Annotated in this window: 36 protein-coding genes, 1 tRNA gene and 1 pseudogene; 18 read left to right on the forward strand and 20 right to left on the reverse strand. The window is 67.3% G+C overall.

The features are described 5' to 3' along the window. Nucleotides 1-56: 56 nt before the first annotated feature. Complete coding sequence (locus VFC51_13270; protein ID HZT07996.1) at nt 57-929, forward strand: universal stress protein; 873 nt, start codon at nt 57-59, stop codon at nt 927-929. On the opposite strand, the gene VFC51_13275 is transcribed toward VFC51_13270, so the two are convergent. The 3 genes and pseudogenes from VFC51_13275 to VFC51_13285 form a co-directional block, all read right to left on the reverse strand. Then, a complete protein-coding gene (locus tag VFC51_13275; protein ID HZT07997.1) occupies nt 918-1,802 on the reverse strand; it encodes a glutaminyl-peptide cyclotransferase in 885 nt (294 codons plus the stop codon). The genes VFC51_13270 and VFC51_13275 overlap by 12 nt on opposite strands. 53 nt (nt 1,803-1,855) lie before the next feature. After that, nucleotides 1,856-2,512: pseudogene (locus VFC51_13280) on the reverse strand (permease). Between the two features lie 12 nt (nt 2,513-2,524). Next, nucleotides 2,525-2,932: a hypothetical protein gene (locus tag VFC51_13285; protein HZT07998.1), complete on the reverse strand. Its 408-nt coding sequence runs from the start codon at nt 2,930-2,932 to the stop codon at nt 2,525-2,527. Between the two features lie 131 nt (nt 2,933-3,063). Here VFC51_13285 and VFC51_13290 point away from each other — a divergent pair, with 131 nt between their 5' ends. Further along, nucleotides 3,064-3,963 carry a LysR family transcriptional regulator gene (locus VFC51_13290; protein ID HZT07999.1) on the forward strand — a complete coding sequence of 300 codons (900 nt, stop codon included), beginning with the start codon at nt 3,064-3,066 and terminating at the stop codon, nt 3,961-3,963. A 10-nt stretch (nt 3,964-3,973) separates the two neighbouring features. On the opposite strand, the gene lon is transcribed toward VFC51_13290, so the two are convergent. Then, nucleotides 3,974-6,427 carry an endopeptidase La gene (lon, locus tag VFC51_13295; GenBank protein HZT08000.1) on the reverse strand — a complete coding sequence of 818 codons (2,454 nt, stop codon included), beginning with the start codon at nt 6,425-6,427 and terminating at the stop codon, nt 3,974-3,976. Between the two features lie 164 nt (nt 6,428-6,591). Here lon and VFC51_13300 point away from each other — a divergent pair, with 164 nt between their 5' ends. Then, a complete protein-coding gene (locus VFC51_13300; protein ID HZT08001.1) occupies nt 6,592-8,178 on the forward strand; it encodes a gamma-glutamyltransferase family protein in 1,587 nt (528 codons plus the stop codon). A gap of 123 nt (nt 8,179-8,301) precedes the next feature. Here VFC51_13300 and VFC51_13305 read toward each other — a convergent pair whose 3' ends face one another. The 3 genes from VFC51_13305 to VFC51_13315 all read right to left on the reverse strand — a co-directional run bounded on the left by VFC51_13305 (nt 8,302) and on the right by VFC51_13315 (nt 11,729). Then, nucleotides 8,302-9,387, reverse strand: a complete 1,086-nt coding sequence (locus VFC51_13305; GenBank protein ID HZT08002.1) for an ethanolamine ammonia lyase-activating protein — start codon at nt 9,385-9,387, stop codon at nt 8,302-8,304. Between the two features lie 64 nt (nt 9,388-9,451). After that, on the reverse strand, nt 9,452-10,660 hold the full coding sequence (locus VFC51_13310; GenBank protein HZT08003.1) for a Rieske 2Fe-2S domain-containing protein: 1,209 nt from the start codon (nt 10,658-10,660) through the stop codon (nt 9,452-9,454). 49 nt (nt 10,661-10,709) lie between these two features. Beyond that, entirely contained in the window at nt 10,710-11,729 is a 1,020-nt protein-coding gene (locus VFC51_13315) for an ABC transporter substrate-binding protein (protein HZT08004.1), read from the reverse strand. 571 nt (nt 11,730-12,300) lie between these two features. Between VFC51_13315 and VFC51_13320 the strand changes: the two genes are divergently transcribed. Then, nucleotides 12,301-14,007 (forward strand): peptide ABC transporter substrate-binding protein, encoded by a 1,707-nt coding sequence (locus VFC51_13320; protein ID HZT08005.1) that lies wholly within the window; start codon nt 12,301-12,303, stop codon nt 14,005-14,007. Nucleotides 14,008-14,034: 27 nt separating this feature from the next. Here VFC51_13320 and VFC51_13325 read toward each other — a convergent pair whose 3' ends face one another. Then, nucleotides 14,035-15,255 (reverse strand): MFS transporter, encoded by a 1,221-nt coding sequence (locus VFC51_13325; protein HZT08006.1) that lies wholly within the window; start codon nt 15,253-15,255, stop codon nt 14,035-14,037. Between the two features lie 95 nt (nt 15,256-15,350). On the opposite strand from VFC51_13325, the gene VFC51_13330 reads away from it, so the two are divergent. The 4 genes from VFC51_13330 to VFC51_13345 all read left to right on the forward strand — a co-directional run bounded on the left by VFC51_13330 (nt 15,351) and on the right by VFC51_13345 (nt 18,944). Next, nucleotides 15,351-16,085: a polyprenol monophosphomannose synthase gene (locus VFC51_13330; GenBank protein ID HZT08007.1), complete on the forward strand. Its 735-nt coding sequence runs from the start codon at nt 15,351-15,353 to the stop codon at nt 16,083-16,085. A gap of 36 nt (nt 16,086-16,121) precedes the next feature. Beyond that, complete coding sequence (locus VFC51_13335) at nt 16,122-16,688, forward strand: hypothetical protein (GenBank protein HZT08008.1); 567 nt, start codon at nt 16,122-16,124, stop codon at nt 16,686-16,688. A 42-nt stretch (nt 16,689-16,730) separates the two neighbouring features. Then, entirely contained in the window at nt 16,731-17,795 is a 1,065-nt protein-coding gene (locus VFC51_13340) for a hypothetical protein (GenBank protein ID HZT08009.1), read from the forward strand. A gap of 147 nt (nt 17,796-17,942) precedes the next feature. Then, a complete protein-coding gene (locus tag VFC51_13345; protein ID HZT08010.1) occupies nt 17,943-18,944 on the forward strand; it encodes a VOC family protein in 1,002 nt (333 codons plus the stop codon). Nucleotides 18,945-19,074: 130 nt separating this feature from the next. Here VFC51_13345 and VFC51_13350 read toward each other — a convergent pair whose 3' ends face one another. From VFC51_13350 to VFC51_13360, 3 genes are all read right to left on the reverse strand, one after another. Continuing rightward, complete coding sequence (locus VFC51_13350; GenBank protein HZT08011.1) at nt 19,075-20,034, reverse strand: pirin family protein; 960 nt, start codon at nt 20,032-20,034, stop codon at nt 19,075-19,077. A gap of 401 nt (nt 20,035-20,435) precedes the next feature. Next, nucleotides 20,436-20,512 (reverse strand) — tRNA-Val (locus VFC51_13355). Between the two features lie 46 nt (nt 20,513-20,558). After that, nucleotides 20,559-21,815, reverse strand: coding sequence for a Rieske 2Fe-2S domain-containing protein (locus VFC51_13360; protein ID HZT08012.1), 1,257 nt, complete (start codon nt 21,813-21,815; stop codon nt 20,559-20,561). Nucleotides 21,816-21,903: 88 nt separating this feature from the next. Here VFC51_13360 and VFC51_13365 point away from each other — a divergent pair, with 88 nt between their 5' ends. Then, nucleotides 21,904-22,821: an ABC transporter substrate-binding protein gene (locus tag VFC51_13365; GenBank protein ID HZT08013.1), complete on the forward strand. Its 918-nt coding sequence runs from the start codon at nt 21,904-21,906 to the stop codon at nt 22,819-22,821. Between the two features lie 26 nt (nt 22,822-22,847). Here VFC51_13365 and VFC51_13370 read toward each other — a convergent pair whose 3' ends face one another. Further along, on the reverse strand, nt 22,848-23,768 hold the full coding sequence (locus tag VFC51_13370; protein HZT08014.1) for a heme-binding protein: 921 nt from the start codon (nt 23,766-23,768) through the stop codon (nt 22,848-22,850). 244 nt (nt 23,769-24,012) lie between these two features. Between VFC51_13370 and VFC51_13375 the strand changes: the two genes are divergently transcribed. The 3 genes from VFC51_13375 (at nt 24,013) to VFC51_13385 (ending at nt 26,688) form a co-directional block, all read left to right on the forward strand. After that, nucleotides 24,013-24,339, forward strand: a complete 327-nt coding sequence (locus VFC51_13375; GenBank protein HZT08015.1) for a hypothetical protein — start codon at nt 24,013-24,015, stop codon at nt 24,337-24,339. Nucleotides 24,340-24,466: 127 nt separating this feature from the next. Continuing rightward, on the forward strand, nt 24,467-25,213 hold the full coding sequence (locus VFC51_13380; GenBank protein HZT08016.1) for a 3'-5' exonuclease: 747 nt from the start codon (nt 24,467-24,469) through the stop codon (nt 25,211-25,213). 32 nt (nt 25,214-25,245) lie between these two features. Then, nucleotides 25,246-26,688: a glycosyl hydrolase gene (locus tag VFC51_13385; GenBank protein ID HZT08017.1), complete on the forward strand. Its 1,443-nt coding sequence runs from the start codon at nt 25,246-25,248 to the stop codon at nt 26,686-26,688. 15 nt (nt 26,689-26,703) lie between these two features. On the opposite strand, the gene VFC51_13390 is transcribed toward VFC51_13385, so the two are convergent. From VFC51_13390 to miaA, 5 genes are all read right to left on the reverse strand, one after another. Beyond that, nucleotides 26,704-27,423, reverse strand: coding sequence for an ATP-dependent Clp protease proteolytic subunit (locus VFC51_13390; GenBank protein ID HZT08018.1), 720 nt, complete (start codon nt 27,421-27,423; stop codon nt 26,704-26,706). A gap of 54 nt (nt 27,424-27,477) precedes the next feature. Further along, on the reverse strand, nt 27,478-28,806 hold the full coding sequence (gene hflX / locus VFC51_13395) for a GTPase HflX (protein HZT08019.1): 1,329 nt from the start codon (nt 28,804-28,806) through the stop codon (nt 27,478-27,480). 48 nt (nt 28,807-28,854) lie between these two features. After that, on the reverse strand, nt 28,855-30,018 hold the full coding sequence (locus VFC51_13400; protein HZT08020.1) for an LL-diaminopimelate aminotransferase: 1,164 nt from the start codon (nt 30,016-30,018) through the stop codon (nt 28,855-28,857). A 10-nt stretch (nt 30,019-30,028) separates the two neighbouring features. Further along, nucleotides 30,029-30,949, reverse strand: coding sequence for a diaminopimelate epimerase (gene dapF, locus VFC51_13405; protein ID HZT08021.1), 921 nt, complete (start codon nt 30,947-30,949; stop codon nt 30,029-30,031). Between the two features lie 115 nt (nt 30,950-31,064). Further along, nucleotides 31,065-32,030, reverse strand: a complete 966-nt coding sequence (gene miaA, locus VFC51_13410; GenBank protein ID HZT08022.1) for a tRNA (adenosine(37)-N6)-dimethylallyltransferase MiaA — start codon at nt 32,028-32,030, stop codon at nt 31,065-31,067. Nucleotides 32,031-32,299: 269 nt separating this feature from the next. Between miaA and VFC51_13415 the strand changes: the two genes are divergently transcribed. Together VFC51_13415 and VFC51_13420 are read left to right on the forward strand one after the other, a co-directional pair. Then, nucleotides 32,300-33,337 carry an ROK family protein gene (locus tag VFC51_13415; protein HZT08023.1) on the forward strand — a complete coding sequence of 346 codons (1,038 nt, stop codon included), beginning with the start codon at nt 32,300-32,302 and terminating at the stop codon, nt 33,335-33,337. Nucleotides 33,338-33,340: 3 nt separating this feature from the next. Beyond that, nucleotides 33,341-34,363 (forward strand): polyprenyl synthetase family protein, encoded by a 1,023-nt coding sequence (locus tag VFC51_13420; protein HZT08024.1) that lies wholly within the window; start codon nt 33,341-33,343, stop codon nt 34,361-34,363. On the opposite strand, the gene VFC51_13425 is transcribed toward VFC51_13420, so the two are convergent. Together VFC51_13425 and hemW are read right to left on the reverse strand one after the other, a co-directional pair. Beyond that, nucleotides 34,344-36,215: a hypothetical protein gene (locus tag VFC51_13425; protein HZT08025.1), complete on the reverse strand. Its 1,872-nt coding sequence runs from the start codon at nt 36,213-36,215 to the stop codon at nt 34,344-34,346. The genes VFC51_13420 and VFC51_13425 overlap by 20 nt on opposite strands. Nucleotides 36,216-36,299: 84 nt before the next feature. After that, nucleotides 36,300-37,562 (reverse strand): radical SAM family heme chaperone HemW, encoded by a 1,263-nt coding sequence (gene hemW / locus VFC51_13430; protein HZT08026.1) that lies wholly within the window; start codon nt 37,560-37,562, stop codon nt 36,300-36,302. A gap of 274 nt (nt 37,563-37,836) precedes the next feature. Here hemW and VFC51_13435 point away from each other — a divergent pair, with 274 nt between their 5' ends. Beyond that, entirely contained in the window at nt 37,837-38,847 is a 1,011-nt protein-coding gene (locus tag VFC51_13435; GenBank protein ID HZT08027.1) for an amidohydrolase family protein, read from the forward strand. A 413-nt stretch (nt 38,848-39,260) separates the two neighbouring features. On the opposite strand, the gene VFC51_13440 is transcribed toward VFC51_13435, so the two are convergent. Next, nucleotides 39,261-40,253, reverse strand: coding sequence for a CvpA family protein (locus tag VFC51_13440; GenBank protein ID HZT08028.1), 993 nt, complete (start codon nt 40,251-40,253; stop codon nt 39,261-39,263). Nucleotides 40,254-40,386: 133 nt separating this feature from the next. On the opposite strand from VFC51_13440, the gene aspS reads away from it, so the two are divergent. From aspS to VFC51_13455, 3 genes are all read left to right on the forward strand, one after another. Next, entirely contained in the window at nt 40,387-42,159 is a 1,773-nt protein-coding gene (aspS, locus tag VFC51_13445) for an aspartate--tRNA ligase (protein ID HZT08029.1), read from the forward strand. 12 nt (nt 42,160-42,171) lie between these two features. Beyond that, a complete protein-coding gene (locus VFC51_13450) occupies nt 42,172-43,926 on the forward strand; it encodes a hypothetical protein (GenBank protein HZT08030.1) in 1,755 nt (584 codons plus the stop codon). Nucleotides 43,927-44,129: 203 nt separating this feature from the next. Then, nucleotides 44,130-44,540, forward strand: a complete 411-nt coding sequence (locus VFC51_13455) for a response regulator (protein HZT08031.1) — start codon at nt 44,130-44,132, stop codon at nt 44,538-44,540. The last annotated feature ends 419 nt before the right edge of the window (nt 44,541-44,959 follow it).

Raw genomic sequence — 44,959 nt, forward strand, 5'->3', positions numbered from 1 at the left:
CTCGTCGCCCCGGGCCAGCTATTATCCTTTGACGCGATCAAGGAGGAGATGGCCGGATGGCGGCTCGCGTGTTGGTGCCCCTCGATGGATCTGATCTCGCGGCCCGGGCGATACCGTGGGCGCGCGAGCTTGCCACGGCGATCGGCGCCGACGTCGAGCTGTTGGAGGTGGTGCCTGTCGACTCGAACTCGCAAGAGGGGCTGCTGGCGGCGGGCGAAGAAACGGAGGCTCTTCGCCGCGGCCGCGCGCTGATGCTGGACGGCGGGCGGGTCGAGTGCCGGGTCATCCACGGATCACCGGCCGACAGCATCGTGGCGCGGGCGGCGGCCAGCGGCGCCGAGCTGATCGTGATGGCGAGCCATGGACGCGGCGGGGTCATCCGTGCCGTGCTGGGGAGCGTCACGGCCGACGTGCTGCGCCAATCGCCTGCGCCCGTGCTGGTCGTCCGCGCGAACCTCGCGGCCGTGGCGCGGCCGCCTCGGCGTATTCTCGTCGCGCTGGACGGCACCGATCTGTCCGAGTCCATCATTCGCAGAACCTTGCCCCTCATCCAGCGGCTCGGCGCGACGGTGGTCCTGTGCTCGGTCGCGAGCCTGCCCCCGCAGGCGATCCCGGTGCAGGGGGCAATGATCCCGGTGCCCGCGGGCGAGGTTCACACGCCGGCCGAGCGCGCGGACTACGTCGACCGCGTCGCGAGCCAGATGCGCGATCAGTCGCTCGTCGTGGAAGCGCGGGTTGGGGTCGGGGATCCGGCCGGCGTGATCGCGAGCACGGCGGCGGACGCCGGCGTCGACGTCATCGCCATGGCCACCCATGGCCGAAGCGGGCTGGAACGCTGGGCGCTCGGCAGCGTCACGGAGGTCGTCATTCGCGACGCGGGGGTTCCGGTCCTTGCTGTTCACCCCGTGCCGCCGGATTCAGCCTCCTGAGTCCGCGCTGACGAATGTCACTTTGAACAGCTTGGGCCAAAGCTTGCCCGTGATGAGAAACGTCTCGTCGTCGGGATCATAGGCGATCCCGTTCAGCACATCAGCGCCCACGCGCTCGTCGTCGGTGAGGAGGCCGGATGCGTCGATCGTGGCGTCGACGCGTCCGCTTTGTTTGTCGATCCGGACGATTTCGTCGGTCATCCACACATTCGCGTAAACCTCGTCGCCGACGCATTCCAGCTCATTGAGCTGGTCGACCGGTGCGCCGTCGAGGGTCACGTCCACAGCGCCCAATACATCAAAGGTTTGCGGATCCCGAAACGTGAGCGCGCTGCTGCCGTTGCTCATGACGAGCCGCGCGCCGTCGGTACAGAGGCCCCACCCTTCTCCGCCGTAGCGCAGCTGGCCTACGCGCTGGAACGTGCTCGCATCGTAGACGAATGCCGTATTCTCGCGCCAGGTGAGCTGGATCAGCCGCGAGTCAGCTAGGGCGATGCCCTCCCCGAAAAATCGCGGATCGACCGGCACGCTCTGGAGGATCTGGCCCGACTCCGGGTCAACGCGACGAAGCGAGGATCGACCGTAGAGGCCGGTGCTTTCCAACAGGGCCCCGTCCTGCCAGACGAGTCCTTCCGTGAACGCGTCGCGGCTATGGGGAAAGGCGGCGATGACCTGCACGCGCAGGTGCGCGACCGTGGGCCCGTCGGGCTCCGAACCAGCGACGCCCGCCGGGATTCGTGGAGCCTGAGGGGCGATGGGGCCGCCCGCGCGTGTCCATGCCAGCAGCCCTCCGACCGCTATCAGAAGGATCGCGGCAAGGGCGGTGATGGGGAAAAGCGCCGACGAGCGCCGATCATTCGCCAGGATGACCATCGCCCTGCCAAATAGGGCTCAGCACAAATGATTTTCGCGCATTTTTCGGCCTGCTACAGGCCGAATGCCATCGCCAGCCCGCCAGCCACCACGCCCGCGAGCGCGGTGAGGCCCGCGAGGGCTGCGAGGGCGCGGGGCGGGAACCCGTGCGACACCATCGCCAGCGATGGGAGGTTGAGGGGCGCAAGCGTGAGGAGCAGGGCCCCCGCCGGACCGGCGCCCAGGCCGTAGCTGCGCATGGTTTGGATGATGGGGATCTCAGCGCCGGTCGGGATCGGAAACGTCATGCCCGCGACGGCGAATCCGAGGATGACCAAGGGATTGTTCGCCCATTCGGGCGTAATCGCCGGGAAGAGGTACGCCCGCACGGCGCCGAGGATCAGGGTGAGGACGATCAAGACCGGCACGAGGAGGAGGGTCAGGCGCACGACCGTCGTGAGCCAGCGCAGCGCCCATGGGCCGGACTCCTCGCGGCTCGTGGCTGCGATGTCGGGATCTCCGGCGAAGGACGGAACGAGGCGACTCACCACGACCGCCGCGCCAGCGACGAGCGCTAGCCCGACGATGCCGCGAATCGCCGCCCATTGCCAGCCGAGGGCAAACGTGATCCAGGCCAACACGGCGAGATTGAGGGTCGGATTCGCGAGCCAGAATGCGACAGCCGAGCCCGCCGAGGCTCCTCGGCGCCGAAGTGCCAGCCCCACCGGGGCTGCGCAGCAGCTTCACATGAAGCCGGGGATGGCAAGAACGCCCCCGAGGAGCGACGTGGCGAGCTTGGATCGCCCGAGGACCCGGAGCAGCCAGTCGCGAGGGATGAGCGACTCAATGGTGGCAGCCAAGAGGATTCCCACGACGAGGGCCTGCCAGATCTTGTCCATGTACACGCGGGCATAATCGACCGCGGTGGTGATGGAGGGCGGTGGCGCGGCGGCGTCCTTGCCGGACACGATGGACGAGCCGAGGGAATGGCTCACGAATACGTCGGCAGTCCGGGCGACGTACGGCATCCACTTGACGTAAGCGAGCCCGACCACCGCGATGATCAGCAGGATCGAGAATCCCCGAAAATACTCGATGCGGCGGTCCGCCGCCGTTTCGACCAGCTCGGGCGCCACGCTGTGTTGGTGCATGGAAGTCTCCGAATACTGGGTTTGAGTGGAAATGCTGAAGCTGACCGACACGTATGCTAAAGCGTGTGGCATCATTCGTTCAAGCGCTATGCTAAATCGTCATCGCCAGGCCCAGCGATCCGGATAACTCCGTGGACATTGCCGATCTCGAGTCCTTTCTCGCCCTGAGCCACCAGGGCAGCTTCACCCTCGCCGCGCGCGAGCGTGGCCTCACGCAGCCAGGCCTTAGCCGCCAGATTCAGCGGCTCGAGCGATCGATCGGGGCTCGCCTATTCGAGCGCGCGCCGGACGGCGTCGCCCTCACGCCCGCGGGAGAGCGGTTCCAGAGCTACGCTGAGGCGGCGGTGGCTGCGTACTGGGGTGTGCTCGAGGAGCTACATCGACAACCGGCCCCGCTGGAGGGCGAGCTGCGTCTCGCGGCCAGCACGACGCCGGCCGAATTCATGGTCCCGCAGATCATCGCCGACTTCACCTCGGCCTACCCTTCGGTTCAGGCGACGGTCTACACGGCGAACACCCAGCGCGTCGTGGACGAGGTCGCGGCCGGTCGGCGGGACCTCGGCCTGGTTGGCGCGCGAATTCGCCAGGCCGGCGTGCGTTTCGACCCGGTGGCGCGCGATGAGGTCGTCCTCGCGGTGCCGGCCCGTCACCCGTTCGCCAGCCAGGAGGAGATTCCCCTGGCTGCTCTGGCCGATCAGCCCTTCATCGATCGCGAGAACGGGTCCGGAACGATTCTGACCGTTCGCCGTGCCCTCGCAGACCGTGGCCTCGACCTGCCGCCGCTTCGCATTGTCATGACGCTGAGCACGACCCAGGCGATTGTCTCAGCGGTCCGCGCCGGCTTTGGTGTCGGCTTCGTTTCGGCTTGCGCGCTGCGCGATCCCGGACCGGGCGGGCCCGTGGTGAAGCGCCTCGCCGAAATCCCTATGCACCGGTCGATCTTTCTCGTTCGTTCGCGCCGGCGGCCGCTCTTGCCCGTGGGCAGGCGGTTCGCGGAGTTCGTGCTTGCCGGGGCGCGATTCGCGACGTGACGGTCCGTTCTCAGGCGATCGCCGGCGCCGTGGGCTCCGCGAACTCGTGGCCGTTGGTCGGAGGCGCCGCCGTGGGGTGGCCGCCGACAAGGGCGCGCTCCAGGACCTCATCGACCCGATCGACCTCGACGATATCCATCTCGCGCACGCGGTCCGGGACCTCGACCAAATCCTTTGCGTTCTTTCTCGGTAGCAGGAACGTCGTTATTCCGGCGCGGTGCGCCGCCAGCATCTTCTCCTTGAGCCCGCCGATGGGGAGGACGCGCCCGCGAAGGGTCACCTCCCCGGTCATGGCGACGTCCTTTCGCACCGGCCGACCGGTCAGCGCCGAGATGAGGGCAGCCGTGAGGGCGATGCCGGCCGATGGGCCGTCCTTCGGCACGGCGCCGGCGGGCACGTGCACGTGGATGATGTGGCTGTCGAAGAAGCCGGGCTCCACGCCGAATCGGCGCGCATTGGCGCGAGCGTAGGTCAGCGCGGCGCGGGCGGATTCCTGCATCACCTGTCCCAGGTGGCCGGTGAGGACCGGCTCGCCCTTCCCCTCCACGAGGCTAACCTCGATGGACAGCAGCTCGCCGCCGGTCTCGGTCCACGCCACGCCGGTCGCGACGCCGACCTCGTCTTCCTCCTCGGCCAGGTTAAAGGTGTACTTGACGGGGCCGAGGAAGTCCGCCAAGTCGTCCGGCCGAAGGGTCGCTGATTCGATCTCCTTGGCCACCACCTTGCGGGCGACTTTGCGGCACAGCGTCGCGATCTCCCGCTCGAGGTTGCGCACGCCGGCCTCGCGGGTATACCCACCCACGATCGCGTGCAGCGTTTCATCGGGGATCTGGAGCTGATCAGCCGTGAGCCCGTGCGCCTCGATCTGCTTGGGAACCAGGAACCGCCGAGCGATTTCGATCTTCTCGTCCTCTGTATACCCCGCGATCGTGATGACCTCCATCCGATCGCGGAGCGCCGGCGGGACCGTGTCGAGGAGGTTGGCCGTCAAAATGAATGTGACCTTGGAGAGATCGAAGGGCACTTCGAGGTAGTGGTCGCTGAACGCGAAGTTCTGCTCCGGGTCGAGCACCTCCAGCAGCGCCGCCGACGGATCGCCCCGAAAGTCGTTCCCGACCTTGTCAACCTCGTCCAGCATGAAGACGGGGTTGTTGCTCTTCGCGCTGCGGATTCCCTGGATGATTCGGCCCGGCAGCGCGCCGACGTAGGTCCGCCGATGCCCGCGGATCTCTGCTTCATCGCGAACACCGCCGAGACTGGTGCGCCAGAAGTTCCGACCCAGGGCGCGGGCGATGGATCGGCCCAGGGAGGTCTTGCCGACGCCCGGCGGTCCGACGAAGCAGAGAATCGGCGTGCGCATCTTGGCTCCGGCCAGTCCCCGCACGGCGATGTACTCGAGAATGCGCTCCTTCACCTTCTCGAGGCCGTAATGGTCCTCGTTCAGGATCCGCTCCGCCTCGCCGATGTCGAGATGGTCCTCCGTACTGGTCGACCAGGGCAGCTCCGTCAGCCACTCGAGGTAGGTTCGGATCACCCCCTGCTCGGGGGAGTGCGGGCCGACGATCTTGAGGCGATTCAGCTCCTTGAGCGCCTTCTCCTTCGGGAGATCCGGCATACCGGCCGCCTCGATCTTCTCCCGGAGCTCGTCTGCGATGGCGGCCTCGCCCTCGCTCTCGCCGAGCTCCCGCTGGATCGCGCGGAGCTGCTCCCGCAAGAAGAATTCGCGCTGCGCCTTGTCGACGCCGGCCTTCACGTCCTGGCGAATCTTGCTGCGCACCTGCGCCATCTCCAGGTGGCGCCGCATGATCTCGGTCGCGATGTGGAGGCGCTCAAGAGGATCGAGCGCCTCCAGAATCCGCAGTCGCTCGTCAAAGGAGCATTCGGGCGAAAACGCCGCGTGGTCGGCCAGCAGACCGGGCTGCTGGATCCCCCGTACGTACTGGAGGACTTCGGACGGCACGCTTGGATTCAGCTCGATGAGGTTCTCGATGATCGCGAAGAGTTGGTGCATGGGCTCGCGCACGTCGTCCGGATCGGTCTCCGGGTCGGCGAAGATGCGGCAGCGGACCCGCCAGAAGGGCTCTTCTTCCTCGACCTCGACCACCTCGGCCCGATCGAGGCCGCGCACGACAACGCGCTGGCCCCCGCGGCGTGATGGGCGCGATTCCTCGACGGTGGCGACGAGACCGACGTGGTTCGCCTCGGGATCGATGGGGCCCTCGTCCCGCGCGCGGCGTGGGATGAGCAGGATGCGTTTGTCGGCGAGGAGCGCTACCTCGACGGCGCGTACGTATGCCCACGTCTCAAGGTGTAGAGGGACGATCATTCCCGGAAGGACGACCGCGTCGGGAAGCGGAATGGCGGGGAGGGTGAGGGTGTCCCCGGGGTCGTTGGCGGCGCTTAGCGTGGACGACCGGGTGAGGTCATCGTGAGGCGTCGGGGAGTTGCGCGGTTCATCCTGCAAACCAGATGGTCCTCGATTCGGCGAGATTCGAGATCGGGACGGACCATGCCCCGGGCGGGCGGCGTGGCCGTCATCCGAAGCGGCGACTTGGTGCCATTCGAGTATATTGTGGGTCCGAGGGGCTCGCAAAGGTCCGGGGCGAACCAGATCCGGGGGTGAGCCACATGGCCCTCACACGCGCGACGGCGATGGGCCTCAACGGCGTTATCGCGGCGCCCCACTATCTCGCATCGGCGGCCGGCCTGCGCGTGTTGCAGGATGGCGGGAACGCGATCGACGCGAGCGTCGCCGCCTGCGCGGTTCTTGGCGTCGTCTGGCCCTTCGCCTGCGGCATCGGCGGCGACATGTTCGTGGTGATCTGCGCCGCTGGCGCCGACCGACCGGTGGTTCTGAACGCGAGCGGACGGGCCGGGGCGAACGCCACGCCGGAATTCATTCGCGCGGCCGGCCACGACAACGCGCTTCCCAACAAGGGTCCGTTGAGCGTGGTGGTGCCGGGCTGCGTGGCCGGCTGGAACGCGGCGCTCGAGCGATATGGGACCCGCGATCTGGGATACCTGCTGCAACCCGCAATCGCACTCGCCGAGGATGGATACCCGGTTGCTCCCCGGCTCGCAGACGCGATCCGTTCACAGGCGCGAAACCTCAACGAGCCGGCTCGAGAAACGTTCATGCCGCGCGGCGCGCCGCCGCGCGTTGGGGCCGTGCAGCGAATGTCGGCGTACGCACGATCGCTTCGCGCCGTCGCGCGCGACGGCATTGGCGCGATGTATGGCGGCCCAATCGGGGAAGCCATCGGCCAGCACGTCGCCTCGATCGGCGGACACCTGACGCCGGGCGACGTCGCGGCGCATCGGTGCGAATGGGTCGAGCCGGCCGCGCTGGATGCATTTGGCCATCGAATCTGCGTGGCGCCTCCCAATAGCCAGGCGATTTTGCACCTCATGGGCGCGGGGCTGCTCGACGCGTTCGATCTCGGGGAGCCGCTGAGCTCGCGCGCGGCGCACCTCCAGGTTGAGGCGCTGAAGGTGACCTATCGGGACCGACCGAGGATCGCGGATCCCGCCTTCGTCCACGTGCCGCTCGCGGAGCTCCTTTCCGAGACGCATCTGACCGAGGGCCGATCCCTGGTGGACCCGCGCCGCGCCGCGCAGGCCCCGGCGGGCGCTCCCTCTGGGGATACGGTCTATCTCTGCGCGGCCGACCGCGACGGAAACATGGTCTCCATGATCCAGAGCCTCCGCGAGCCCTTCGGGTCCGGGGTGATGGTGCCGGGCGTGGGGATCATGCTGAACGACCGGGCCAAGGACTTCGGGATCGCTGATGGCGACCCGAATCAGATCGCGCCGGGGAAACGGCCGCGCCACAGCCTCACCCCCGCCCTGGCCTTGCGGGACGGACGACCAGCGTTCGCCTATGGGACCAGTGGCGGCGACGGTCAGCCCTATACCGTCCTCCAGCTCCACTGCAATCTCCTGGCGTTTGGAATGGACCCGCAGGCGGCCCTCGACGCGCCCCGCTGGACCATCGAGCCCGCCGCGGCCGGGCCCGCGCGCGGCGGCATCCGGTTCGAATCGCGCATCTCGCACGCGACGCTCGACGGGCTCGCGGCCATGGGCCACGACGTCGCTCCGATCGAGGAGTTCAGCGACGATTGCGGCCGCGCGGCTGTCGTTCAGATCGATGCGGAGCGCGGCATCCTACTGGGCGCGGCCGACCCACGGAGCGACGGCGTCGCCCTGGCGTGGTAGGCGGGCCCCACGCGTCCTTCGACAAGCCCGTCCTGAGCGCCCTTCGACAGGGTCGGGGCCAACGGGTTGGGGGGCGCAGGGCAAACGGGTCCCGGAGTCAGGACGAATAGTGAGCCCTCCCTCTCAGGCGGTCGCGTATTGCGGGCGCGGAAGCACCACCGTTGCGCCGTTCTTCGCGCATTCGCGCTCGAACAGGGCGTACACCTCAGGATCCTCGTCCTCGTAGTCGATCTGCCAGCCGCCCTCGCGCTCGCTGATCGTGCTGATGGGGAGGCCGTCCCGTCCCTCGTTGCCGCTGCGGTCGAGTGACCCGAGGCGCAGCGCGAGGTATGCCGCGGGGGTCGGCCCCGTGTTGAAGTGCTGGTGGTACTCCATCGCCTTCGGCGAGAGAACGGAGCCGTCCTTCCAGTCGATTTTTCGCGGCTTCTCGCCTTTGAACCACAGCAGGGAGTAGCCGATTCCGCTCAGGATGAGGACGTGCGCGCCGACGCCGTGCTTGTGGGCCTTCTTGTACGTGCCCGGGGGAAACTGGCTGACGTGGCACTCCATCTGGTTGCTGGCCAGCCGAAAGCGCATGTTCACGCCGCCCGCGCCGCGCTCGTGGTAGTCGTCCAGCTTGAAGTTTCGGAGGTCCGGCACGTAGTTGGTGCGCCACATGCGGATGCCGACGTGGGTTCCGGGGTCGGTGAAGTAGTTCTCCTCCGTGTTGTACCGGTCGGTGAACACGTAGTCGTCGTTGAAGACGAAATCCGTGTTTCGGTACATGTTGATGACCATCGGCGCATTGGTCACTGCGTAGAAGCGCGCCGGCTTTTGGCCGTCGAGATTGAAATGCTGGTAATAGCAGTTGAGCGGCGGAGAGAACATACTGCCCCGCTGCCATTCGATGGTCTGCTTGGGTTTTCCCTTCTGCCAAAGCGTGGTGGCGCCCCGCCCATCCAGGACGAAGATGGTCTCTTCGTAGAGGTGGTGCTGGACCTCGGTCTGGCCGCCCGGCGCGATCTCGAGGACGTAGCCGTCGTCCTCCTCTTGGTCGGCCAGGTTGACGAATGCGCCCTTCTGCCCCGTTCGGGGCCAGGGCGCGAGGTCGAGCGTGTATAGATCGGTGACGTAGGAGCCGGTGTTGACCGGGATCCCCTCCTCCTTCTGCCAGAGCTGGTAGGGAGAGGGGCCGCGTCGCCCGACTCGTCCGTTTGTTTCTTCAGCCATCGTGGTCCCTTCTTCGTATCTGGCCAGCGCGAGCGATGCGCGACGCCGGCCGTGGATTGGTGCGTCAATAGTCTCCGGTCCGCGCGGCGGCGCGCGCAAATTCAGGTGGTGGTGGCGTCGCGCCCCGCCATCGCCCCAGATCGCGAATGGACTCCTCGAGGTTCGTGTCGACGATGGCATGGTCGGGATCGTGGTAGACGTTCATGGGATCCAGGCCGTTCTGCACCTTCTCGATCTCGCGGCGGAGCATCTGTCGCAGCATCGTAATGCCACGGTCGGAAGTCGCCAGGCGCTCGGCGGTGCGATCGGCGATGGGGCCCTGCGTCTCCCACGCCATGTGGTCGCCGGCCTGGACGTCCGCGGTGATGTCGAACCTCGTGTTGGGGTGCAGGAGGCCCTCCGGCTTCTTATAGGAGGGCACGTAGCGCACCCGAATGTCCTCGTCGGGCTGGTCCACCTCGCTCCCATCGGGAGTTGGGTCGAACCCCACGAAGACGATGAAGGTGTGGGTATCGTCGATGGGGACGCGGATCTGCGTGTTTTTCTGGTGTCGCAAGATGTTGGGGAAGAGGATTGGGTGCTGGTCGACGAGACCGTTCTTATACGTGCGCCGCTTCATGATGCCGTATGGCGTCTCGTAAAAGTCAAAGTGGTCGATGTCGTCGGTAAAGCCGCGGGTGACGCTCGGCGGCGTCCGGCCCTGGGTCGACGTCTCCTGATGCAGGATCGGGAGGTGGGCCGGATCGACGGAATTCTCCATCGCCTGGAACCAGTTGCAGTCGAGCTGCGGCTGCACGGTGATGCGGTGCGTGCCGTCCTTGCGCGCCCAAACGTCGTACTTGGTGATGGGCGGGACGGGCTCGGGGCCCATGTAGGTCCAGTAGAGGCCGAGCCACTTCTTGACCGGATATGCCCGCTGCTTGACGGTGAGGTAGAACCTGCTGTCCGCCGGCTCGGCGGGCGTTTCGAGACAATTCCCTTTCGAATCGTAGAGCCACCCGTGGTAGGCGCAGGCGATGCCGCGCTCCTCCACCCGACCATACAGGAGCGAGGCGCCGCGGTGAGCGCAATGGTCCGCGAGGAGACCCGCGTTTCCGCTCTTGTCGAGGAAGAGCACGAGGTCCTCGCCGAGAAGGCGAATGAACTTAGTGGGGCTCTCCGGCGTCAGCTCGCGCGCGACGCAGAACGGGAGCCAATATCGCCGGAATAGCTCCCCGGCCGGGGTACCCGGTCCGATCCTGGTCAGAAAATCATTCTCTTCCTTCGTCAGCATGCGAACGACTCCTTTCGAGTCATGTGATCAGCCCGCGGCCCAGCCCCGCTCAGTCGCAGTCTTCGTCCTCGCCGTGACCATGGGCCAGCTCCCGCTGGATGTTGGCGATCACGCGGTCGTGGCCTCCGTAGAGGTGGTCCACGTAGCCGGTTGCGTGGATGCTGCGCAACGTCTGCGTATCCCAGAGCTCCAGCGGGTTCACGGTCTTCGCTTCCGGATACACCATGCACGCCAGCTTGTGCACGTTGATGATGGCCTCGGCGCGGGGATACGGCTTGGTCTCGTACTCGGCGGCGTGCTCGTCGTACTGGGCCACCAGGCGGTCCATCTGGCCTTCGCGCATCGGCCCGACGGGTTCCTTCATCAACTCCAGGGTTTGCTCTTTCTTGGTCTTGAAGAAGTGGGTCGAGTCCACGAGGACCTTCATGATCCGGTCAGCGAAGTCATTCTCCTGCTGGAGGCGCGGCCACGTGGTGGTGAAGGTGATGCTGTGGACCATCGGCATGGGCGCGAGGCGGTGGACTTTGAGGCCGGCCGCCTCGGCGCGGTCCGCCCGGTTCGGATCGATGAAGCACGCTTCGGCCTTGCCGTCGCGCACCGCCTCGATGGCGTTGCCGACCGTATTGGGCAGGAGGAACTCGACGCCTTTCGTATCCACCCCTTGCAGCTCGAGGAGCAGGATCTTGTTACCTTCTCCGTGACCGGTGAATTTCCCGTTCAGGAAGAGGGGTTTGCCGACAACGCGCTTCCCGTTCAGGTTACTCAAGCTCGCGATGGCGGGGTCCGTGGCGACCCACTGGTGCAGCCAGTTCTCCGTCTGCGCCAGGCACACCATCGGCTCGCCGCGCGCCAGGCGCATGTAGGGGGACACGTGGTTCCCGAAGATGAAGTCGATGCCGCCGTCGAGAAGCTGCTCCTCGGCGTCGAGCGGATCGGCGCTGAACCGATAGTCGCGCACGTCGATGCCGTGCTGCTTCCAGATCTCGGCCTTCTCCATGACGGTGAGGAGCGGAACCATCGACTCGGATCGGTAGATAAAACGAACGGGGACGATCTTCTGCTGCGTCATGCGCGCGTCTCCTTCGGTTCATGCTTCGCAATCGCAATCATTCGTTCTAAGGTGGAACCCTACTCGGGAACCGCGGCGCTGTCAAATTTGCGGTGTGCGCGAACCTGATCAGATTCGAGGGGGCGAATTTTCCCCCACGGGTCGTCGCCCGCAACGTACCGTGCCTCCAAGCTGGGGGAGCCAAAACGGGTCGAGGCAGGTCTCGGGCTGTGGTGTTAAATCCCGCGCAAGCCTAAACGGCCACATTGGTCGGATGTGGCCGATGTGCGTCTTGGCCGCCGGCGAGGCGCCCGCGCGGAAGCGCTCGCGCTCGTTCGGGAATTTCTCGACCAGCGCCGCGTTGCGCTCCGTGAACCTGTCCACCACGTCGACGCGCGGGTCGCGATCACGCCGATCGCACGCTTGCCTATCCTACGGCTACGTCCGCCGCGGTCCGGCCATCACACGGGAGCGAAGTCGTCGCGGCGCCAGAGTCACGGCGCCACGAATTGCCAGGGCCGCCGCCCGGTGCCAAAATGGGCGGCAACACGGCCGGCTCGACCACCGACGCTCGAGTCAAGAAGGGGGAGCGATGCCGAAGATGACGCGTCTCTCGACAATGTGGACCATCATCGCGCTCGGCGCCGTCGCGGCGTGCGGCGCGCCGACGGCCGCTCCCCGAACGGCGAGCGACGTGGGCTCCCCCGGCTCGACCGAGAAGACGGTGAAGCGCGCCGTGACGATCGTGGAGACGCGCGAGCCGACGTCGCTGGAGCCCAGCCTGCAGCCCCAAAACCGTGAGTGGTCCGCCTTGTCGTCCGGATTTCTGGCCTACTTCAACCGCGACAGCAGCGAGCCCCAGCCCTATCTGGCTGAAGAGCTGCCCAGCGTCGAGAAGGGGACCTGGAAGCTGCTGCCGGACGGCCGGATGGAGACGACGTACACCATCAAGCGCAACGCGACCTGGCACGATGGCGAGCCCATTACCGCGAGGGATTGGGTCTTCGCGTATCAGGCACGAACTGCGCCCGACGTCCCCGCGCATAACGCCGTCGTCGAGAAGCGACTGGCCCAGGTGGTCGCGGTCGACGACCACACGCTCTTCCTGGAATGGCGCGAGCCCTACATGTATGCGGGCTACACCCATCTGCCAGATTTCTCCCCGATGCCGCGGCACCGGTTGGAGGAGCAGTTCCTGCAGGACCGCGCTGGCTTCATCGACGGTCCGCAGTGGCGCGAAGAGTTCGTCGGGAGCGGGCCATATCGGGTCGTGAGCTGGGAGCCAGGCGTGGATATTGTCTTCCGGGCCCACGAGGGGTTCGTGTTCGGGAAGCCGCGGATCGACGAGGTTCGCGTGCGCTTCATCGGCGATGCGAACACGATCGTCGCCAACCTCCTGAGCGGGACGCTCGACGTGGCCTACTCCGGTAACATCGGGTTCTCGCAGGGCCAGGCCCTCGAGCAGGCGGGATGGAGCGGCAAGGTCACGTACGTCGAGGGGAACCCGCGCTTTCTGGAGTTCCAGGGACGCGACTGGGGCGACACGGTCCAGGCCGTCTTCGACGCGCGCGTCCGCCGGGCCGCGCACTACGCCATCGACCGCACGTCCATCGTCGACGCGATCTATGCCGGCCGTGCGCCCGTCGCGTATTACTGGCTATCGCCCCGAGACCCGTCGTACGCGGCCGTCGAGCGCGCGGTCCCCAAGTATGACTATGATCCCGGGCGTGCCGAGGCCTTGTTGCGCGAGGCAGGCTGGACCAAAGGGACTGATGGTCGACTCCGAAACGGCGCCGGCCAGCCGCTCACGCTTCCGCTCACCAACCTGCCCGGCGAGGTCGAGCAGCTCGAAGCCGCCATCGTCGTCGACAACTGGAAGGCGGCCGGCTTCGCCAGCGACGTGCAACGCCTCTCTCCCCAGGAGTGGCGTGACAACGAGCTGCGAAGCAAGTTTCCCGCCGTGGCTTACAACCGCCGCAACCTCTCGTACGACGATATGGTCTGGTTCAGCAGGAACGTCTCCCTCCCCGAGACTCGCTGGGGCGGGCAGAACCGCATCGGCTACGTCAACCCGCAGCTCGATGACCTCTGGGGCAAAGTGTTGGCCAGTGTCAACACGAGGGAGCGCGAGGGCTACCTCATCGATGCGATCCGCGTGATGATGGACGACGCGATGGTCGTATTGACCCACCTCCAGGCGGAGGTGCTGGCGTTCAACGCCGATCTCGTCGGCCCGTCGGAGCCGCCAGTCGAGAAGACCTCCCGCGTGTGGAACGTCTGGGAATGGGAGTGGCGGTGAGCGTCGGTCGCACGAGCCGCCGTGCGCTCATGTCGACGGACGTGGATCCGGTGTCGCGATCGTGGAGCGCTCGATCCGCGCGCTCGCGCGCCAGCGCTGAATCGTGAGATCGCCGGCGACGTAACACCCGAATGCCCCCAGCGCGACGATCGGGAACATCCCTTTGATGCCCGTGGCACTGGCGATGAGTCCGGCCGCGAGCGGCGCCACGATGTTCGACACGTCCGACGTTGCGCTGAACACGCTCGTGGCCACGCCGCGGCTCACCCGCGTGTCGTCCACCTCTTCCGCCAGCCCAGCGCTGTTTGACACCACGACGAGCGCGCGGCTCGCGGCAAAGAGGGTGAAGATGCCGAGGATAACCGCGAACGCGGGCGCGGCCGGCAGTGCGGCCATGAGCCCCATCTGGGCGACGAGGCCGAGGTAATTCACCTGGCGCAAGGTGAGGCGCCTGATCAGCGCGGCCAGGCTCGGCCGACCGATGGCATTGATGAAGGAGTACAACCCACGGGTCAGCCCGACCTCGGCCGGGCCGAGGCCCACGGCTGCGCCAAAAACGGGGAAGAAGCTCGACAGGACCAGGTGGAACAAGTTGTTCCAGAATCCCACGTTCACGACGCTCCAGAGTCCCGGATCTCCGATCGCCCGCACGAGGCTCGTTCGCCCGCCGGCCGCCCCGCTGGTCGCGGGCTTCGGCCGCGGATGGAGCTCCGGCGCGCCGACCAGAAGCGCGATGCCGAGGGCGCAGAAGACGACGCCGTAAAAGAAGGCGGCCGGATACCCGACGTAGTCGGCGAGCAGGCCCACCAGCACGTTCGATGTTGTGTAGCCGAACGCCTGCGTTCCCCCGTACCATCCCATCGCCTGACGGCGGTCAGCGCCGGCGACCAGCAGGTCCAGATATCGGGCGAGGAAGAAGGTCGTAGCAAGCCCGACGAAGATCCGATTCAGCACGAACATGACCATGAACGCGCGGATGTCGGGAAGGAAGGGCATCACCGCGCACGTCGGGATGGCTGCGCCCAGGCTGGCGAAGATGAGCGCGCGAGACCGCTCCGGTCGGTAGAGCTTCGGCACGGGGAAGCGCGAGGCGAGGGACGAGACGCCGCCGAGCGCAACGACCGCGCCAACGACCCCGACGGGGTATCCCAGATGGCTCAGGTACAGGGGGATGAGCAACGTCATCATGTTGAAGGGCCCCGAGATCGCCGCCAGAATGGCGTTCTCGCGAAGGGCAGAGCGTCCCAAGGCGCCTCCAAAAGTGGAAAACGTCACATGCGCGGCGTGGAAGGGCGCATGATCGCGTACGATCTCCCCCAGCATTGAGCGGCAGGAGGAGTTCGATGTCCGCTCTGGTGATTATCCCCACCTTCAACGAGCGGGACAACCTGCCAGCGCTCGTCGAGGCCATTCTCAGCCTCGACGCCGGGCTCCACGTCCTCATCGTCGACGACGGATCGCCCGACGGGACCGGGGAGATTGCCGATCGCCTGGCGCGCGAGACGGGGCGGGTTTCCGTCCTGAAGCGCTCCGGCAAACAGGGTCTCGGCACGGCATACGTCGCCGGATTTCGCTACGCGCTCTCCCACGATTTTGACCTCGTCGTGGAGATGGACGCCGATTTCTCGCACCGGCCCGAGGACCTGCCCCGCCTCATCGCCGCGGCCAAGGAGGCGGACGTCGTCATCGGGTCGCGGAACGTGCCGGGCGGGCGGGTGGTCGGCTGGTCGCCGCTACGGCAGCTCGTGAGCAAGGGCGGTAGCATCTACGCGCGGCTGCTCCTCGGGCTGCCGGTCGCCGACTGCACCAGCGGGTTCAAGTGCTTCCGCCGGAGCGCGCTTCAGATTCTCGACCTCGATGCCCTCCGCTCCAACGGCTACGCGTTCCAGGTTGAGGTGAACTTCGCGTGCGCGCAGGCGGGTCTGCGCTTCGCGGAGGTTCCGATCGTGTTTCCGGACCGCGCCCGAGGGAAGTCCAAGATGTCGTGGCACATCGCGGCGGAGGCCGCGTGGCTCGTGCTCCGATTCCGGATGGGACTGAGTCAGCCGCCGATCCTGTCGGCGGCGGTGGGCGGCTAGACTTGTTCTGCGCCAATCGTCTCGTAGGGGATTGCCGTGGATAGCAGCCTGCCCCAATCACTCCTCAACGCCGATGGGGACGAGATCGGCCCGATCTTCGATGCCGCCTGGCAGGCCGCCAGCATCCCACGCCAGCTCGCCCTCGCGTGCGCGCTGGCGGAATCCGGCCTGAACCCGCGGGCGGAGCGGTGGGGCCGATCCACAGCCGCGGCGCGCTCGGCCATCCAGGCTGACGACCGAGCCTGGCTTGCCGAGATCATCGACGCCGCGTGGCCGGACATCTCCTTCGGATACGGGCAGCAGATCGTCCTCTACCATTACCTGGGCGACCGAACGTCGTCGGTGGAAAACGTGCTCGCGGTCCGTGACGGCGTCTTCGCAGATCCAGCGGGCAATCTCGTCGACATGTGCCGGCGGCTCGCCGGCTGCCTGGCGCGCGCACGGGCCTGCGATTTGGAGCCCGTGGCGGGCGATGAGCTGCTCGGCGCGCTAGTCGTCTACAACAGCGGCGCGTGGCACGCGGCGGACGACGCGTGGTGGACGAGCTGGGCAGGGAATGTGCGCGCCTACGCGTCGATGCTGCAGCGCATTCGGAGCGGATGAGCGACCCGACCGAGACGCGACAGCAGGAAGGGGGCAACGCAGATGAGCGGCTTGGACCAACCGATCGTCATCGCGAACTCCAACTACCACGTTGGCCAGGAGCGATCGTTCCGCGTCGCCGAGGAGCAGGGCTTCCTACGGGAGGAGGGGCTCGATCGGTACGTCTACGAACGGGGCGGGCTCATTCCGGGGCGGTGGGAGTTCGAGGCCCTCGGCCAGGTGATGTGGGAGCGCGGCGTTGACATCGCGACGGCGGTGGACGTTCGAGCCGCCGTCCTCCAGCGGGCTCGGGGCGAGGACGTCTACATCGTCGGCGGGTGGCGGGTGCAGCTCGCTCCGCGGCTGATCGGCGCGAAGGGGATCACCGGCCCCGAGCAGCTTCGCGGCGCGCGGATCGGCGTGCGCGAGAAGTGGGGGCTCAATCACATCGGCCTCGCCTCGGCCATCTCGACCTTCGGAATCGATCCAGAGCGCGAGATCGAGTGGGTCGAGGACCCCATCGTCGGCTACGGAAGCGCTGGTGTGGAGGAGCTGCTTCGGTCCGGACGGGTGACGGTGCTGCCGCTCAACGGACGCGAGGCCGACCGCCTCATGGATGAAGGCTACCCGCTCGTTCTCGACCTCGAGACCTTCTACCGCGGCCGTGGCGCGTGGCCGCCCGGCAAGGTGATCGTGGCAACGCGGCGGACGGTCGAGCAGCGCGGCGCGGAGCTTCGCGCGTTCCTCCGGGCGAACCTGCGCGCTTTCTGGTTCGTCCAGGACCCGGCGAACCACGAGTACATGTTCGAACTCGAGACGCGGATGCGCGCCTCGACCTTCAACGACGACGAGCGCAAGCTGCGCATGCTGAGGAGCGAGTCGGAGGTCCCCGTGCAGACCTACGATGGTCCCCGGTCGACCGGCTATATGCCGATGGATGGCCTCGTGCCGCGCCCGGCGCTGGCCGCCATCGTGCAAGGGATGGCGCAGAAGGGGGAGATTGACTCGGCGTTCGCCGTGGATGACGTGCTGAAGGATCAGGCGTCCATCGACGCGTACGATCGGCTGGTGAGTCGAGGGCTCATCGACGCGGCTCTCGTGGCGCGGTGGCGGGGAGGCGCGGTCTGAGGGTCGACGGCAGCGGGCCGCGGCGTCGATCCGTCAGCGCGGCGGTTCAGCCCAGGCGGGGTATACTCGGACCCACGAGCCCCGCGCGGGACGCGCACCGCTTGGCGGCGCAGAATTGGCAGACATCATCCGGGAGAGGAGGCCACGATGGAGGACCAGCGCCCAGGAGCCGCGTACTGGATCGATCACTACGTGGTGCCCGTGACCGACATCGAGCGATGGGACGCCTTCTACACGAACGTGCTTGGCGCACAGCATCGCCAGATGGGCGGTGGCGGGCCCCGCCGGCCATCAGCGGCGCCGCCCACGAGGTTCACCTTCGTCAGCACGTGCCACGTCGGGGGCGCCCTCCGAACGGACGGGCTTCCCCCCAGCAGCGGCCTCGGCCGGGGGTTGCCGCGCTACAGCTACTTCGTTCGTTCTGAGGACCTCGACGAGCACCTGCGCCGCCTCGATCGCTTTCAGGTGCCCCATTCTGACGCCATGCGCACGTCGGAAGAGGGGGAGGATGGCATCGCGATTCGGTTCGAGGACCCGGACGGCAATCAGCTCGAGTTCTGGGCGCCCGACCGCCTGCCCCAGGGCGCGATGGAGGACGAGACGGCTGTCAAGGTCGGTCGCGTCGCGGGCGCGCTGTTCGAGTCGCGTGACCTCGCCCGGACCGCGGACTTCTACACGCGCTACTGCGGCGTCGACCCGGTCTCGAACGCCGACCTCCCGCATGATGTCCTCGTGCTGAAGCTGGCGGCGGGCGGCCGCATCGCCTTCAAGAAGGTCGATGCGCTGAGCGGCCGAACTGGCGGCCACATCCATCCTCTTCACACGGCACTCGTCGTCCGCGACGACGAGATGATGCAGGTTTATCGCCGCATGTGGGACGAGCTGGTGGAGTGGGATCATGACCCGACGATTCGTCGCCTGCTGCCGGATGAGGAAGCGCAAAGCCTGCCGGCGCGCACGGGAATCCACGGGAGTCCGAGCGGGCAGCCCTGGCGGACCGGATTCGGGCGCGGCGACAGCTTCTGGGACTGGGACACGAACGCGTTTCACTGGGTTCCTGGGGCGCCGATCGACGGCTCGATGACCACGTTCAAGGCGCTTTCGCCCTACCCCTACATCGACGCGTTTGTGGGGAGTGATTCGGCCTGAGGGGCGCCTTCGACAGGCCTCTCGTGAGCCAAGGCGAAGGGCTCAGGGCGAACGGGCGGACGGAGCCCGCCCGCCCTTCGACAGGACTGTCCTGTGCGAAGCCGACAGGCTGAGGGCGAACGGCGCTTCCTCAGGACTCGCCAGGCGGGATCACGCCGAGGCGACCGGCCTGATAGTCCTCAAAGGCCTGCGCCAGCTCTTCGCGGGTGTTCATCACGAACGGCCCGTAGTGCGCAACGGGCTCGCGGATTGGCAGACCCCCTAGGAGATAGATCTCGAGGGACGCGCTGGGTCCATCCTGGGCGCGCTCCGCGCCGACGCGGATGACGTTGCCCGGGCCGAGCACCGCGAGCTGGGCGCCGCGAATGGGCGTCCGCTCCTGCCCCGCATATCCACGGCCGCCCAACACGTAGACCAGGGCGTTGAAGTCCGACCGCCACGGAACGTCGACTTCGGCGCCGGGCGCGATCGAGGCGTGGACGACGGTGATCGGCGTGCGGGTGACGCCGGGCCCTTGATGCTCCCCAATGGCACCGGCGATGACCCGAATGAGGGCGCCCCCGTCCGGTGAGCGAAGCAGCGCGACAGACTGGCCACGGATGTCCTGATACCGAGGCTCGATCATCTTCTCGCGCGCGGGCAGGTTCACCCAGAGCTGCACGCCGTGAAAGAGCCCGCCGCTCGCCACGAGCTGGGCTGGCGGCCGCTCGATGTGGAGGATTCCGCGGCCGGCCGTCATCCATTGGGTGTCCCCGTTGGTGATCACGCCTCCGCCGCCGTGAGAATCCCGGTGCTCCATCACGCCGTCGATCATGTACGTTACGGTTTCGAATCCGCGGTGGGGGTGCCACGGGGTTCCTTTCGGTTCGCCGGGCGCGTAGTCGACCTCACCCATCTGATCCATGTGGACGAACGGATCGAGGACGGAGAGGGGCACGCCGGCGAATGCGCGGCGCACCGGAAATCCCTCGCCTTCGAGACCGGCCGGGGCGTTGGTGACGGATCGAATCGGCCGCACCACGACCTGCTCGGCGGGCAGGGTCGGGAGAATCGGGAGGGCAAGGGGGTCTTCGACGGTGACGGCTGGCATGGTGACCTCGGCGTGATTCGGCAAGAGCCATTCAAACTATAGTCGCAGCGACGCCTCACCCGCCGCCGATCGCCTGTTGTCGACCTCAGACGTTTCAAACCCGACTCGGAGGACAGGCCCGGCAGCGGCGCCCTCCCGGGCTGGTTGGGAGGCGTCCTCCAATCGATGAAGAAGCCGCAGGTCCATGCGGGAATGCGCATCCGTGTCCGGGATCGAGGAGGCGGAGGCTATCGGCGAGGAGGTGCGGCGGCGGGTCCATCAGGGCGCCGACACGGGGTACTGTGTGGTCTCCGTGGGCGCCGCCCGGCGCGCATTGTGCCTGCCTGGACGTCCCTGGTGGCGCGAAGGACCCGCTTGAAGACGAACGTAACTCGAAGTTTGCGGGCAAGAACGTCGGGTCTTGGTGGGCGAGACAGGACTCGAACCTGTGACCTCACGGATGTGGGCCGTGCGCTCTAACCAGCTGAGCTACTCACCCTCAGACCAGCATTCTACGATGCCTCTCCACCTTCCGCAAGCCGTTCTCAGGCCCTCGCAGCGGCGACCGCGCCGGTCTCGCGTCGCGACCGCGTGAGGTGGGGAAAGGCTGCCCGCCAGTTGGTTCCCGCGATCGTCTCGCCGAAGGTGTCCACGTGCTGGTATGTGTTGTCGCTCTCCGCATAGACGAGATTTGGCGGCTCGCCCCCATTCTGGAAGGCGTCGAGCACGTCGAGCAGGTAGCGACGCATGGCGATGACGGCCTTGTCGCTGACCCCGAGGTGTTCGCGGCTCCGGTCGAAGATCGGGCCCATCGTTTCCGTCGCCATAGCGTCGTGGATGATGAAATTCAGCCCGAGCCCCGTAAAGTTCTCGGTCTTCTGCTTCTCGCGGTCGATCAAGTAATGGTTGTGGATATTGCGGAGCTTGCGGTAGTCGGGCCCATACCAGGGCTCGATCGCGCCCGAAAGGCGCGATTTGTCCAGCGGCCCGTCCTCACGGAAATTGAGGTTGAATCGCCAGCTCGCGCCATCGTCCACCGGCACGTAGAAGTGCACCGACTTCGTCGCCCCCGGAATCCAGCAGTCCGTGGGAAGCACGATGCTGGACACCCGGACGTACGCCGCGCCTGGCTCGGGCTGGCGCACGGCCACCAGCCGCAATCCGAAGTCCGTTTCCTCGATGGTGTACTCGCTCACCGGGTGCTCCAGGAGAATTCCCCTCGGATCGCGGCCGTTGAAGAACCGGTGGAGATACGTGAGGTGGGTGGAGTCGCACTCGCCCTCCACGCCCTGGAGATAGCTGCAATCTTGATAGCTCTTGGTCGCGAGAGTTTGGTCCGGCGATAGCCGGCTCCACACATAGTTGGGGAACACGGGCTGGCGATTCCTCGGGCCCATGTACGCGAAGATAATGCCCGCGGCCTCGTGGGTTGGGTACGCTGGGTGCCTCAGGCGATCCTTGAACGTGCTCCCGGCCGGCTCGGCGGGCGTCTCGAGCACCGTGCCGTGCACGTCGTACTTCCACCCGTGGTAGACGCATCGAAGCCCATGCTCCTCGTTCCGCCCGTAGAAAAGGGACGTGCCGCGATGGGCGCAGTGCTCCTCGAGGAGCCCGACCCTGCCCGCGCTGTCCCGAAACCCCACGAGATCCTCGCCGAGAATGCGGACCTGGACCGGCGCGCAATCTGGCTCGGGGAGCTGCTCCGAGAGAAGCACGGGAATCCAGTATCGTCGGAAGAACTCTCCCATCGGGGCGCCTCGGCTCGTCCGGGTCAACAGCTCATTCTGGGCCTGCGTCAGCATCGCTCTCCTCCGCGGCGGGCTCCTCAGCAGTGTAACAGGGAAGGCGAGGGCATGCGCCCGAGTAGAATCAGGCCCCTGGAGGTGCGCGATGCTGGTGACCGTCTCGGACGTGGTTTCCCCGTCGTATTTCGTGGCGACCGCGGCCGTCGAGCTGGGCTACTTCAAATCCGAGGGTGTCGATGCCGAGTTCGTGTTTCCGCCAGCGGACCGGCCACGGGCCCTCCGCGAGGGCCGCCTCCATTTCGTTGGGACTTCGGCCTACAGCGGTCCCGTCGCGTTTCCCGAGTGGCGCGGTGGGAAGCTCCTGTGCGCGCTTTCGCAGCACAGCTACTGGTTCCTCGCCGTCCGCGCCGATCTCCATGCCCGTCGAGGAGACGTCTCCGCCGTGAAGGGGCTGCGCATCAGCGCGACAGGCCAGCCAGGCCTGTTGCTCAAGCGCCTGCTCGTCGACGCCGGCATCGACCTCGAGCGCGACGGCGTTCGCATCGTTCCACCCCCGCCCTCGCACGACCCGACCGGGAACCTGGCGCGGATCGGAGCGCAGGCTATCGAAGAGGGGCTGGCGGACGCCTTCTGGGGAAACGCGATGCGGGCCGAGTATGCGGTCCGACGCGGCATCGCCACGGTGCTCGTGGACGTCCGCCGCGGGGACGGCCCGCCCTCAGCCCGACAGTACACGTTTCCGGCCCTTCTCACGTCGGACACCGTCATCGAGGAGCATCCGGACGCGGCGGCCGGCGCCATTCGCGCGATCGTGAGAACGCAGCAGGCCCTACGGGCCGATCCGAGCCTCGCTACTCAAGTAGGAAACAAGCTCTTCCCCTCAGAGGAGGCGGGCCTCATCGCAGATCTCATCGCGCGGGATGCGCCCTTCTACGACGCGACGATCTCCGAGGACGCGGTGGACGGGATGACCCAGTTCGCGCGCGACGCCGGCCTCCTGTCCAGGTCGGTCGCGTACGATGACGTCGTCGCGACTCAGTTCCGACACCTGTGGGCGCCGTAATCGAACGCCGGGGCGGCGGCGGAGCGCTAGCGCTCCGCCGCCGCGCGAGCGACCGCGTCGCTCTGCTCGCCTCCGCCGCCTCCATGCACGCCAACGGCTCCGACCACGTGCCCGTCGACGATGATCGGCACGCCACCCCCGCCTGCAAGGATCTTGAAGTGTGCGATCTGTCGGATTTCGGCGAGGCGGTCGGCCGACAAGGTCCTGCCCACATCGAGACTTGGGCGCTGAAAGTTGAGCGCCGTGAGCGCCTTCGCCTCCGCCAGATCCGGGGCCATGGGCGGCGCGCCGTCCATGCGGTCCATCTGCATGAGCTGGCCGGCTTCGTCGACGACGGCCACGCCGACGCGATACCCGCGCCGCTCCGCATCGGCGATCGCGCGGTCGGCGACGCGCCGCGCGGCGTCGAGGGAATGGGGGAGGTCGTCGGTCCGTTCTTCGATCCGGGGTCCCACGAGGCGCTCCACGTCGGGATGCTGGTTCTGATAAGGAATGCCGAGCGCCTGGGAGATGATGTAGTCCTCGACGTTCGCGCCGGCGAGAGGGCTCAGATCGACGTCCGGCACCTCGGTCCACGGCCCTATCCCGCCGCCCGTCGATAACGCGCCGACCACGCGCCCGTTCTTGCGGATCGGCAAGGCGCCCGGTCCAGGAAAGATGTCGTCGCGCATGAGGCGCTGCATCGACGCGAACACGGCGGGCCGGTCGCGCCACTGCGTGGCGCTGCGCGCGCTGGGGGCTCGCTGGACCGCGGCGACGTACGCCTTCGCACGAGAGATCCACATCGACGACGTGGGCCCTTCCCCGATGCGGGAGGCAGAGACGACGCCGCCCCCGACATCCACGATGACAAACGAGCCACCCTGCTTCAGGGATCGGGCGAGCGCGAGCGCGCGATCGATCGTCGTTCGCGCGTCGGTGAGCGTCAAGTCCGGTTGAAAGCTCATGATTCCACCGCCTCCTCATTTGCGACCAGTATAGTTACAGGGCCGTGAATTTCCTCACTTCGGGCGAGACAGGTAACGAATGAACACAGTACAGTCACTCAATGAGGGATTTATTTAGTTTCATCCATCTTCTTGGAGGACGAACACTGTGCCCCTGGCGATGAGACCTCAGCAGCAGGCGTCCGACCCGCAGCCGTCAGCCCGATGTGATCCGGCGGCCGGCGGCGCAGCCGCGAGCAGGCCGGTGACGATCTTTTTTGCGAACGGCGGCCGCGTCACGATTCCCCGCGCCACGAGTGTCCAACTTCGCGAGTATTCGACCGGCGAGTTAAACGTCATCTGTCGAAACGGCCCTGAGGAGGTCGCTGCCTTCAGCTCATCCCACATCGTCGGATGGGTCATCGGGGAGCGACAGATCGACGGCGAGGCCGGATTGACCGAAGCGCGTCCCGCTCTCGTTGATGCGGTGACATCCGAGGCGGAGCTCCAGCGGGCGCAGGCCATTCGCGAGGCCATCGGACCTGACTTCGTCGATGACGAGTCGCGCTTTCTCCCGGTCGGGGTCGAGTAGCCGCTCGCTCGCGTTACACTGAGGCCACTACCCGCCCGAGATGGGGGAGGCCTCCGCCCGTGGATCGCGTCGTCCGAGCGCGCACGCGCCCGATCCGTTGCTCGCTTCTGGACCGGCCAGAGCTTCGATGAGCGCCGCGGATCGCGGATTCAGCGGGTCGCCGTCGTCGCTTCTGGAGCACGACCTCGTGTTTCTCGACTGCGAAATGACGGGCGGGGACCCCGATCGCCACGACATCATCGAGATCGGCGCAGTGCGGTCGCGGCTCCCGGAGCTCGCGGTTCTTGCCGAGCTGAGCGTGAAAGTCGCCCCGCGAACCACACGGGGGTCGAATCAGACCTCCATCCGCATCGCGCGGTATTCGGCAAAGGAGTGGAAGTCGGCGATCCAGATCGACGAAGCGCTCCGCCAGCTTCGGCAATTCGCCGACGCCGCGATGTTCGTGGGTTGGGCGACATACAACGATCTCCTGTTCGTCCGAGCCGCGGCGGAGCGCTGCGGGGTCGAAGGGCTCGTGGGCGACGCATACCTGGAGCTGCAGGACTGGGCCCAGGCCAGACTGCACATCGCGCGCACGCCAGGGCTCCAGAGCGTTGCAGACCAGCTCAAGGTCGTTCGAGACCAGGAGCACTCAGCGATCGAGGACGCCTTCGTGAGCTATGAGGTGTTCCGAATCCTCTGGCGCTTCAGCCAGGAAGAGCTGGACGAAATCGTGCCGACGCTCGACTGGAATAGCTACGCGCAGCTCGCGGGCCCGGTCATCCTGGAGCCCGACGCGCTCTCGACCCGGCTGGCTGAGCTTGCCGGCTACGTCGTCCGCGGCACGAGCCGCGAGCAGCTAATCTCCCGCCGCGGCACCTTTCGAAGGGACTGATCAACCCGGTGGCCGGGCCGGTGGACGTCGGGGTGACGAAGCCCCGGCTTCGCCATCCGCGCCCGTCGCGTCTCCGGGTGCTTGCCGCCGTGTGTGTTGGCTCCATGGGCCTCATCACCGCTCTTGCCGGTTTCCAGTCGTCGTCGGCTCGTGCTCCGCTATACGAGCCTCCGGATGGCTTCGCCTATAGCGGCATGTTCGTTCGACTCTGGGATTCGACCGACTCCCGCGTGGGCGATCTGCGTCCCTTCGCCGTCCGCCTGCAGGACTCTATCGACCAGGAGCTGGCGGGAAAACCCCCGGCGATCTTGCTGGTCCCCACCACGTGGCAGCGCGCTGACGGGGTTCCTATCCCCTTCGCGAATACCCTGGATGAGATCAAGAAATTCCAGGCGTTTAACGCTGGGCAGATCGTGCCCTTCATCAAGTGGAACGCGCAGTCCGGGTGGGACAATATGGATTCGTCCTACCGCGGCATCACGACCCGAGACGTGGCGCAGGGTCGACTGGACGAGTACATCCACGCGTACGCCCGCGACATTCGGGACTATGGTGGGGCGGTCTTCATGAGCCCGATCTGCGCCGAGTTCAATGGCGGTTTCTGGAGCTGTGGCCCGGCCGTGAACCGAAGGCTGACGGTCGACGACTTCATCGCCGCGTGGCGGCGCACCGTCGACATCTTCCGGGCCGAAGGGGCGGACAACGTGGCCTGGGTGTGGAACCCGATGCCGCCAACGACGGGCGGCATGGACTTTCCGCCCTTTTACCCCGGCGACGACTACGTCGATTGGGCAGGCCTCGACATGTACGTTGGGGCGCCCCTCTCGGCGATAGAACCCGCTTACCGCTTCGCGGTGGCCCGCGGGAAGCCATTCTTCCTGGGCGAGTGGGGCATTCGCGTCATCAGCACTCTGTCGATGGCACAGCAGCGGGACTGGCTCGAAGGAATGTTCGACGTCTTCGAGTCGCATCCGAAGATCAAGGCCATCGTCTACTACAACTACAAGCAGCACTGGGAGCAGGAAGACCGAGCCCACATGGCGCCGCACGTCTTCCTGTACGGCGGCCAGGTGAATTACCACCCGAACGTCAGTGATGGGGATAGCCGCCTATTGGCGGACAGCGGCGTGGGGTTCCGCGCCACCTACGCGCGACGAATCGCGAATCCGCGCTATCTCACCGTCGTACTCGGTCGCCCGACGCCAAAACCGACGCCCGTTCCCACCGCGACCGCGCCGCCGCCGACCTCGACGCCGGTAGGGCCCACAGGGGCCGCGGCGCGCTGGCTCGTCGTACGGATCGAGACGCCCGCGCTGGCGCTCGACGGGGCGCCGAATGGGACCTTGGAGCCCGGGGAGCGCTGCGAGATCTGGCGGGTCGAGGAGGGATGGGCGCTGTGTCGTCGAGCAGGCGATCCGCCGACTGTCCTGGTCTGGATTCGGCTCGACGATCATGTCGAGTTCGCCCGCGAATAGCGGCGTCGTCGACGGTCAGCTGCTCGTGGCGGGCTCGTCGCCCGGGGAATGATCGCCGCGCGCGGCCCGCCTGCTCGGACGCGGCGCGGGCTCCTCCGCCGCGACGGCGGGCGCCACACCGTCGGCACGCCCGATGATCCGGTCGACGATGCCGTACTCCAGCGCCTGTTCGGGCGTCATGAAGAAGTCGCGGTCCGAGTCGTGGATGATGCGCTCCAGCGGCTGCCCGGTGTGCTGGTGCAGGATTTCGCGAAGCCGCGTCTGCAGCCGCAGCACCTCTCGAGCCCGGATCTCGATGTCCGCGGCGGTCCCCTCGAACCCGCCGGCTGCCTGGTGAAGCATGATCGTCGAATTCGGGAGTGCGAAGCGCTTTCCTGGCGTCCCCCCAACGAGGAGGATGGCGCCCATGCTGGCGGCCATGCCTACACAGATCGTCGAAACGTCCGGACGGATGAGCTGCATGGTGTCGTAGATCGCGAGGCCTGCCGTTACGCTGCCGCCGGGCGAGTGAATGTAGATCTGGATGTCGCGTTCGGCGTCCTCGCGCTCCAGATACAGCAGCTGCGCGATGATGAGGTTGGCCACGTGGTCGTCGATGGGCGTGCCGATAAAGACGATGCGCTCCTTCAGGAGCAGGGAGTAGATGTCATACGCGCGCTCGCCGCGCGTGCTGGTCTCGACGACCGTGGGAATGAGCTGACCGCGAATTCCGAGAGGATCAAAGGCGTTCATCATACACAGAAGTGTATCCGACCGCCCGACACCGTCGCGCGGGCCATGGCGCGTGCCCTACGCGTTCGAAGCCGCGTCGCGCCCGAGGATGAAAGGCCGAAAGCGCTCGACGAACCGCGCCGGTATCCGCCCTTCGATCTCGGTCCCGTCCGCGCGATATTCGACCCTCGTCGGATGGCCACGACGGTGGAAGAGGTCGATCAGGTCCGTGCGCTCGTAGGGAACCCGGGCGGCGAGCCATGCGGTCGCGTCGTCGATCTTCGCAGCGATCCGCGCGCGGAGCGCCTCGAGTCCGAGCCCGGTTTGCGCGGAGACGAGGACCGTGTCCGGGTCCGGGGGCTGCTCGAGCGCGGGAAGCGCGTCTCCGGGCGGCGCTGAGGATTTCGACGGAGCCGGGCCGACCCCGCCCGGAACGGCGTCGATCTTGTTGATGGCCGTGATGATGGGCTTGTCGTGCAGCTCCAGCTCGCGCAGGATGTCGTGGACGACCGCGTTGCATTCGGCGGCGTGGGGGTCCGTCACGTCGACCACGTGGATGAGCACCGTGGCCTCGCGCAGCTCTTCGAGCGTTGCGCGGAAGGCGGCGACGACGGTTGGGGGGAGCTTGGAAATAAATCCCACCGTATCGGAAACGAGGACGTGCTGGCCAGACGGTAGGCTCATCAGGCGTGTCAGCGGATCGAGGGTGACAAAGGGCGCGTCCGCAGCGACCGCTTCGCTCCCAGTCAGGGCGCTCAGAAGCGTTGACTTGCCCACGTTCGTGTAGCCGACGAGGGCGACCAGGGGGAGCGCCTGCTGCCTTCGACGCTGCCGCGAGCGACGTCGATGCTCGCGGATTTCATCGATCTCGTGCTTGAGGGTGGTGATGCGCTGTCGCACGCGTCGCCGGTCGAACTCGAGTCGGGTCTCGCCGGGCCCGCGGGTGCCGATGCCGCCGCCCTGGCGCGAGAGCATGGCGCCGCGCCCGACAAGGCGCGGGAGCAGGAACTCATATTGGGCAAGCTCCACCTGAACGCGCCCCTCATGGCTCCGCGCGTGGCGGGCGAAGATGTCCAGGATCAGCGTCGTGCGGTCGATCACTCGGCGGGCCAGCGTGTCCTCCAGCGCCTTCTGGGCGCGCGGCGTCAGCTCGTCGTCGGTCACGACGGCGTCGACCGCGAGGACGGCTGCCCGGTCGCGCAGTTCCTCGAGCTTCCCGCTGCCGACGTAGTGGTTCGGGTCCGCGTGGTCGAGGCGCTGCCACATGGAGTCGACGGGCTCGAGGCCGGCCGTTCGCGCGAGCGCCGCCAGTTCGGCGAGCGAGGTGGGCGCGTCCCATGGGGCGCTGGGGGTTTCGACCGCGACGAGAAGCGCGCGCTGCGGAGCTGCCTCCGTATCGATTCGCATGCGTCGGACGCTGGATCGCGCTCCCGTGCCAGGGACCGGCAATCGAGCCTATCCCAGCTTCAGGCGCGAAAGGCGGTCGAGCGCCTCGGACAGGCGCTGGTCCGGCACCGTGAGCGAGATCCTGAAGTACCCCTCGCCGTTCGCGCCAAAGCCGACGCCGGGCGTGATCCACACCGCGGCCTCGTCGAGGACGCGCAGGCAGAAGTCGACGGACTTCTGGCCGCGCGGGACTGGCGCCCAAACGTACAGGGACGCCTTCGGGACCGGCGGATTGATGCCGATGTCCGTCAGCGTGGAGATCACCGCGTCGCGGCGCGCCTGGAATCGGGCGTTCCGGTCCTCGACCCACGCTGGGTCCCCATCGAGGGCCGCGATCGATGCGAGCTGGATCGCATCAAAGATTCCGCTGTCGACGTTCGTCTTGACCCGTCCCAGCGCTTCCACCGCGATGGGATTGCCGACCATCATGCCGGCCCGCCAGCCGGTCATGTTGTAGGTCTTCGAGAGGGAGTGAAACTCGACGCCCACGTCCTTCGCTCCCGGGACCTGCAGGAGGCTGGGCGCTCGATAGCCGTCGTATGCGACGTCGGAGTACGCGTTATCGTGGCAGAGAAGAAGATTGTGCCGGCGGGCAAAGGCCACCGCCTCCTCGAAGAAGGACAGCGGGGCGACAGCGGCGGTGGGGTTGTTCGGGTAGTTGATCCACAGAAGCCTGGCACGACTGACGACGTCCTCCGGGATGGCGTCCAGGTCCGGCAAGAACCCCCGATCGGCGCGCAGCGGCATGAAGTAGGGCTCGCCGTTCGCGAGCATCGTGCCGATGCTGTACACGGGGTAGCCCGGATCGGGCACGAGGGCGACGTCGCCCGGGTCGATAAACGCGGTGGCGATGTGCGCGATGCCCTCTTTGGAGCCAATGAGGGGGACCACCTCGCGGTCTGGATGGAGGCTGACGCCGAATCGATTCTCATACCAGCGGGCGATGGCCTGCCGGAACTCTGGCAGGCCGTAGTAGTCTGGGTAGCGGTGCCGGCGTGGATCGGCGACCGCCTCGCGCGCCGCGTCCACGACGTGCGGTGGGCTCGGGAGGTCGGGATCGCCGATTCCGAGGCTGATGACGTCGAAGCCGGCGGCGCGCTTTTCCGCGATTCGCCGGTCAACCTCCGCGAAGAGATATGGCGGGAGACTTTCGATCCGTCGGGCGGGGCGAATGGCCGCGGTCTCACCCAACAACGGCGGCCTCCCTCTTGGCGATCCGGGCTTCCCCGCTGGTCTCACCCGGTTTCGACCACCACGACGGCATCGGATACGTGCCGGCAAAGACGTACTCCGTCGGACCGGTCATGAGGACCGGCTCGCCGGGCGCCCAGTTGATGGTCAGCGTTCCGCCGGGCAGCTCCAACCGAATGGGCGGACGAATCCGGCCCGCTCGCGTCGCGACTACGGTGGACGCGCACGCGCCCGTACCGCAGGCGAGGGTGACCCCGGCGCCTCGCTCCCACACGCGAACGCGCATATGGTCCGGCGCGACGACCTCGCAGACCTCGAAGTTCGTGCGCTCGGGAAAGCTCGGATGGCGCTCAACTTTCGGCCCGATCGTCTCGAGCGGATACGCGTCGAGCGCACCGGGCTCCACGAACGTCACCGCATGCGGATTGCCCATCGAGACGCAGCCGATGGGGATTCGGTCGCTTCCCACCGTGATGGATTCGTCGAGCGCGTCGTCTCCGCTGAAGGCCGTCGGGATTTGGGCAGGCGCAAATACCGGGAGCCCCATGTTTACCGTCACCATGCCGCCATCGAGCACCGAAATCGTCGTTACGCCGGCGCCGGTCTCTACGCGCAAATCACCAGCGCCCAAGCCGTAGCGGTCCCGCACGTATCGGCCGAGGCACCGGATGCCGTTTCCGCAGCTCGCCGACTCGGACCCATCGGGATTGAACATGCGCATCCGCGCATCCGCGATGGTTGACGGCAGGGCGAGGAGCAAACCGTCTGACCCGATTCCGAAGTGTCGGTCGCACATCTCCCTCGCCAGCCGCGCCCATCGCGCATCGTCGACGAAGGAACCGGATTCAAGCACTGTTTGTGGTTTGAGCACGTCGAGCAGGACGAAGTCGTTTCCCGCGCCGTGCATCTTCACGAACTGCAACGCGTCCCCCAGCACAGCTCATTCGCCAGCGGTTCGCCGTTCCGGCAGCCAAATCAACCCGGGAGCGCCTGCCGGCGACGGCACCCGCCGAATTATGCCGGAACGGTCAGTCGGCCGCCGCGCCGCGTGGCGCGAGGCCGGATGGCTCGCGAAGCGCGCGGACGACGCGGTCTGCGAGGGTTGGATCCGCGGCGTCGAACCACTCGACGCGGCGCTCAGCGCGGAGCCACGTCTCCTGTCGTCGAACGAACGCGTGGGTCGCGTGGAGGACTCGGTCGCGCGCCTCGCCGAGCTGCGCGCGCTGGAGCACGACCTGCGCAAGATCGGCGTAGCCCGTCGCGGACATCGACGGCAACGTCGGCTCGAAGCCCATGGCGAGGAGCGTTCGGACCTCATCGAGCCAGCCGTGTTGGAGCATACGGTCGAAGCGCTGTGCGAGGATCTCGTGAAGGCCCCGACGGTCGCGACGGAGCCCGATCCAGCGGGCCGGGATCGCGACGCCGCGCTGTCTGCCCGACCGCGAGAACGGGATCCCCGTCGCGATGGTGACTTCGAGCGCTCGGATGACTCGGCGTCGGTTCCGCGGGTCGATCGTCCGAGCCGCCAGCGGATCGAGGACGGCGAGCCACCTGTTGAGGCGGCTGGGTCCGTCGCGCGCATCCGCGCGCTCGAGCCAGCGACGAAGCACCGGGCTCCGCGGACCGGGTTGGAGGCGATCGACGAGCGCCTGGATGTAATGTGGGCTCCCCCCGACGATCAGCGCGACGCGACCTCTTCCCGCGATGTCCGCCAGCGCCCGCTCGCCGAGGTGTTGGTACGTCGCAACGCTGAACGGCTCGTCCGGGTAGACGACGTCGATCAGGTGGTGGGGCGCGGCGGCGCGCTCGGCCGCTGTTGGCTTCGCGGTGCCCACGTCCATGTAGTGGTAGACCTGCCGCGAGTCCGCGGAGATCACCTCTCCGCCGATGCGGCGAGCGACCTCGATCGCGAGCGCAGTCTTCCCGACCCCGGTTGCCCCCGTGATGACGACGACCTGGGGGTCGAACCCCGGCGACAGGACGCGGTTCACCATCCGGTCGTCCGGCGCAAGATGGTGACGCGTAGTGCGACGGAGATCGCTGATGGCCCCCAATTCTTCGACGCCCGGAGTCGCGGAGGCATGCTGGTTGGCGTGTTCGGCTGTGTCAACTGCGACTCCACCCCGCGTCCGTGGCTCAGTGTACGACGCAACGACGGCGCGCCCGGACCGGTCGACGATGCGAGCTGCCGGTCGGCCGTGACGCGAGATGCGGGGAAACGCTTGCTATACTCGGGGCACAGCTTCGGGAGCGACGCGTCGGAATGGACGACAAGCGAAACACGTCCCAAGCCAGAGCGTTCCCGAACGAGCCCGTTGCCATCGCCATTGACCTCGGCGGGACCCAGTTTCGTGTGGCCGCCCTCACGTCCGTCGGTCAAATCCTGGTCCGTGAGGCGTGCGCGACCCCGGCGACGGCAGAGCCGGACGAACTCATTCACGACCTGGCCGACGTGGTCCAGGTCGTCCGATCCCAAGCCGGAAAGCATCGCGTGGTCGGTCTCGGCGTCGCTGCCCCCGGTCCGCTCGATCCGGTCGCCGGCGTGGTCTTTCGCGCGCCGAATCTCCCGCGGTGGTCCAACGTGCCGCTGGCGGCGCGACTCGCGGAGCGAACCGGTCTCTCCGTACATCTCGGCAATGATGCGAACCTCGCCGGACTGGCCGAGGCTCGGCTTGGCGCGGGGAAGGGGGAGGCGAACCTCGTGTATCTGACGGTGAGCACCGGCGTCGGGAGCGGCATCGTCGTGGACGGGCGCTTGCTCCTCGGCGCGCGCGGGGCGGCGGCAGAGGCAGGCCACATGGCGGTCTCCATGGGCGGCCCACTGTGCAGCTGCGGTAATCGGGGGTGCCTCGAGGCATACGCGTCCGGTTCCGGCATGGTCCGTCGCGCCCGCGATGCCATCGCCGCCGGGCGACCGTCCCAGCTCCAGGAGCACGTGGATGATCTCCACGCGACGATCATCGCCCAGGCTGCCGAGGAGGGCGACGAGCTGGCCCAGGAGCTGATTCATGACGCGGGGAGGGCCCTCGGTTTCGGCGTCCGGAACCTGCTCCACCTCTTCAACCCGTCCGTCGTCGCGATCGGGGGAGGAGTCAGCCGAATCGGCCGCCGTCTCTGGGACCCAATGTTCGAAGTGGTGAACGCCGACACCCTGACGATGTATCGGGAGGGGCTGCGGATCGTGCCGGCCGAGCTGGGCGACGATTCTGGTCTCGTCGGAGCGGCGCTGCTCGCCCACGAAGCTGCAGCGGCACCCAGGACCGGGAGTCCATCCTCGATTCCGAACCAGCGCGGGCGCTGAGCCGTGGAAGACAGGTTCTCCGAATTCTCGTGCGCCGTCGACGACGTGATCGCCGAAATGCTGGCGTCGCCGGCCCCGTACGCCGGTCTGTACGACATGCACCGGTACCACCTCGGATGGGTCGACGAGTCGGGCGCGCGCACCGCCGCGCCCCCCGGCAAGCGCCTTCGCCCGGCCCTCAGTTTTCTCGTTGCCGACGCGGTTGCCGGAGACTGGCGGGTCGCCGTTCCAGCCGCCGCCGCCGTTGAGATGATTCACAATTTTTCGCTCATCCACGACGATATCGAGGATCGGAGCGCGCTGCGTCGCTTCCGACCGACCGTATGGGCACGTTGGGGCGAAGCGCAAGGGATCAACGCGGGCGACGCCCTCCTCGTTCTCGCCGAGCTGACGCTGGTCGAGCGCGCGCCCGCGGAGTGGTCGTTGGAGGCCTTGCGGTTGCTGAACCGCACCTGCCGCGCGCTGTGCGAGGGGCAATACCTCGACCTGCTCTGGGAGCGGGAGCCGACGGTGACTCTCGCGCAGTACCTGGACATGATTGAGCGCAAGACCGCGCGGCTCTTCCGAGCCTCTGCTGAGCTGGGAGCGCTGGCCGGCCGCGCGAGCGCGGAGTCTCAGGAGCTATTTGGTGAGTTCGGTGGCGCTCTCGGGATGGCGTTTCAGGTCCTGGACGATTTCCTGGGCGCGTGGGCGCCGGCCCTCGATACGGGCAAGACGGCCGGGCTCGACATCACCACGCGCAAGAAGGCTCTGCCGGCCATCCTCGGCCTGGCCAGCCCGAGTTCTCCTGCCAAGGACCGATTCCGATCGCTGTTCGAGCGCGATAGGCCGCTATCGTCCGAGGAAACCGAGGAGGCGATCGCGCTGCTCGATGTCATGGGGATCCGCGGCCAGACGACGCGCATGGCACGACGCTATCGCGAGGATGCGGCGCGAATCCTCGACCGCCTGGCCCCCCTGTACGACGTCACGTCGCTCCGGGACTTCCTGCGGGTGATGCTCCCCCTTACGGATTCAGACGCTTGAGGTCTTGCCCCACCTGCATGACCTGAGCCCGGTCTTTGCCCTGGATCGTGACCTCCGTGCCGCCGATGGTGATGTCCAGAATCGTCGGCAGAGCCGGTGCGGGACCGGCAGACTGTGATCCCTGCGACGGCTGCGGCGTCGGTGGCGGCGGCGGGACGATCACCGTCCCATGGTTGCCATTGATGGTGACCGCTTCCCCCTGAGGTCCGCCCGGTAGCGCGCCGGCCGCCGGTCCCCCCGACGGTCCGCCGCCCGGTGGCGGCGCGGCGCTCCGTCCGGACTGTGCCCCCTGTGCCGACGCCGGACGTTGCAGAATCGTGACGCTTGCCGGGGCGCCCTGCCCGCTCGGCTGCGACGGGACATAGACCTCAGCGACGAAGCTCATGCTGCCGCCCGGCGGCGCTGGCGCGCCGGGAGCGGGGGGGCCCGAAACCTGATCCTGGGAGATCGAGACCAGCGAGTAGCCGGGGTAGTCGCTGCCCAGCCAGTAGAGATCGAAGTCGTGCATCGCCGACGCCGCGTCGGGCGAGAGAATCTTCGAAACGACCTTCGACCAATCGGACGGGATAGTCGGCGCGAACACGTCTGCGCCGACCTGGCTCAAGCCCTCGACCTGGTCGTAGGTGACGACGTGCGTCTGGGCCACTTGCCGCGAGCCGCTGGAGCCCGGTGCATAGGCGATCTCGCGAACGAGGAGCCCGTTGTCCTTGCGCAGCCACACGTCGATCCCCCCGGAATCTCCTTGCGGTGGGACCTGCACGTGAACCGCGGGCTGACCGTCGATCGTGTCGTCGCCCACGTACACGAGCCGGTTCTGCTCGTAGGCCAGCCGATAGCCGAGCAGCGCGTCGCGGATCTCATTGAGCTGTGGCGCACTGGTGTCCGGGAGAATCTGGGTCATCGCCCGCTTCTCCTGGCTGAACATCTGGGTAATGGATTGCCCGGTTCGAATCGTGGAGCTGATCTCGTTACCGGTGGACGGGTCCTTCTCGGTTGTCCGTGCGTTCCCATTACCGCGGTCAATCCAAGTCTCCGTCTGTGACGTGCGCTGGACATCGCCCTGGGGAGATATCCAGCTGTGATCCGCGATCACGTGCAGCACGCTCTCAGACGGGAGGCGTCCAAGAGGCGGGAGCGCGCCCTGGGACTGCGGCTGGGGCGAGCCCGGGATCGCCGGAGCGGGGCCACTGGGAAGCGCCGGCGGCGCTCCGGTCAGGGGCGTGCCCTGGGGTTGGGCGGGAGGTTGGTCCGAGAGTGGGGGCCCCGATACCCCGCTGGGCGGCGTGGATTCGCCGTTGCCTCCTTCGCAGGAATCGGCGGTGAAGCTCCAGCCGTACGTCTCGGCTTGCCCGTCGTCGTCGAGGATCGTGATAGAAGCCTGATGCGCGCCGGCGTCGAGGGGATCGGCAGGCTGGTACCAGACGGTAGCCGAGCTCTGGGGCGAGTCGTCCGCCCCGGCGATCTGCGACTGGCCGGTGATGTCGGCGCCATCGAGCACGAACGCGATCGTCGATGGGTCAAAGCGCGCGTCGGTGCGCATCGCGTCATTCAACAAGAAGCTCGCGCCCACGGGATCTGTGACACAGGCCTGCGAGCCGTCGTCCGGGATGACGCTGAGCCCGGTCGGCCACGCCGACCGGTCACCGCCCTCGGACTGGCCCTGGCCATTCTCGCCTGGCTGTCCGTTGCTCTGGAGCAGCGTTGGAGCCGAGGTGGACCCGCCGACCTGGCTCGACCGATCGGACCCGAAGCGCCAGAGGCTACCTCCGGTCATGAACAGCACGACCACTAACGCAGCCAGTCCTACTCCATTCTTCATCCGCTGACCAATCGCCTCCTCATCATCACGCACTCAAACATCGGGAAATGCAACCGCCGTCTACCGGGCGCGGAATCGGTGCAGACTCTACCATAGTACACAACCTGTCCTGCCCGCTTATCGTCGCGCCGCTGCCGACTCGGACTCCGTCGAGGGCAAGATTCGGCTGAGGACCGCGTTGCAGACAAAGTAGGCGCGCGGGTCGAGTGCGAGCCGGTCGCCGGTCCAGACGAGCAATCCCGCGCGCAGCAACTCGTCGAGACCCGCCCCGCAGTAATCCGTGAGAGACCGAGCAAAGCGATCCTCGAACTCCGCGTTCGAGACGCCCTCGGCAAGCCGCAATCCGAGCATTACCGTATCGCGCATCATCTGCGACACTGTCCACGGCTCCACGGAGACGTAGGCGTCATCGCCCGCCTGGGCCGCTGCGATGTAGTCGCGAACGTGGGGCGTTCGCCGGTATCGAGCGCCCATGAAGGAGCCCGCCGCCCCCGCGCCAATGCCGGCGTACTCCGCGTTTCGCCAGTACGTCAGGTTGTGAATCGATGCGTGGCCGGGGAGCGCCCAGTTCGACAGCTCGTACTGCGCGTAACCGGCGGCCTCCAGGGACTCCTGGATCGCCGCGTATTGGTCGGCGACCGCGTCGTCTTCGGGGAGGGCGATCTGGCCGAGGCGAGCCTGCTCCCCGAGCGGGGTGCGCTCCTCGACCGTCAGCGCGTAGCACGAAATGTGATCGGGCCCGAGGTCGATCGCCCGGGCGAGCGTCGCCTGAACCGACGAAACGGTGCTAGTCGGCAAGCCGTACATGAGATCGACGCCGATATCGCGGCAGCCCGCGTCGCGAGCCGCGCGCACTGCCCGAACGGCCTTGTCGGCGGAGTGGCGCCGACCAAGAAAGCGCAGCTCCGCATCGTCCAGCGACTGGATGCCGATGCTGAGGCGCGTCACCCCTGCGCTCAGGTACGCGGCTACCTTGTGTGCCACGACGTCGCTCGGGTTCGCCTCCACGGTGATCTCGCGGCCGATCCCGTCTCCAAATTGCACGCGGCATGCCTCGATCACGCGCTCGAGTCGGACCGGCGTAAGGAGGCTGGGCGTTCCGCCACCGAAATACAGACTGTGGGCGGCGCGTCGCGGGGTCTGGGTGATGTGGCGACACAGGGCGTCGACGTACACGTCGACGAGGCGGAAGTCGTGGGCTTGCTTGTCGAAATCGCAATACGGGCAAATGGAGGCGCACCAGGGAATGTGAACATACACGCCAATGGTCGGGCTGCCATTGCGCTCGCGGGCGATCAGCGCCGACGGGTGGGGGCTGGATTCGACCGCGCGAGGCGCGCCGGCCGACGGTACGGAGGTGGGGTCACTGAATGCGTGCACACCGGAACTATACGGGGCGCCGCCGCCAGATGATGAGGCGAAGAAGATCTCGCCGCCGCGTCGCCCGAACGCGGTGCGCCGCGCTCTCAGCGGTCGTGGCGCCGGAGGTGGCTGTGGGCAGCGGGCATCCGATAACGCTAGACTTGGCCCCGTTGGAACGACGCGAACGCCGTTGCGCGCGGGGATGTGCCACCGTCGGCGTCCGCTCACGCCCGCGGGGGCTGGACGTGGTCGGATGCCGGGGCCGCCCCTCGCAGATCGAAGGAGAACGCCGATGCGGGTGGATGCCGACGCGCACGTGGACGAAACCGAGGCGACCTGGGACTACCTGGAGGACGGCGATCGTTTCAAGCCGATCAGCATTGATCCGGGTGTCCCGACCGTGCCCGGGGACAGGCGGCCGCACCGCCGATGGGTTATCGACGGCCGCTTCGGCGTGCGCCGCTGGCGCGACGACAAGCGTACGGGGACGACTCAGGTTACTCGCGAGTTGGTCGATATCGATGCCCGCCTCCGTCACATGGACGAGCTACGCATCGACGTGCAGGTCATCTACCCGACGTTCATGCTGTACGGGATTAGCTGGCCCGAAGGCCTGACGCAACCCGAAGCGGAGCTGGCGCTCGCCCGGTCGTACAACCGGTGGCTGGGCACGAGAACGGCGGAGAGCCGCGGGCGCCTGCGTTGGGTCGCGGTCACGCCGACGTCGACGATGGACAAGGCGCTGGACGAAGTGCGCTGGGCCAAGGACCACGGCGCGTGCGGCGTGATGCCGCGCGGCGAGGTCGCCAAGCGGCGCTCGGCCAGCGACCCCTACTTCTTCCCGCTGTATCAAGAAGCGGCGGCCCTCGACCTGCCCATCTGCTTTCATCAGGGCAGCGGTAGCGGGCCCCATCTCTTTACGCAGCTCGTGACCGCGCGCATCCCGGAAAAGTTCCCGAGCCTGAGAGTGGGATGGATCGAGACCGGAGCGTCCTGGGTGCCATATCTCTGCACGGATCTGCAGGCGAAGGACAGGCGGCTCCATCCTCTCCATCTGAAGGAGGACTTGTTCCGCAGTTACCGATTCTATGTGACGTGTGAGAGCACGGACGACATCCCCTACATCCTCCGATTCGGGACCGAGGACAGCCTGATGGTCGGCACCGACTATTCCCACGCCGATCAGGCCAGCGAGATCGATGCCCTGGACATCGTCGAGCAGCGGGCCGCGCAGGGAGAGTTCTCCACAGAGATCGCGCGCAAGATCCTGGACGACAACCCGCGCCGCTTCTACGGCCTGTAGCTCCTCACGCGCCACCTGTTTTGCCGTCTTGCCGGCGGGCGTGGCGTGGTTGACGCCGCCAAATTTCAGTTGTGCCGAGATCTGCGCAGCGTCCCGGTGGAAACCTGGCCTGAAGGCGCCCGGGTTGCCACCAGGCATCCAGGTCGAGCATATCCCAGCGAGCCGACGGCCGCGCACGATCTGTCCTGTGAAATGCATCGATGCGTATCGAAGCAGACCCGCTCGCAGTGGCAAGGGTGAAGGAATAGGGATTGCCGCCTCGCCCGTACGGAACTTGGACGTTCGTGACTTCGACCGGGATGCTGGCTAAGTCCCATCTTATCGGGCTTCCCAAAGTTCGCGGCGCGATGCGCGAGGAGGTCCGTCGCAACCCAATCTCGCGAGTTCCCTGCGCGGGCGGAGGGTCCCCATGGTCAGTTGGCAAAGTCCTCGGTGAACATCCGCCCGCGTCCATCCGCGACCGCCGCGCCGATCCCGACGCGGGTGTACTCGGGTCGAAGGATGTTGGCGCGGTGCCCCGGGCTCTCCATGAGCCCTTGATGGGCCAGGGTCACCGTGGGCGCCAGCGCCAGATTCTCGCCGGCCACGGAGAAGCGAACGCCCGCGGCCCGCAGCCGCGCGAACGGTGTGTCGCCCTCCGGCGTGTCGTGGGCGAAGTAGCCACGGCGCAACATGTCGGCGGCATGCTCGCGTGCGACGCCGTCGATCGCCGCGTCGCGCGCCAGCGTCCCCAACCCGCGCCGCGTCCGCTCTTCATTGAGCAAGCTCAGCATCTGCGTTTCGGCGGCTTCGTCGAACGTCGGCGACTCGACTCGAAAGTCCAGGTCGATGCGCTCGGTCTCGTCCGGCTTGACGGTGAGGAGCGTCAGCGTTTCGGTGAGCGGCTCGCCCACGACCTCGCGCGCGAACCGGTCGAAAGACGCCGTCTGCTCGACCAGCACTTGAGCCATCTGCGAGGCTCGAATTCCCTCCCGGAGCTGCGCGAAAGCGAGGAAGCCGGGGACGCCCGGGGCCAGCGGTGGGACGGAAAGAATGATGGTCAGGACGATTCCCGCCACGAGGACGCCTTTGAGGGCGGACGGGATGAGGCTCAACAGGATGTCGAGTGCCGTGCCGCGGATGAGGCTGGCGAACGGGCGCATCACGAGGCGTCCGATGATCGACACGATGAGACCCGTGACGATCCAGAGGACTGCAAAGGCCAGCGGATTGGCCAGCAGCTCGGGGATCGGCCAGGTGCTGGAAGCCCACTCCGCGACCTGTGGGTAGAACGTGAGGCTGATGATCAGGGAGAGGACGAATCCGATGAGATCGATGACGGCGCCGAGGAACCCGCGCCGGACACCATCCGCGATGTTCCACGCCACGACGAGGAGGATGGCGATATCCACCCAGCTGTCGGGCAACCTTCAACTCCGACGCGCTCTTGGCGGTCAGTATAATGGCGCGTTCCCCCCTCGCATGTCCGGGCGGCCAGCGTGTGTATTGCGCCTCGGCCGTGTGGGAGAATGTCGGGCAGCGAGTTCGCATGGAGGCGAGATGCGCCGAACCCATCTCTGCGGCGAGCTTCGGGCATCCAACGCGGGAACGCGCGTGGTCCTGCAGGGCTGGGTGCATCGGCAGCGAGACCATGGCGGTTTGATCTTCATCGATCTGCGGGACCGTTCGGGGTGGACTCAGGTTGTGTTCAACCCGGAGGTTGCGCCGGGGGCGCACGAGACCGCGAGCGGCGTGCGCCCAGAGTACGTCCTGGAGATCGAGGGCACCGTCGGGCTCCGGCCGCCGGGGACGGTCAATCCCGGTCTCCCCACCGGTGAGGTCGAGGTGGTCTCGGATCGAATCGAGATCCTGAACCCGTCCCTGCCGCCGCCCTTCAGCGTTGCGGACGAGGGCAACGTCGAGGAGCCGCTTCGACTCACGTTTCGCTACATCGACCTGAGGCGGCCGCGCATGGCGCGGAACCTGGCGTTTCGCCACGATGTCATCAAATTCATCCGCGACTTTCTGGACGCGCGCGGATTTCTCGAAGTCGAGACGCCGATCCTCACCAAGAGCACGCCCGAGGGCGCCCGCGACTACCTGGTCCCGAGCCGGGTGCACCCGGGCTCGTTCTACGCCTTGCCCCAGGCGCCCCAGCAGTTCAAACAGCTCCTCATGGTGGCGGGCGTCGACCGCTACTTTCAGATCGCGCGCTGCTTCCGCGACGAGGACCTCCGCGCCGACCGGCAGCCCGAGTTCACCCAGCTCGACCTCGAAATGTCGTTCGTCGACGTCGACGACGTGCTGGGCGTCGTGGAGGACTTGTATACGCACATGAGCCGGACGCTGACGGAGAAGCAGGTCCCGACGCCCTTCGCGCGCCTCACCTACCAGCAGGCCATGGAGCTGTACGGCACCGACAAGCCGGACTTGCGCTATGGGCTCGCGTCGGAAGACCTGTCCGACGTGTTCGCCCGGTGCGAGTTCGCGGTGTTTCGAGAGACGGTCGCATCCGGCGGTTGCGTGCGCGGCTTTGCCGCGCCCGGTGCTGCGAAGTACAGCCGGCGTGAGATTGACGAGCTGACCGAGCTGGCGAAAGCGCAGGGCGCGCGCGGGCTGGCCTGGGCGGCCCTGGAGGCAGATGGCTTTCGGTCGTCATTCGCGCGCTTCCTCTCGGAGGGCGAGCGCCGGGCGATGGCGGAGCGCCTCGGCGCAGGCGTGGGGGACCTCATCCTACTCGTCGCCGATCAGGGTCTGGTCCCCTCCAAAGCGCTGGGCGCCGTTCGCGTCGAGATCGCGCGCCGCGAGAACCTCGCCGATCCGAACCTCCTCGCATTTGCCCGCGTCACCGAGTTCCCGCTGGTCGAGTGGAACGAGGACGAGAACCGTTGGGATGCCGTCCACCATCCGTTCACGTCTCCCATGGACGAGGACGTCCTCATGCTGAATGACGAGCCAGGGAAGGTCCGCGCGAAGGCGTATGACCTGGTCTGCAACGGATGGGAGCTGGGAAGCGGCAGCATTCGGATCCATCGGCGCGACGTGCAGCAGCAGATCTTCCGACTGCTGGGATACACCGACGAACAGGTCGAGGCCCGATTTGGGCACCTCCTGCGGGCGTTTCAATACGGGACGCCGCCGCACGGCGGCATGGCGCCCGGGATCGATCGCACCGTCGCGATCCTGATCGGCGAGCAAAATATCCGCGAGGTCATCGCGTTCCCCAAGAATCAGAGCGCGAGCGACCTGCTCATGGGCGCGCCGTCGCCCGTCTCCGAGGCGCAGCTCGCCGAGCTGCACATCGCCCTGCGCGAGCCGCCGGCCCCTCGGTAATCGAGACTGCCATTGCCTGACCCATCGCAGCCGCCGCCGACCCAGCGCGTGTCCTCGAGCAGCCTCGGCGAAGACCACATCGTGTTCGTGATCGAGGACGCGGTCGCCGAGGTCGAAGGATCCTGGACGGACGATCGCGGCGCGCTCCCCGACCCCGCGCTGTCTCGCGTCGTTCTGTACGGCTGGGCGACGGGAGCCCTCACCGCGGGTGACATTGCGTTGCGCTCGTCCAGCGACGTGGGCGCGCGATACCTGCTCCGCGGCGCGTCGACCTCGTTTCGGGAGGTGCGTGCATTCCGCGAAGCACGGTATGCGGAGTTGCGGAGCCTGTACTCCGAGGTGTTCGAAGTGTTGGCCCTTGCGGGAGCCAGGCGACTGGGGCGAATCGCGCTGCCGATGGCGAGCGGTCGCGATCGGCGCCAATTGGATGAGCTTGCCATGGCGTGCGACGAGCTGGCGCGCGAATGGCTGGACGAAGCACAGGCCGCCGATGAGGACGACGATCAGGACCTCGCGGAATTCCCCGATCGGGACTATCCAGGTTCGCTGGCCTCGCGAAAGACGCGCCGCTTAGCCTTCGCGACGTCGCGCGCCGCTCGCGCCTCGGTGTCGGGCCGATTCGGGCGCCCCGCCGGGCCGACGACTTTCAACGCGTTGGAGCTGAGCGCCGGCCGCGACGCGCGACGGGGGATTCGGGCCCCCTCCGCTGCTCGCCTCCCGCGCTCGCGGACGCGGATCGTCGGCGCAGCCGCCAGCGCCGCCGTGTTGTTCGTAGGGCTCGCGCTGTTGCGCTGGGTCTCGACATCCGTTCCGGTCGCGAATGGGGAGCCGCGCGTGGTCGCTCGCCAACCGACTCCGATGGGAGCGCAGCCGACCATCGCCGAACCGTCCCGGGTGATTCCACCCACGGATACGCTGAGGACCGCCGCGGCCGCGACCGAGCTGGCCGATGCGCGGGATGAGGCGATGGGCCTCGCGGCGCAGTCGCTGGCGAGCGATGATCTTCAGGCTGCCCGCGACTTCTACTTCCTCGCCGTCCAATCGGTTCCATCCGATCCAGAAGCGAGGGACCGGCTGCGCCAGGTGGAGACGGCTTTGAGCGTCGATCAACCGCGATTGAACTGGGACGATACGCTGAGCGACCTTCAGGAGCTTCGCGATGCCGCGCCGGCATCTCCAGCGGTGCTCCAGGCGTACGTCACCGCGCTCGTCGGCGCCGGGCGCGCGGCCCTGCTGTCGGGTGATCGCGATCGGGGCGTCGGGTACTGCGGCGAAGCCGTTCGCTGGCTACCGGGGCGCGATGATACCCAGGGGTGTCTGCGCCTGGCCAACGGCGAGACGGCGACCGCGACGCCAACGCCATCCTCGACCGCGACGCCGAGCCCGACCGCGTCGCCGACGTTGTCGGCTCTCATCCAGCAGACTCCCCAGCCTGGCGATGTACCCACGGCGGGCGGCGCTGCGCCGCCGCTGGAGGTCGTGTTCTCGGGCGCCTGCCAGCCCGCTCCCGGCCGCCCCAACGCGGCGGGCCTGATTCGATTGAACGGGGTGGTCAGCTCGGCGGACGGCCCGGTGCCGAACTACCGACTCATTGCCACCGCGAAGAGCCCCTCCGGACAGGCGACGGTCGTCGCGAATGCGACCTACCTCACGCCGATCTTTCAGATCCAGCAAGCGGTTCCGGACTCGGGCCCCTACAGCGTCACCGTCACTGTCGCCAAGGACGGGTACACGGCTGGGCAGTCCAGCGTCGACGTGACGTGCTAGCGATGCCCGGCGGCGCTGGTCGCAACTGAACGCGGAGCGGCCAAGTGATCGGCTCACACGAACACGCGGGGAGCGTTTCGCTCTTGAAACAGTCGTTGTGCCGTTCGCTCGGCAACGTCACAGGATAAATGCGTATTCGTTTTCATAGCGTAACACGCAAGAAGCGGCGCTCCCGCGGCGACAGCTCGATTGTTGGAGAATCCATGAAGCGATCCGTCCTGGTCGTCGACGATGATCGTGGTGTTCGGGAGATGCTTGCCGACGCACTGTGCTGCTGTGGCTACGAAGCGCAGACGGTGGCCAACGGACTGGAAGCGCTCGCGGAGGTCATGCGCGACGCTCCGGATTCGGTGGTGCTGGACATGCACAGGCCGAGCGTGGGAGGGCTGGCTTTCGCCCACGGCCTTCGCGATTTGGGAATGCGCGTCCCGATTCTCGTCGTGAGCAGCACTGGCGAAGCGCATCGCTGGGCGGACGTGATCGGGGCGGAAGGCTATTTGAACAAGCCGTTCGACCTCACCCAGCTACTCAGCCACGTCGACCGTCTGTGCAGAACCGGGGTTCGCGCCGGCCTGTCGCTCGTGCCGATGCAGTCCACGGCCGATCGCGACTGAGGGCGGGGGTTTTATCTCCCGACGCGACGTCGAGCGCCGCAACGGGGGCGGAAACCCAACGTTCCCCGTTTCCCGGCCGCGCCTGACGGTGCGGCCGGCCTCTCCCCCTGCGAGGGCCGAGGCGCACGAGTAAACTCCCTCCCCTGCCGCAGCGGGGGAGGGTCTCCCCCTGCGAGGGCCGAGGCGCACGAGTAAACTCCCTCCCCTGTCGCAGCGGGGGAGGGTGGGGGTGGGGGCGACCCGACGCTCCCCCCTCACCCGGCCGCGCCTGACGGTGCGGCCGGCCTCTCCCCCTACGAGGGCCGAGGCGCACGAGTGAGCTCCCTCCCCTGCCGCAGCGGGGGAGGGTGGGGGTGGGGGCGACCCGACGCTCCCCCCTCATCCGGCCGTGCCTGACGGTGCGGCCGGCCTCTCCCCAT

This window comes from Chloroflexota bacterium (assembly GCA_035652535.1).
In the GTDB taxonomy this organism is placed as follows: Bacteria; Chloroflexota; UBA6077; order UBA6077; family SHYK01; genus DASRDP01.

Bases quoted from the DNA above. Each gene is read 5' to 3' on its own strand.
- VFC51_13305 (HZT08002.1), bottom strand. From the start codon at position 9,387: ATGGCTGAAGAAACAAACGGACGAGTCGGGCGACGCGGCCCCTCTCCC.
- VFC51_13365 (HZT08013.1), top strand. From the start codon at position 21,904: ATGCTGGTGACCGTCTCGGACGTGGTTTCCCCGTCGTATTTCGTGGCG.
- VFC51_13330 (HZT08007.1), top strand. From the start codon at position 15,351: ATGTCCGCTCTGGTGATTATCCCCACCTTCAACGAGCGGGACAACCTG.
- hflX (HZT08019.1), bottom strand. From the start codon at position 28,806: ATGCGAATCGATACGGAGGCAGCTCCGCAGCGCGCGCTTCTCGTCGCG.
- VFC51_13345 (HZT08010.1), top strand. From the start codon at position 17,943: ATGGAGGACCAGCGCCCAGGAGCCGCGTACTGGATCGATCACTACGTG.
- VFC51_13360 (HZT08012.1), bottom strand. From the start codon at position 21,815: ATGCTGACGCAGGCCCAGAATGAGCTGTTGACCCGGACGAGCCGAGGC.
- VFC51_13275 (HZT07997.1), bottom strand. From the start codon at position 1,802: ATGGTCATCCTGGCGAATGATCGGCGCTCGTCGGCGCTTTTCCCCATC.
- VFC51_13300 (HZT08001.1), top strand. From the start codon at position 6,592: ATGGCCCTCACACGCGCGACGGCGATGGGCCTCAACGGCGTTATCGCG.
- VFC51_13315 (HZT08004.1), bottom strand. From the start codon at position 11,729: ATGACGCAGCAGAAGATCGTCCCCGTTCGTTTTATCTACCGATCCGAG.
- VFC51_13350 (HZT08011.1), bottom strand. From the start codon at position 20,034: ATGCCAGCCGTCACCGTCGAAGACCCCCTTGCCCTCCCGATTCTCCCG.
- VFC51_13320 (HZT08005.1), top strand. From the start codon at position 12,301: ATGCCGAAGATGACGCGTCTCTCGACAATGTGGACCATCATCGCGCTC.
- VFC51_13370 (HZT08014.1), bottom strand. From the start codon at position 23,768: ATGAGCTTTCAACCGGACTTGACGCTCACCGACGCGCGAACGACGATC.
- VFC51_13270 (HZT07996.1), top strand. From the start codon at position 57: ATGGCGGCTCGCGTGTTGGTGCCCCTCGATGGATCTGATCTCGCGGCC.
- VFC51_13455 (HZT08031.1), top strand. From the start codon at position 44,130: ATGAAGCGATCCGTCCTGGTCGTCGACGATGATCGTGGTGTTCGGGAG.
- miaA (HZT08022.1), bottom strand. From the start codon at position 32,030: ATGGTGAACCGCGTCCTGTCGCCGGGGTTCGACCCCCAGGTCGTCGTC.
- VFC51_13415 (HZT08023.1), top strand. From the start codon at position 32,300: ATGGACGACAAGCGAAACACGTCCCAAGCCAGAGCGTTCCCGAACGAG.
- VFC51_13380 (HZT08016.1), top strand. From the start codon at position 24,467: ATGAGCGCCGCGGATCGCGGATTCAGCGGGTCGCCGTCGTCGCTTCTG.
- VFC51_13310 (HZT08003.1), bottom strand. From the start codon at position 10,660: ATGCTGACGAAGGAAGAGAATGATTTTCTGACCAGGATCGGACCGGGT.
- VFC51_13390 (HZT08018.1), bottom strand. From the start codon at position 27,423: ATGATGAACGCCTTTGATCCTCTCGGAATTCGCGGTCAGCTCATTCCC.
- VFC51_13285 (HZT07998.1), bottom strand. From the start codon at position 2,932: ATGCACCAACACAGCGTGGCGCCCGAGCTGGTCGAAACGGCGGCGGAC.
- VFC51_13435 (HZT08027.1), top strand. From the start codon at position 37,837: ATGCGGGTGGATGCCGACGCGCACGTGGACGAAACCGAGGCGACCTGG.
- VFC51_13340 (HZT08009.1), top strand. From the start codon at position 16,731: ATGAGCGGCTTGGACCAACCGATCGTCATCGCGAACTCCAACTACCAC.
- aspS (HZT08029.1), top strand. From the start codon at position 40,387: ATGCGCCGAACCCATCTCTGCGGCGAGCTTCGGGCATCCAACGCGGGA.